Origin of the sequence: Sphingomonas asaccharolytica NBRC 15499 (assembly GCF_001598355.1) — a bacterium.
In the GTDB taxonomy this organism is placed as follows: domain Bacteria; phylum Pseudomonadota; class Alphaproteobacteria; order Sphingomonadales; family Sphingomonadaceae; genus Sphingomonas; species Sphingomonas asaccharolytica.
In genome coordinates, this window is sequence record NZ_BCYU01000021.1 from 1 (window position 1) to 55,405 (window position 55,405).

At 64.3% G+C, this 55,405-nt stretch carries 54 protein-coding genes, 1 tRNA gene and 2 pseudogenes (1 of these 57 cut by a window edge); 21 read left to right on the forward strand and 36 right to left on the reverse strand.

Features of this window, described 5'->3' with window-relative positions; all coding sequences use genetic code 11:
* On the reverse strand, positions 1–151 hold a 151-nt coding region (locus SAS01S_RS23240), incomplete at its 3' end, for a 1-deoxy-D-xylulose-5-phosphate synthase N-terminal domain-containing protein (protein ID WP_157082708.1).
* Positions 152–195: 44 nt separating this feature from the next.
* A complete protein-coding gene (locus tag SAS01S_RS07735) occupies positions 196–666 on the reverse strand; it encodes a hypothetical protein (protein ID WP_066806869.1) in 471 nt (156 codons plus the stop codon).
* A 62-nt stretch (positions 667–728) separates the two neighbouring features.
* On the opposite strand from SAS01S_RS07735, the gene SAS01S_RS07740 reads away from it, so the two are divergent.
* The 4 genes from SAS01S_RS07740 to SAS01S_RS07755 are packed head-to-tail and all read left to right on the forward strand — an operon-like array spanning position 729 to position 4,104.
* Positions 729–1,292, forward strand: a complete 564-nt coding sequence (locus SAS01S_RS07740; RefSeq protein ID WP_066806871.1) for a GbsR/MarR family transcriptional regulator — start codon at positions 729–731, stop codon at positions 1,290–1,292.
* 15 nt (positions 1,293–1,307) lie between these two features.
* The gene (locus SAS01S_RS07745; RefSeq protein ID WP_084238653.1) at positions 1,308–1,994 is read left to right on the forward strand and encodes a DUF4166 domain-containing protein; all 687 of its coding nucleotides are present in this window, start codon (positions 1,308–1,310) and stop codon (positions 1,992–1,994) included.
* Entirely contained in the window at positions 1,994–2,392 is a 399-nt protein-coding gene (locus tag SAS01S_RS07750) for a thiol-disulfide oxidoreductase DCC family protein (protein ID WP_066806873.1), read from the forward strand. The genes SAS01S_RS07745 and SAS01S_RS07750 overlap by 1 nt, the downstream gene beginning before the upstream one ends.
* On the forward strand, positions 2,389–4,104 hold the full coding sequence (locus SAS01S_RS07755) for a saccharopine dehydrogenase family protein (RefSeq protein WP_084238635.1): 1,716 nt from the start codon (positions 2,389–2,391) through the stop codon (positions 4,102–4,104). Before SAS01S_RS07750 ends, SAS01S_RS07755 begins: the two co-directional genes overlap by 4 nt.
* 48 nt (positions 4,105–4,152) lie before the next feature.
* Here SAS01S_RS07755 and SAS01S_RS07760 read toward each other — a convergent pair whose 3' ends face one another.
* The 17 genes from SAS01S_RS07760 to SAS01S_RS07840 form a co-directional block, all read right to left on the reverse strand.
* Positions 4,153–5,019 carry an alpha/beta fold hydrolase gene (locus SAS01S_RS07760; RefSeq protein WP_066806879.1) on the reverse strand — a complete coding sequence of 289 codons (867 nt, stop codon included), beginning with the start codon at positions 5,017–5,019 and terminating at the stop codon, positions 4,153–4,155.
* 227 nt (positions 5,020–5,246) lie between these two features.
* Complete coding sequence (gene rpsI / locus SAS01S_RS07765; RefSeq protein ID WP_084238637.1) at positions 5,247–5,819, reverse strand: 30S ribosomal protein S9; 573 nt, start codon at positions 5,817–5,819, stop codon at positions 5,247–5,249.
* The gene (rplM, locus tag SAS01S_RS07770; protein WP_084238639.1) at positions 5,819–6,298 is read right to left on the reverse strand and encodes a 50S ribosomal protein L13; all 480 of its coding nucleotides are present in this window, start codon (positions 6,296–6,298) and stop codon (positions 5,819–5,821) included. Before rplM ends, rpsI begins: the two co-directional genes overlap by 1 nt.
* Before the next feature lie 164 nt (positions 6,299–6,462).
* The gene (cutA, locus tag SAS01S_RS07775) at positions 6,463–6,774 is read right to left on the reverse strand and encodes a divalent-cation tolerance protein CutA (protein WP_066806881.1); all 312 of its coding nucleotides are present in this window, start codon (positions 6,772–6,774) and stop codon (positions 6,463–6,465) included.
* Entirely contained in the window at positions 6,771–7,808 is a 1,038-nt protein-coding gene (locus tag SAS01S_RS07780) for a COX15/CtaA family protein (protein WP_066806882.1), read from the reverse strand. The genes cutA and SAS01S_RS07780 overlap by 4 nt, the downstream gene beginning before the upstream one ends.
* Positions 7,809–8,043: 235 nt before the next feature.
* Entirely contained in the window at positions 8,044–8,454 is a 411-nt protein-coding gene (locus SAS01S_RS07785) for a DUF3035 domain-containing protein (RefSeq protein WP_066806883.1), read from the reverse strand.
* Positions 8,447–8,968 carry a signal peptidase II gene (gene lspA, locus SAS01S_RS07790; RefSeq protein ID WP_245656797.1) on the reverse strand — a complete coding sequence of 174 codons (522 nt, stop codon included), beginning with the start codon at positions 8,966–8,968 and terminating at the stop codon, positions 8,447–8,449. Before lspA ends, SAS01S_RS07785 begins: the two co-directional genes overlap by 8 nt.
* Positions 8,965–11,841 carry an isoleucine--tRNA ligase gene (gene ileS / locus SAS01S_RS07795; protein ID WP_066806885.1) on the reverse strand — a complete coding sequence of 959 codons (2,877 nt, stop codon included), beginning with the start codon at positions 11,839–11,841 and terminating at the stop codon, positions 8,965–8,967. Before ileS ends, lspA begins: the two co-directional genes overlap by 4 nt.
* A 132-nt stretch (positions 11,842–11,973) precedes the next feature.
* Positions 11,974–12,948 carry a bifunctional riboflavin kinase/FAD synthetase gene (locus SAS01S_RS07800; protein WP_066806886.1) on the reverse strand — a complete coding sequence of 325 codons (975 nt, stop codon included), beginning with the start codon at positions 12,946–12,948 and terminating at the stop codon, positions 11,974–11,976.
* A 187-nt stretch (positions 12,949–13,135) separates the two neighbouring features.
* Complete coding sequence (locus SAS01S_RS07805) at positions 13,136–14,302, reverse strand: dipeptidase (protein ID WP_066806887.1); 1,167 nt, start codon at positions 14,300–14,302, stop codon at positions 13,136–13,138.
* Between the two features lie 113 nt (positions 14,303–14,415).
* Positions 14,416–14,883 (reverse strand): dihydrofolate reductase, encoded by a 468-nt coding sequence (locus SAS01S_RS07810; RefSeq protein ID WP_066806890.1) that lies wholly within the window; start codon positions 14,881–14,883, stop codon positions 14,416–14,418.
* Positions 14,880–15,674: a thymidylate synthase gene (locus SAS01S_RS07815; protein WP_066806892.1), complete on the reverse strand. Its 795-nt coding sequence runs from the start codon at positions 15,672–15,674 to the stop codon at positions 14,880–14,882. The genes SAS01S_RS07810 and SAS01S_RS07815 overlap by 4 nt, the downstream gene beginning before the upstream one ends.
* Before the next feature lie 83 nt (positions 15,675–15,757).
* Positions 15,758–16,504 (reverse strand): class I SAM-dependent methyltransferase, encoded by a 747-nt coding sequence (locus SAS01S_RS07820; RefSeq protein ID WP_066806893.1) that lies wholly within the window; start codon positions 16,502–16,504, stop codon positions 15,758–15,760.
* Positions 16,504–17,631, reverse strand: coding sequence for a peptide chain release factor 2 (prfB, locus tag SAS01S_RS07825; protein ID WP_066806895.1), 1,128 nt, complete (start codon positions 17,629–17,631; stop codon positions 16,504–16,506). Before prfB ends, SAS01S_RS07820 begins: the two co-directional genes overlap by 1 nt.
* Positions 17,632–17,706: 75 nt before the next feature.
* The gene (locus SAS01S_RS07830) at positions 17,707–20,220 is read right to left on the reverse strand and encodes a penicillin-binding protein 1A (protein WP_066806896.1); all 2,514 of its coding nucleotides are present in this window, start codon (positions 20,218–20,220) and stop codon (positions 17,707–17,709) included.
* A 97-nt stretch (positions 20,221–20,317) separates the two neighbouring features.
* The gene (locus SAS01S_RS07835; protein ID WP_066806898.1) at positions 20,318–21,568 is read right to left on the reverse strand and encodes an N-acetylmuramoyl-L-alanine amidase; all 1,251 of its coding nucleotides are present in this window, start codon (positions 21,566–21,568) and stop codon (positions 20,318–20,320) included.
* Between the two features lie 78 nt (positions 21,569–21,646).
* Positions 21,647–21,835, reverse strand: a complete 189-nt coding sequence (locus tag SAS01S_RS07840) for a hypothetical protein (protein ID WP_066806900.1) — start codon at positions 21,833–21,835, stop codon at positions 21,647–21,649.
* Between the two features lie 211 nt (positions 21,836–22,046).
* Here SAS01S_RS07840 and SAS01S_RS07845 point away from each other — a divergent pair, with 211 nt between their 5' ends.
* From SAS01S_RS07845 to SAS01S_RS07870, 6 genes are all read left to right on the forward strand, one after another.
* Positions 22,047–24,755, forward strand: coding sequence for an Rne/Rng family ribonuclease (locus tag SAS01S_RS07845; protein ID WP_245656799.1), 2,709 nt, complete (start codon positions 22,047–22,049; stop codon positions 24,753–24,755).
* Positions 24,756–24,854: 99 nt separating this feature from the next.
* A complete protein-coding gene (locus SAS01S_RS07850; RefSeq protein ID WP_066806901.1) occupies positions 24,855–26,198 on the forward strand; it encodes a M48 family metalloprotease in 1,344 nt (447 codons plus the stop codon).
* Entirely contained in the window at positions 26,195–26,929 is a 735-nt protein-coding gene (locus tag SAS01S_RS07855) for a DsbA family protein (protein ID WP_084238640.1), read from the forward strand. The genes SAS01S_RS07850 and SAS01S_RS07855 overlap by 4 nt, the downstream gene beginning before the upstream one ends.
* Positions 26,930–26,993: 64 nt before the next feature.
* Positions 26,994–27,926 carry an ABC transporter ATP-binding protein gene (locus tag SAS01S_RS07860; protein ID WP_066806902.1) on the forward strand — a complete coding sequence of 311 codons (933 nt, stop codon included), beginning with the start codon at positions 26,994–26,996 and terminating at the stop codon, positions 27,924–27,926.
* Positions 27,923–28,684 carry an ABC transporter permease gene (locus SAS01S_RS07865; RefSeq protein WP_066806903.1) on the forward strand — a complete coding sequence of 254 codons (762 nt, stop codon included), beginning with the start codon at positions 27,923–27,925 and terminating at the stop codon, positions 28,682–28,684. Before SAS01S_RS07860 ends, SAS01S_RS07865 begins: the two co-directional genes overlap by 4 nt.
* 101 nt (positions 28,685–28,785) lie before the next feature.
* On the forward strand, positions 28,786–29,628 hold the full coding sequence (locus tag SAS01S_RS07870; RefSeq protein ID WP_066806904.1) for a nuclear transport factor 2 family protein: 843 nt from the start codon (positions 28,786–28,788) through the stop codon (positions 29,626–29,628).
* Here the strand turns inward: SAS01S_RS07870 and SAS01S_RS07875 are convergent.
* Both SAS01S_RS07875 and SAS01S_RS07880 read right to left on the reverse strand, forming a co-directional pair.
* Positions 29,570–31,441, reverse strand: coding sequence for a CocE/NonD family hydrolase (locus SAS01S_RS07875; protein WP_066806906.1), 1,872 nt, complete (start codon positions 31,439–31,441; stop codon positions 29,570–29,572). The genes SAS01S_RS07870 and SAS01S_RS07875 overlap by 59 nt on opposite strands.
* A 172-nt stretch (positions 31,442–31,613) precedes the next feature.
* Positions 31,614–32,072 (reverse strand): DUF3237 domain-containing protein, encoded by a 459-nt coding sequence (locus SAS01S_RS07880; RefSeq protein ID WP_066806908.1) that lies wholly within the window; start codon positions 32,070–32,072, stop codon positions 31,614–31,616.
* Positions 32,073–32,167: 95 nt separating this feature from the next.
* Between SAS01S_RS07880 and SAS01S_RS23330 the strand changes: the two are divergent.
* Positions 32,168–32,344: pseudogene (locus tag SAS01S_RS23330) on the forward strand (helix-turn-helix domain-containing protein); the annotation flags it as partial.
* Positions 32,345–32,386: 42 nt separating this feature from the next.
* Positions 32,387–33,094 carry a LysR substrate-binding domain-containing protein gene (locus tag SAS01S_RS07885; protein ID WP_245656801.1) on the forward strand — a complete coding sequence of 236 codons (708 nt, stop codon included), beginning with the start codon at positions 32,387–32,389 and terminating at the stop codon, positions 33,092–33,094.
* A gap of 45 nt (positions 33,095–33,139) precedes the next feature.
* Here the strand turns inward: SAS01S_RS07885 and SAS01S_RS07890 are convergent, their stop codons facing one another.
* The 6 genes from SAS01S_RS07890 to SAS01S_RS07915 all read right to left on the reverse strand — a co-directional run bounded on the left by SAS01S_RS07890 (position 33,140) and on the right by SAS01S_RS07915 (position 37,723).
* Positions 33,140–33,556, reverse strand: coding sequence for a hypothetical protein (locus tag SAS01S_RS07890; RefSeq protein WP_066806909.1), 417 nt, complete (start codon positions 33,554–33,556; stop codon positions 33,140–33,142).
* Positions 33,553–34,290 carry a CPBP family intramembrane glutamic endopeptidase gene (locus SAS01S_RS07895; protein ID WP_066806911.1) on the reverse strand — a complete coding sequence of 246 codons (738 nt, stop codon included), beginning with the start codon at positions 34,288–34,290 and terminating at the stop codon, positions 33,553–33,555. The genes SAS01S_RS07890 and SAS01S_RS07895 overlap by 4 nt, the downstream gene beginning before the upstream one ends.
* Positions 34,291–34,406: 116 nt before the next feature.
* The gene (glpX, locus tag SAS01S_RS07900; RefSeq protein ID WP_066806922.1) at positions 34,407–35,375 is read right to left on the reverse strand and encodes a class II fructose-bisphosphatase; all 969 of its coding nucleotides are present in this window, start codon (positions 35,373–35,375) and stop codon (positions 34,407–34,409) included.
* Between the two features lie 61 nt (positions 35,376–35,436).
* Positions 35,437–36,240 (reverse strand): glutaminyl-peptide cyclotransferase, encoded by an 804-nt coding sequence (locus tag SAS01S_RS07905; RefSeq protein WP_084238646.1) that lies wholly within the window; start codon positions 36,238–36,240, stop codon positions 35,437–35,439.
* Positions 36,240–37,061 (reverse strand): 2,3,4,5-tetrahydropyridine-2,6-dicarboxylate N-succinyltransferase, encoded by an 822-nt coding sequence (gene dapD / locus SAS01S_RS07910; protein WP_066806929.1) that lies wholly within the window; start codon positions 37,059–37,061, stop codon positions 36,240–36,242. Before dapD ends, SAS01S_RS07905 begins: the two co-directional genes overlap by 1 nt.
* A complete protein-coding gene (locus SAS01S_RS07915) occupies positions 37,058–37,723 on the reverse strand; it encodes a pyrimidine 5'-nucleotidase (RefSeq protein ID WP_066806931.1) in 666 nt (221 codons plus the stop codon). The genes dapD and SAS01S_RS07915 overlap by 4 nt, the downstream gene beginning before the upstream one ends.
* A 77-nt stretch (positions 37,724–37,800) precedes the next feature.
* Between SAS01S_RS07915 and SAS01S_RS07920 the strand changes: the two genes are divergently transcribed.
* A complete protein-coding gene (locus tag SAS01S_RS07920; RefSeq protein ID WP_066806933.1) occupies positions 37,801–38,799 on the forward strand; it encodes an LLM class flavin-dependent oxidoreductase in 999 nt (332 codons plus the stop codon).
* The gene (locus tag SAS01S_RS07925) at positions 38,796–39,026 is read left to right on the forward strand and encodes a hypothetical protein (RefSeq protein ID WP_066806935.1); all 231 of its coding nucleotides are present in this window, start codon (positions 38,796–38,798) and stop codon (positions 39,024–39,026) included. The genes SAS01S_RS07920 and SAS01S_RS07925 overlap by 4 nt, the downstream gene beginning before the upstream one ends.
* Here SAS01S_RS07925 and SAS01S_RS07930 read toward each other — a convergent pair.
* The 4 genes from SAS01S_RS07930 to SAS01S_RS07945 all read right to left on the reverse strand — a co-directional run bounded on the left by SAS01S_RS07930 (position 39,023) and on the right by SAS01S_RS07945 (position 42,755).
* On the reverse strand, positions 39,023–40,330 hold the full coding sequence (locus SAS01S_RS07930) for a sensor histidine kinase (RefSeq protein ID WP_066806982.1): 1,308 nt from the start codon (positions 40,328–40,330) through the stop codon (positions 39,023–39,025). The two genes, SAS01S_RS07925 and SAS01S_RS07930, sit on opposite strands and share 4 nt — an antisense overlap.
* A gap of 352 nt (positions 40,331–40,682) precedes the next feature.
* The gene (locus tag SAS01S_RS07935) at positions 40,683–41,363 is read right to left on the reverse strand and encodes a response regulator transcription factor (protein WP_066590860.1); all 681 of its coding nucleotides are present in this window, start codon (positions 41,361–41,363) and stop codon (positions 40,683–40,685) included.
* Positions 41,364–41,403: 40 nt separating this feature from the next.
* A complete protein-coding gene (locus tag SAS01S_RS07940; RefSeq protein WP_157082709.1) occupies positions 41,404–41,700 on the reverse strand; it encodes a hypothetical protein in 297 nt (98 codons plus the stop codon).
* 119 nt (positions 41,701–41,819) lie between these two features.
* Complete coding sequence (locus SAS01S_RS07945) at positions 41,820–42,755, reverse strand: LysR family transcriptional regulator (RefSeq protein WP_066806983.1); 936 nt, start codon at positions 42,753–42,755, stop codon at positions 41,820–41,822.
* 112 nt (positions 42,756–42,867) lie between these two features.
* On the opposite strand from SAS01S_RS07945, the gene SAS01S_RS07950 reads away from it, so the two are divergent.
* From SAS01S_RS07950 to SAS01S_RS07960, 3 genes are all read left to right on the forward strand, one after another.
* A complete protein-coding gene (locus SAS01S_RS07950) occupies positions 42,868–43,620 on the forward strand; it encodes an SDR family NAD(P)-dependent oxidoreductase (RefSeq protein WP_066806939.1) in 753 nt (250 codons plus the stop codon).
* Between the two features lie 86 nt (positions 43,621–43,706).
* A complete protein-coding gene (locus SAS01S_RS07955; protein WP_066806984.1) occupies positions 43,707–44,111 on the forward strand; it encodes a nuclear transport factor 2 family protein in 405 nt (134 codons plus the stop codon).
* A 175-nt stretch (positions 44,112–44,286) separates the two neighbouring features.
* On the forward strand, positions 44,287–46,062 hold the full coding sequence (locus SAS01S_RS07960) for an ABC-F family ATP-binding cassette domain-containing protein (protein ID WP_066806941.1): 1,776 nt from the start codon (positions 44,287–44,289) through the stop codon (positions 46,060–46,062).
* 348 nt (positions 46,063–46,410) lie between these two features.
* Here the strand turns inward: SAS01S_RS07960 and SAS01S_RS23245 are convergent, their stop codons facing one another.
* Complete coding sequence (locus tag SAS01S_RS23245) at positions 46,411–46,869, reverse strand: histidine kinase dimerization/phosphoacceptor domain -containing protein (protein ID WP_066806944.1); 459 nt, start codon at positions 46,867–46,869, stop codon at positions 46,411–46,413.
* Between SAS01S_RS23245 and SAS01S_RS23420 the strand changes: the two are divergent.
* Together SAS01S_RS23420 and SAS01S_RS07985 are read left to right on the forward strand one after the other, a co-directional pair.
* Positions 46,826–47,784 (forward strand): annotated as a pseudogene (locus SAS01S_RS23420) (sigma 54-interacting transcriptional regulator). The gene SAS01S_RS23245 and the pseudogene SAS01S_RS23420 sit on opposite strands and share 44 nt — an antisense overlap.
* A 140-nt stretch (positions 47,785–47,924) precedes the next feature.
* Positions 47,925–47,998: transfer RNA gene (locus SAS01S_RS07985), tRNA-Gly, on the forward strand.
* Positions 47,999–48,426: 428 nt separating this feature from the next.
* Here SAS01S_RS07985 and SAS01S_RS07995 read toward each other — a convergent pair.
* Positions 48,427–48,975, reverse strand: a complete 549-nt coding sequence (locus tag SAS01S_RS07995; RefSeq protein WP_218016269.1) for a TetR/AcrR family transcriptional regulator — start codon at positions 48,973–48,975, stop codon at positions 48,427–48,429.
* Between the two features lie 140 nt (positions 48,976–49,115).
* On the opposite strand from SAS01S_RS07995, the gene SAS01S_RS08000 reads away from it, so the two are divergent.
* A complete protein-coding gene (locus SAS01S_RS08000) occupies positions 49,116–50,030 on the forward strand; it encodes an SDR family oxidoreductase (RefSeq protein WP_066806952.1) in 915 nt (304 codons plus the stop codon).
* A gap of 237 nt (positions 50,031–50,267) precedes the next feature.
* On the opposite strand, the gene SAS01S_RS08005 is transcribed toward SAS01S_RS08000, so the two are convergent.
* Positions 50,268–50,639 (reverse strand): response regulator, encoded by a 372-nt coding sequence (locus SAS01S_RS08005; RefSeq protein ID WP_066806953.1) that lies wholly within the window; start codon positions 50,637–50,639, stop codon positions 50,268–50,270.
* Positions 50,640–51,106: 467 nt separating this feature from the next.
* Positions 51,107–52,237 (reverse strand): amidohydrolase family protein, encoded by a 1,131-nt coding sequence (locus SAS01S_RS08010; RefSeq protein WP_066806954.1) that lies wholly within the window; start codon positions 52,235–52,237, stop codon positions 51,107–51,109.
* Between the two features lie 263 nt (positions 52,238–52,500).
* Here SAS01S_RS08010 and agaR point away from each other — a divergent pair, with 263 nt between their 5' ends.
* Positions 52,501–53,271, forward strand: coding sequence for a transcriptional repressor AgaR (gene agaR / locus SAS01S_RS08015; RefSeq protein ID WP_066806955.1), 771 nt, complete (start codon positions 52,501–52,503; stop codon positions 53,269–53,271).
* Positions 53,272–53,354: 83 nt separating this feature from the next.
* Here the strand turns inward: agaR and SAS01S_RS08020 are convergent, their stop codons facing one another.
* On the reverse strand, positions 53,355–55,405 hold the 3' portion of the coding sequence (locus tag SAS01S_RS08020; protein WP_066806959.1) for a TonB-dependent receptor. 877 nt of this gene lie beyond the right edge of the window; only the last 2,051 of its 2,928 coding nucleotides appear in the window; its start codon lies beyond the right edge, outside the window; its stop codon occupies positions 53,355–53,357.

The window sequence follows — 55,405 nt, forward strand, 5'->3', positions numbered from 1 at the left end:
AACCGAGATGGCCGCCGGTCGTCCCCACCGCCGAGATCGTCTCCGCACGTAGCTCGTCCGCCAGCTGGCGCAGTTGCTCCGGCTTCAGGTTGCGAAGATCCGCCGGCGTCGAAACGGTGTCGAGCAGCGGCGTCGAGGGAAGATCAGCCATCGGACCGCTTTACCGCAGCGTCCGGTGCGTGTCGATTGACGGAGTTATCGCAGCCATTTGATCATGGCCGGATATTGATCGCCTTGATCGGCTGCACGGCGCGCGAGGCCGTAATATTGCAGCATCGGCACGCCGAGAAAGCGGCCCACGGCGAAGTTCTCCAGGATGCTCTGCCCCCCTCCCCGATAGCCAAAGTCATGGAACACCACACTCGGATCGATCCCCGCCGCCAATGCTGCTGCATAGGACCAGCCGATCGCCGCCATCTCGTCGCCGCCGTTACTCTCGAACTCGCTGACCGTCGGGCGCAGCGCCGGATCGGTCACCGCGATATGCCCGGCTTCGTGCAGCAGGTCGCCCGGATATTGCAGGCGATCGGGATCATAGACCAGCCGTCCATCGCGCACCGCGATCGCCGGCAGGAAACCGTCTTCCGGCAGCGCCGCCGTTTCGACGGTTATGCCGACGCCGCGAATGAAATCGACGATCGTCGCCAGGGTTTCGGCATGCTCCATGGCCCGTGACGATAACCGGACCCAGGATTGACTCCAAGCGCTTTATGTCAGATATTTCTGTTATGACAGAAATTACCGATGAGTCGAACCAGCTACCTCCTGCAGTGCTCCAGTTCGTGCTGCATTGGGGAGAGATGGGCGGGCAATGGGGCGTCAACCGCTCGGTCGCGCAGATCCATGCCTTGCTCTACCTCAGCGAGCGACCGCTCCATGCCGAGGAGATGAGCGACATGCTGCGCATCGCGCGCTCCAACACTTCGAGCTCGCTCAAGGAATTGATGAGTTGGAAGCTGATCCGCCGCGTGCCGGTGATGGGCGACCGCCGCGACCATTACGAAGCCGAAGTCGATCTGTGGCAGATGCTGACCCGCATCGCCCAGGGCCGCAAGGAGCGTGAGATCGACCCCGCGGTGGCGGCGCTGCGGACCTGCGCCGACACTGCCGCGCGCGATCCCAGGATCGGCCGCGTCGCGCGCCAGCGGATCGACGACATGCGCGACTTCGTGATGACGATCGACGATTGGTACCAGCAGATGATCGAGGTGCCGCCGAGCCGGCTGATGATGCTGATCGGCATGGGCAAGCGCATCCTCGCTTTCCTGCCCAAAGCCAAAAAAGACACCTGAACACAGGGGATGATCATGGCGACGCTGGCAAACGAAGTGACGGGAGCGCGATATGCGGGATGGCGGCGGCGCACCGCGCGGCCGCACGCCATTGCCACGAGCCAGTTCGCGCGATTGTTGCCGCCGGGGCATTGGAACGCCCTGCCCGCCTCCGTCCGGCACCGTTTCGAGCGCAAGGCGACCGCCAGCGCCGCGATCACTTATGCCGGCGAAGTGGTCGAATGCCGGACGACCGCTGTCGGCTGGTTATTGGCGCAGGCCGCGCGGTTGATCGGCGCGCCCTTGCCGCTGGGACGCGATACCGGCGTTCCCGCGACCGTGTGCATCACCGAGGATCGCGTCGGGCACGGCCAATATTGGAGCCGCCATTACGGCCGCGCGGCGGGCTTCCCGCAAGTAATCCAGAGCGCCAAGCGCTTCACCGGTCCGACCGGGCTTGAGGAATATCTCGGCCACGGCATCGGCATCGCGTTGCGCCTCACGATCGAGGACGGCGCCCTGTTGTTCGTCGGCGATCATTATTTCCTGCGCATCGCCGGCCTGCGACTGCGCTGGCCCGACTGGCTGGCACCGGGAGAGCTGGTGATCCGGCATCAGGATATCGGCAGCGGCCGGTTCGTGTTCGCACTCGACCTGATCCATCCGTGGTTCGGCGAACTGGTCCACCAGGTCGCGCTGTTCGCCGATCCGATCGAGCGGTGATGGCGAACCGCCCGATCATCGTGTTCGACGCCGAATGCCTGCTGTGTTCGGCCAACGCGCAATTCGTGCTCGACCATGACCGCCGGGGCCGCTTCCTGCTCGCTTCGATGCAGGGAGAAGCGGGCAGCGCGTTCTATCGCCGCTTCGGGATCGACCCCGCCGACCCTGACACGCTGATCGTGGTCGAGGGTGATCGCGTGCGGCGCGACAGCGATGCGATATTGGCGATCTGGGCCGGGCTTGGCTGGCCGTGGCGTGCGGGCGCGATGTTTCGCGTGGTGCCGCGACTGCTGCGTGATCCCGTCTATCGCTGGGTCGCGCGCAATCGCTATCGGCTGTTCGGCAGGCGCGACACCTGCTGGCTGCCGGACCCTGCGTTCCGGGATCGTATGTTGTGAGCCGCATTCTGGTCATCGGCGGCTATGGCGGGTTCGGTGCGCGGCTGACGCGACGGCTGCTCGACGCCGGGCATGAGGTATTGGTCGCCGGACGAAGCGCCGACAAGGCGGCCGCTTTTTGCAAGCGGCTGGAGCGTGCCGAGCCGGTCGTCGCCGATCGAAACCACGGCATTGGCCTCGTCATGGCGCGCCACCGCCCCGACCTCGTGATCGACGCCGCCGGACCGTTCCAGGGCAGCGGATATATCGTCCCCGAAGCGTGCGTGGCGATGAGCATCCCTTATCTCGACCTTGCTGACGCGCGCGATTTCGTCTGCGGCATCGGCGCGCTCGAAAGGCAAGCCCGCGCCGCGGGTGTGGCGATCATATCGGGGGCGTCGAGCGTACCCGCGCTCTCCGGCGCTATCGTGCGCCAACTGGCCGCGGATCTCACTCGGGTCGACAGCATCGACATGGCACTGAGCGCCTCGAACCGCGCGAGCGCCGGCACGTCGATCGCCGAAGCGATGCTGAGTTACATAGGCCAGCCGGTGCGCTTATGGCGCGGCAAGCGTTGGGAGACGGTGCACGGCTGGCAGGAACTGCGTCGCCAGCCGATGCTGGTGGGGGGCAGCGGGCTTGCTGGCCGCCTTGTCGGGATCGCCGATGTGCCCGATCACGCGATCGTTCCCGACGCGCTGCCCGGCCGCCCCGCGGTGACTTTCCGCGCAGGCACCGAACTCGATTTCCAAATGGCGTCGCTATGGCTGCTCAGTTGGCCAGTGCGATGGGGTTGGCTCCGCTCGCTGCTGCCATGGAAACGCGGATTGATGGCGCTCTATCGCGCCTCTGCCAGGCTGGGAGGCGACCGTTCCGGCATGACGATCACGCTTAAGGGCCGGCGCGGCGACGAGGGCATCGAGCGGCGTTGGACGATCGTCGCGACCAACGGCGAGGGCCCCGAAATTCCGACGCTTGCGGCAGAGATCCTTGCCGGACGGATCCTGGCTGGCCAGGTTCTGCCCGGCGCGCGCCATGCGTGGCACGAGTTGAAGCCGGAGGATTTCGAGCCCCTGTTCGCCAGGCTGGCGATCCGGCACGAGACCGTCGAGAGGGCGCTGCCGCTGCCGCTTTATCAGCGGCTGATGGGCGAGCGCTTCGGCGACTTGCCGCGGCTGGTCCAGCGGATCCACGGCGTCAGCGGCGACGGCGGTGCGGCGGGCGAAGGGACGGTCGAGCGCGGACGAAGCCCATTGGCCCGGCTGCTCGGCAGGGTGATGGGCATGCCGCCAGCGGGCAGCTATCCGCTCCACGTCGGCTTTGCCGAGCGCGACGGGCGCGAGACCTGGACACGCGATTTTGGCGGATACCGCTTCAGTAGCGAACTGAGCGCACGAAAGGGACTCGCAGTAGAGCGCTTCGGCCCGATCCGCTTTGCCTTCGCGCTTCCGTCGGACCGCGACGGACTGAGGATGGAATTGCGCCGTTGGAGCGTCTTCGGCGTGCAACTGCCCCGCATGCTCGCACCGCGGATCGACGCGCGCGAATGGCAGGAGGGCGATCGTTTTCGCTTCGCCGTCGCGGTGTCGGCACCGCTCGCCGGGGGCATCGTCCGCTATTCGGGCTGGCTACAGCCGTGGGTTGAAGCCGTGCCGACAGCCGCCGAGCGACGGGCACACGAGATGCCGCCAAAGATCGTCGGATCAAGCAGGAACGGGCTTGCGGCCGAATGATCAGGATGGGCGGCCCGTCGCCGGACCGCCCCCCCCTTCATCCGTTACCTAAGCGATCGGCTGCGCGATCAACATCTGCTCGTGATCGACCGAAACCTCACCCTTGATGAACGCCAGCAAATCGGCGTTGAACTTTTCCGGAAGTGTTTCGGCCAGCCCGTGCGGCGCGCCCTCGTAGATTTTGAGTGTCGCGTTGGGCAGGATCTTCGCCGATTTCAGCCCCGCCGCCGCGATCGGCACGATCTGGTCGTCGCTACCATGGATCACCAAAGCGGGCACGCCGATCTTCTTCAAATCCTCGGTGTAATCGACTTCCGAAAATTCGTGGACGCAGTCGTAATGGCCCTTAAGGCCGCCGAGCATGCCCTGTAGCCAGAAATTCTCACGCAGCCCTTCCTGCACCGTCGCGCCGTCGCGATTGAAGCCGTAGAACGGCATCGACAGGTCCTTGTAGAATTGCGCTCGGTTGAGCGTACCCGCGCGGATACCGTCAAACGCCTCAATCGGCGTGCCTTCGGGATTGCTGTCGCTCTTCAGCATGATCGGCGGCACCGCGCCGACCAACACGATCTTGGCGACACGATCGGTGCCGTGGCGCCCGCAATAATGAGTGACCTCGCCACCACCGGTCGAATGGCCGACCAGGATGATGTCGCGCAGGTCGAGTTGCTCGATCAGTTCCGCGAGGTCGTCGGCATATTGGTCCATATTATTGCCGTCCCAGGTTTGGGACGAGCGGCCATGGCTGCGGCGGTCATGCGCGATCGTGCGGAAACCCAGATGCGCAAAATCGACCAATTGCCGGTCCCATGCTTCCGAAGATAAAGGCCAGCCATGCGAAAACAGGATGGGCTGACCAGACCCCATGTCCTGATAATATATCGTGGTTCCGTCCCGGGTAGTGATCGTCGCCATGCCTGCCTCCTGTCGAATCGCCCGCCCCGGCCATTTAAGAATGCCATCGAACCGTCCGACAGGCGAGCCCGCGAGCCGTCGCAGACGCAAAAAAGGGCGGCCCGTTGCCGGACCGCCCCTTCTGATTTGTAGGCCGCCACGCCGTCGAACAAGATTCGGCTTCGCCGACTTGCCGCCCGCCGTGGCGAGTCTTCGGATTGCTGGCGCAATCCGAAGCCGCCCGCGTCTTAGCGCTTCGAGAACTGGAAGCTGCGACGCGCCTTGGCGCGGCCGTACTTCTTGCGCTCGACGGTGCGGCTGTCGCGGGTCAGGAAACCCGCGCGCTTGACCGGGGTCCGCAGGATCGGCTCGAACTTGGTCAGTGCCTGGCTGATGCCGTGCTTGACCGCGCCGGCCTGGCCCGACAGGCCACCGCCCTTGACGGTGCAGATCACGTCATACTGGCCCTCGCGGCCGGCGACGCCGAACACCTGGTTGATCACCAGACGCAAGGTCGGACGCGCGAAATAGACTTCCTGGTCGCGGCCATTGACCGTGATCTTGCCCGTGCCCGGCTTCAGCCAGACGCGTGCAACGGCGTCCTTGCGGCGGCCGGTCGCATAAGCGCGGCCGAACTTGTCGAGTTCCTGCGCGCGCAGCGGCATGGTCTGGACCGGCTCGTCGATCTTGCCTTCGAGATACTCTTCGGCGCGCTCGTCGGACGCGGCCTGCGCTGCCTCACCCTGCTGCTGCAGGACGGCGCCGAGATCGGAGAGCGACTGGCGCCCGTCGGTGTTTTCGGTGTTATTGGTGTCGGCCATTATGCGCCCACCTTGTTCTTGCGGTTCATCGCCGCGATGTCGAGGACTTCGGGGTTCTGGGCTTCGTGCGGATGCTCGCTGCCCTTGTAGATGCGCAGGTTGCGCATCTGATCGCGACCCAGCGGACCGCGCGGGATCATCCGCTCGACGGCCTTTTCGAGCACGCGCTCGGGGAAGCGACCCTCGAGCACCTTGCCCGCGGTGATCCCCTTGATGCCGCCAGCATAGCCGGTGTGCTTGTAATAGATCTTGTCGGCTAGCTTCTTGCCGGTGAACTTGATCTTATCCGCGTTGATGACGATGACATTGTCACCGCAATCCACGTGCGGGGTAAAGCTGGTCTTGTGCTTGCCGCGCAGCACATTGGCGATCACGACCGCAGCGCGGCCGACCACCAGATCGGTGGCATCGACGATGTGCCACTTCTTTTCCACTTCGTACGGTTTGACCGACTTGGTGGTCTTCATCAGCGCCTTCATGGGCTGTTGACCTTCCGGTTATGGCGTTAAAAACAAACGCGCGGCCCGTCACCGAGCCGCGTCCGTGGCGGGCAAATGCCGCCGGACCCCGCGAAAGTCAAGCAAAACCGGGCCTTTGCTGACGGGTATTATGATACCGGCAAGCGAACCTGCTCTCCCCACCCTCAACCCGTGGTGTTCTTCACCCACGCCGCCACCGCCTCATCGACCGCAACTGGCCAGCGTTCGATCACCGGCAGCTCATAGCTGTGCAGCTGGCCGATCCGCGCCGCAACCTGTGTCGCCAGTTCGACCGTCGTCTTGGCGGTCATCACCGTCTCCGCCGCTTCCTGGGTCACATCCTCCCAGCGATAGATCGACGTGACCGGCACGAGCGAGGTGCACGCCGCCAGCCGTTCTTCGAGCAGCTTGCGCGCAACCAGCGCGGCTTCGCCGGGATCGCCGAAACTTGCCTGGACGATAGCGATGTCGGTCATGCACGCCTCCTACCGATGGCATGCGCTCCCCATACCACGCTGACCAGCAGCAACGCGCCCACCAATTGGTGAAACGCGGCTAACGCGATATTCACCTGCGTCATCACCGTCGCGATGCCGAGCAGGATCTGGATGCCGAACGCGCTGTGGATCGCGATCGAAGCGGGGCGGTCGACCTTCTTCACCGCGCGGGCCAGCACGACCAAAACCGCCACCACGACCCAGGCCCACCAGCGATGGATGAAGTGCACGATCGCGGGGTCCTCGGTCAGCAGATACCCAAGCGATTCGCCCGACTGGCTGGCGCCGGGGAAGAACGTGGAAAACGTCCCGGTCATCCCCGGCCAGGTGTCGCTGACCAGCCCGGCGCGCAGCCCCGCCATCAGCGCGCCGTAGAACAACTGCACGAACAGAATGACGCCGGCGGCCAAACCCAGCCCGGTCAGGCGCGCCGGCAATGCCCGGCGGTCGCGCGCCAGCGCCTGGAGATCGAGCGCGGTCCAGACGATGCCGGCAAGCGTGAACAAGGCGGTCAACAGGTGAGCAGCGAGCAGCAACGGCGCGACCTCGGTCCGCACCGACAGCCCCGACCGCACCATGATCCAGCCCAGCGCGCCCTGCAGCCCACCGAGCGCGAACAGAGCGACCAGCCGCCACCAATAGCCGCGCGGAATCTGCCGCTGGATCGCGAACCACAAGAGCGGCAGCGCGAACGCCGTGCCGATCACGCGGCCGAGCAGGCGGTGAATATATTCCCAGAAGAAGATGCTCTTGAACCCGGCCAGCGTCATGCCGGCATGGATCGCCTCATATTGCGGGATCTTGCGGTAATTGGCGAACTCGGCCTGCCATTGCGCGTCGGTGAGCGGCGGGATGATCCCGGTCAGCGGCTTCCATTCGGTGATCGACAAACCCGATTCGGTCAGGCGGGTGATGCCGCCGACCACGACGATCGCAACGATCAAAACGGCGACGCACCACAGCCAGGCCGCGATGGCGCGCGGACGCTTCCGATTGGAGGAGAAGGAATTCATCGCGCGCCATTATCCGGTCGCGTGCGTGTTGTCGAAGCGGATGATGAGTTCCCCTCCCGCTTGCGGGAGGGGTTAGGGGAGGGCGTATCAAATGGCAGGAAGGCGACAGACCCTCCCCCAGCCCCGTTCCAGGTGAACAGTCCCCCGGACTGTTCAGGTTGTGCCGGGGCACAACCGACCTGGAACGCGCAAGCGGGAGGGGAGAAAGTGGGCGCCTCCCCTCTCTATCGAAAACTCAGTTCGCGGTCGTCCGCGCGCTCTGGCCGTCCCCTTCGGGGGCGGCGACGATGTCGCGGGTGGTGCCGCCCTTGTCGACGATCTTGGTGTCGGGATCGCCGGCGTCCGAGCGAATGCCCGGGCTGGCCGAATCGCCGCCGGCCGAATCGAGCGTGCCGTTTTCGGCCTGGCTACGCGGCGCCGGACCGCCGAACAGGGCATCGAGCGCCTGTGCCGACGGATTGTTGTCCTGCGGACGAGTCACGCCCGGCTGCGGCGGCTGAAGCGAGAAATCGGGCGGCACGACCAGCGGCTGCGCACGCGCCACCGCATATTCATCAGGACGCGTGCGGTCGAACCCGCGATGGCCGCATCCGGCGAGCAACATAGCAACGCCCGCCACGGCAACAATCGGCACAACCTTACGCATTCGATTTCTCCACGTCCGCTTCATCCACCCGCGGCTTGTCGCGCACCAATAATGCCCGCGCGAGCAGGATGAGCACACCCACCGTAATCGCAGCGTCGGCAAGATTGAAGTTCAAAAACGGCGACCATGCGCCGAAGTGCAGATCGGCATAATCCTGGACATAGCCTAGCCGCACCCGATCGAGGATATTGCCGAGCGCGCCACCTGCGATCATGCCCAGCGCGAACTGGTCCTGGCGATTGCGCTCGCGCCACATCCACACCAGCACGGCAATTGCGATCGCACCTGTCATCGCTACCAGCAGCCAGGTCGATGTCGCGTTGCTTGCGCGCAGGAAGCCGAGCGACACGCCCGGGTTGTGAACATTACGCAGGGTGAAGAACGGCAGCACGTCCCGCTCGGCGCCTTCGTAGGCCAAGCCGATTGGCCCGATCACCAACCACTTCAGGACTTGGTCCAAGATGAAAAGCACAACCGCGCTGATCAGCCCGATCTTGGGCAATTTCCAGGTCACGAGACAACTCCGGTACATCGATCGCACAAAGCGCCGTCCGCCGTCACTTCGGGCAGGAGGCGCCAGCAGCGGCCGCATTTGTGATAATCGGTGCGCGTGACCGCCAGCGGCCCCTTGCTCACCTTGGCGACGATGAACGCCTCGGCAAGGTCGGCGGCCGATAACGGCATCTCCGGCACGGTGATCTCGGCTTCGAGGCTCGAGCGGATCACCTTGTCGCGGCGGAACGGCTCGATCGCCTCGGTCACTTGCGCGCGCAACTCGCGAAGCCCGGTCCATTCGGTCGCGATTACCTTGTCGGCGGGGATCCTGGGCAAATCGGGCCATTCGAGCAAATGGACCGAGTCCGCATCGGGGAACCGCGCTTGCCACGCTTCCTCGGTAGTGAAGACGAGAATCGGCGCGGCGTAGCGCACCAAAGCGTGGAACAGGATGTCGAGCACAGTGCGATAGGCGCGGCGCTTCAGGTCGCTCGGCGCGTCGCAATAAAGCGAGTCCTTGCGGATATCGAAGAAGAACGCCGACAGATCGTCCTGCGCGAAATCGGTCAGCAGCCGCAGAAAGCGGTTGAACTCGAACGCGTCGGTCGCCGCCTTGAGCTCGACATCGAGCTTGCCGAGCAGGTCGAGCACATAGAGTTCGAGCTGCGGCATGTCCTTGGGCGCGACGCGCTCCGCTTCGCTGAACCCGTCGAGCGCGCCAAGCAGATAGCGGAACGTATTGCGCAGCTTGCGATAGGCGTCGCTGGTCGTCGCCAGGACTTCCTTGCCGATCCGCACGTCCTCGAAATAATCGACCGACGCGACCCACATACGCAGGATGTCGGCGCCCGACTCCTGGATGATCTTGAGCGGGTCGACGACATTGCCCAGGCTCTTGGACATCTTGCGGCCATTGCCGTCGAGCGCGAAGCCATGGGTCAACACCGCGTCATAGGGCGCGCGGCCGCGCGTGCCGCAGCTTTCGAGCAATGACGACTGGAACCAGCCGCGATGCTGATCCGATCCTTCGAGATAGAGGTCGGCGCGGACGCCCTCCCCGTACCGCGCCTCGATCGTGAAGACATGGGTTGAGCCCGAATCGAACCACACGTCGAGAATGTCGTTCTGCGGCTCGAAATCCTCGAGCTTGTGATCTGGGCCGAGCAGCGCCTGATGGTCGGCGGTGAACCAGGCGTCGGCGCCGCCAGCCTCGAACGCCTTGACGATACGGTCGTTGACCGCCGGATCGCGGAGATATTCGCCGGTCGCGCGGTTGAGGTAGAGCGCGATCGGCACGCCCCAGGCGCGCTGGCGACTGATCACCCAGTCGGGGCGCCCCTCGACCATCGAGCGGATGCGGTTCTGGCTGCGCTCGGGCACCCAGCGCGTGCGTTCGATTGCGTCGAGCGCGACTTCGCGCAAGGTCGGGCCGTTGCCCACGGCATGGCCGAGCGACGGCGAAAAGCCCGCGAGGTCGCCCGGCTCCGGCAAGTCGATCGCGACCGCCGCGGCATTCTCGCTCTTCTGCGACTGGTCCATCGGGATGAACCATTGCGGCGTCGCGCGGAAGATCACCTTCGCCTTGGACCGCCAGCTGTGCGGATAGCTGTGCGCGAAATCGTCCGACGCCGCGAGCAGAGCGCCCGCCTCGCGCAGGTCGGTGCAGATCGGGCCATCGGAAGCGACGAACTTCTTGTTGATGACGCTGCCCTGCCCGCCCAGCCACAGCCAGTCGGGACGATAGAAGCCCGCGCCGTCGACCGCGAATACCGGATCGATGCCGTGCGCCTTGCACAGCAGGAAGTCGTCCTCGCCATGATCGGGCGCCATATGGACGAGCCCGGTACCGGCGTCGGTGGTGACGAAGTCGCCGGGCAGGAACGGGCGCGGCTTGGCGAAGAATCCGCCAAGCTTGTGCATCGGATGGCGCGCGACGGCGCCGGCGAGTTGGGAGCCTTTACCAGTCCAGCCGAACATATGATCGGCAAAGCCCAAGCGCCTCTTGACGCTCTCGATCAGCGCGTCCGCAACAAGAATGCCTATTGCGCCCCAACGCCGAGTTTTCTCATCATCGCCCGAGAAATGCGGAAAGATTACAGCGTAATCGACATCCGGCCCATACGCCAAAGCCTGGTTGACCGGGATCGTCCACGGTGTGGTCGTCCATATCACCGCATGCGCGCCCACCAGTTCCGGCGCGTTCGGCGCCTCGGTGATCTCGAACGCGACGTCGATCTGGGTCGAGACCACGTCCTCATATTCGACCTCGGCCTCGGCCAGCGCGGTCTTCTCGACCGGGGACCACATCACCGGCTTGGCGCCGCGATAGAGCTGACCGCTTTCGGCGAACTTGAGCAACTCGCCGACGATCGCCGCCTCGGCGTCGAACTTCATCGTCAGGTAGGGATCGTCCCAATCGCCCATCACGCCCAGACGCTTGAACTGCTCGCGCTGCACCTCGACCCATTTGGCGGCGTACGCACGGCATTCGGCGCGGAACTGGTCGACCGGGACCTGGTCCTTGTCCAGCTTCTTGTCCTTATACTGCTTCTCGACCTGCCATTCGATCGGCAGGCCGTGGCAGTCCCAGCCGGGTACATAGGGTGCGTCCTTGCCGAGCAACGACTGGCTGCGGACGATGATGTCCTTCAGCACCTTGTTCATCGCATGGCCCATATGGATGTCGCCATTGGCGTAGGGCGGGCCGTCGTGAAGGATGAAGCGCTGGCGTCCGGCGCGTTGCGTCCGGAGCTTGCCGTAGAGGTCCTCGCTCTCCCACCGCGCAAGAATCGCCGGCTCCTTCTGCGCTAGGCCGGCCTTCATCGGGAAGTCGGTCTTGGGCAGGAAGACGGTGTCGCGATAATCCGCGGTGCTGGGCGTTTCGTCGGTCATAGGTCGGCGGGCATTAGCGGGAGGAGCGGGTGCTGTCATCACTCCCCTTCTCCCCTTGTGGGAGAAGGAGGGAGCCGCGCGCAGCGCGGCGGAGGGATGAGGGGGAATTGGTAAGGGCCTGTAGAGTCCCCCTCACCCACCTGCGCCTTCGGCGCTCCTTCCCTCTCCCACAAGGGGAGAGGGAGTTTGGAGCAACCGCTTCGCCGTCGCCACATCTTCGGCCATCTGCGCCATCAGCGCATCCATATCGTCGAATTTCGCCTCGGGCCGGATGAAGTCGACCAGGTCGACCTCGATCGTCTGCCCATACAGATCGCCCGAAAAATCGAAGAAATACGGCTCGAGCAATTCCTTGGGCGGGTCGAAACTCGGCCGCACGCCCAGGTTGGCCGCGCCATCGACCACGCGCCCGCCGGGCAGATGCCCCCGCACCGCATAAATACCGAACGCGGGCCGCAGATAATTGGCCATGTCGATATTCGCGGTCGGGAAGCCGAGCGTCCGCCCGACCTTGTCGCCATGCTGCACCACGCCCTCGATCGCATAGGGCCGGGTCAACAGCCGCGCCGCCTCACGCGGATCGCCAGCGCGCAATGCCTCGCGGATGCGGGTCGAGGACACCGTCTCGCCATCGAGCTGAACTGGGGCGATCGTGTCGACGGTGAAGCCGTGGCGCTCGCCCAATTGCCGCATCAGCGGAATGTCGCCGCTGCGGCCCTTGCCGAAGGTGAAATCCTCGCCGGTCGACACGCCGGCCACGCCGAGGTGCTCGACCAGGCATTGACCGACAAAGTCCTCCGCCGAGAGCCCGGCGAGCGCCGCTTCGAATTCGAACACGTACATCGCATCCACGCCCGCCGCCGCGAACAGCCGCGCGCGCTGATCCATGCTGGTCAGCCGGAACCAAGGGCTGTCGGGACGGAAATAGCGCATCGGATGCGGGTCGAAGGTCGCGACGATCGCCGGCCGGCCCGCGGCGCGCGCGCGCTCGACCGCGCGGCCGACCACTGCCTGGTGCCCCAAGTGAAATCCATCGAAATTGCCGAGCGCGACATAGCCCCCGCGAAACTGCTCGGGCACTGTCGAGCCGCCGGAAAGCCGCTCCATGGCGTGGGCCTTAGGGGGCAGAGCGCGGTTACTCAACTCCTCCCCGGCACGGGGAGGGGGACCAAGACGCGTAGCGGCTTGGTGGAGGGGGCCCGCCACCAACTAACCACAAGCGAAGGACCAACGATCGTGGTCCCCCTCCACCACTCGCTGCGCGAGCGGTCCTCCTCCCCGTTCCGGGGAGGATTTATTGTCCCGGCACCATCCCGGTGGTCAGCACGCGAATGACATTGCCGCCCATCACCTTGCGGATGTCGTCGTCCGAAAAACCGCGGTCGAGCAGTGCTTGGGTGATCGCGGCGACCTGGCTGCCGTCGAACCCGGTGGTCACCGCGCCGTCGAAGTCCGATCCCAAACCGACATGGTCGATCCCGACCAGGTCGCGGACATAGGCGATCGCCTTGGCCGCATCCTCGGGCTTGTTCGAACAGATCGCGGCATCCCAATAGCCGATGCCGATCACCCCGCCGGTTCTGGCGATGCCGCGGATCTCATCGTCGGTCAGGTTGCGGTTGACCTTGCAGGTCGCCTGGACGCCGCCGTGGCTCGAGACGATCGGGCGCCGCGCCATCGCGATCACTTCGCCGACCGTCTGGTGGCTCGAATGCGCGACGTCGACCACCATGCCGAGCTTTTCCATCCGCGCGACGGCCGCCCGGCCGAGCGGGGTCAGCCCGCCTTTCTTCACGCCGTGCATCGACCCGGCGAAGTCGTTGTCGAAAAAATGCGCGAGGCCGGCCATGCGGAAGCCCGCCGCATACAGCTTGTCGAGATTGTCGATCTTGCCTTCGAGATCCTGCAGCCCCTCGATCGACAGCATCGCGCCGACCACGCCACCGCCGGCGCGTCGGTCGGCGACCAGTTTCTGGAGATCGCCAGGCGAGGTGATCAGCCGCAATTGCCCGTTCGAGCTGTCGGCGAAACGCTTGAGTTTATCGGCATGATAGAGCGAGCGCTGGAGCAGCGAATTCCACGTCCGCATCGGCTGGAGGTCGGCCATCACCAGCTGGGTGATATTGTCGGTATCACCCGAATTGGCGTCATAATTCTGGTTCTTAGGCGTCTTGGTCACCGACGAGAAGACTTGCAGCGCATAATGCCCCGCCTGCAGCCGCGGTAGGTCGACCTGACCGCGGTCCGACCGCGTCAGCAGGTCGCGCTTCCACAGGAGTGAGTCGGCATGCATGTCGGCGACGTCGAGGGTTTTCTGCAGGTCGAGCGCGCGTGGGGTCAGCTTGAGCGCGACCGGCTGAACCTTGTTCATCGATTTCTCGACCATGGCGGGGGCGAGGATGAAGAACAGGGTCGCGGCGATGACGAGCAGCGCCACAAGCCCCAGTAGCCATTTGCGCATACCGTCCTCTCCTCCCCGTCATGCCGGCCTTGTGCCGGGGTCCGCCGTGCAGCAAACCCACGTCGTTTAGGGTGTGCGGCACGGTGGACCCCGGGACAAGCCCGGGGTGACGGCTAGAATTTAGCGAGCGTCACGAAGCTATATGCGGGCCGATCGCCCTCGGCCGGATGATCTTCCCGGGCGGTTTCGCGCCAGGCGACGAACGCCGGCACCGTCGCATCACCCTCAGGCGCGGCATGGACCTCCGTCAGTTCCACCCGCTCGGCACGGTCAAGGAACAACGCAAAAACCTCGGCCCCGCCGATCACTGCGGCGTCGTTCCCTGCCAGCGCCAGCGCCTCCTCGACCGAATGCGCGACTTCCGCCCCGTCCGCCGACCAGTCGCGATCGCGCGTCAGCACGATGTGGCGACGGCCGGGCAGCGGCGACGGGAAGCTTTCGAACGTCTTGCGGCCCATGATCATCGGCCGCCCGATCGTCTGCGCCTTGAACCGCTTGAGGTCGGCCGGCAGATGCCAGGGCAGCTTGCCGTCGCGGCCGATCACGCCGTTATCGGCGCGTGCGAGATGGAAGGAGATCAAACCGCCACCGGCGCCTTTATATGCGCCTGCGCTTCGTACCCGACGAGCTGGAAATCCTCATATTCATAGGCGTCGATCGACGGCGGCTTGCGCAGGATTTCGAGCTTGGGGAGCTGCCCCGGCTCGCGGCCCAGTTGCTCGAGCGCTTGGTCGAGATGGTTCGAATAAAGGTGGCAATCCCCACCGGTCCAGACGAACTCGCCGACGTCCAGCCCCGCTTGCTGAGCGAGCATATGGGTGAGGAGCGCGTAGCTCGCGATGTTGAACGGCACGCCAAGGAAGATGTCGGCCGAGCGTTGATAGAGCTGCAAACTGAGCTTGCCGTTGGCGACATAGCATTGGAACAGGCAGTGGCACGGCGCCAGCGCCATGGCGTGGAGCTCGCCGGGGTTCCACGCGCTGACCACCATGCGACGGCTGGCGGGATTGATCTTCAGCGTCTCGATCAGCTCGGCGATCTGGTCGACATGGCCTCCATCGGCGGTCGTCCAGTCGCGCCATTGCTTGCCATAGACGGGGCCGAGATCGCCATTCTCATCGGCCCATTCGTCCCAGATGCTCACCTTGCGGTCGCGCAGCCATTGGACGTTGGTGTCGCCGCGCAGGAACCACAGCAATTCGACAATGATCGACCGCAAGTGCAGCTTCTTGGTGGTCAGCACCGGAAAGCCCCGGGCCAGATCGAAGCGCATCTGGTGCCCGAACACCGATCGCGTGCCGGTGCCGGTGCGATCCATCTGCTCGGCGCCATGGTCGAGCGCGCGCTGCATCAGGTCGAGATATTGCCGCATGACGATGGCTTACCCCGCACTGCGTGCGCCGCCAAGTCGGCCATGTATCGAGTTGTGGAAAACGCCCCGCTATTCGGATGCCGTCAGGACGCGGGCGGCGTCGAGGTCGGTGTCGGCACCAGCCGGCAAGCGCGGATGTCCTTGGGTTCCGGGCGAGGCCCTACCGCCTCGAACCGCGCGAGATAGCCGCCGGCCGAGGGCATGTCGTCGAACGCGACGAGCTTGTAGCCGACCGCGGCAAATTCGCATTCGAGCAATTTGGGCGGCGTGCCGTGATTTTCGGTGCGGCGATTGGCGTCGACTACGATCACCTGGCCGCCCGGCTTGAGCGACGGGCGCATCCGCCAGAGGAATTCGTAGGGCTGCTCGATCTCATGGTACATATGCACCATCAGGATGCGGTCGAAGCTGTTGTCGGGAAGCTTGGGATTGGCAGGTTCGCCCAGTCGCACGCTGACGGTGTCGAGGCGGTCGCGCGCGACGCGTTCGGCCAACGCATCGCGCACCTCCGGCACGATGTCCTCGGCCAGCACGCGGCCGTCCTTGCCGACGCGGCTGGCCAGGCGGATCGTGTAATAGCCCTCACCCGCGCCGATATCGGCGACGGTCATGCCCTTGGCGATCCCGGCCTTGTTCATCACCTCGCCCGCTTCGTTGAGCCGATCGCGCGCCTCCTCGGTCGACCAGCGCGGCGAGATGATCCGCGCGACCGGCCGGTCGGCCGCGGGGAACGGGCCGACATCGTCCTGCTGGTTACGGACGACCGGCGGGCCGCCGTCGCAGGCGGCTAGCATCAGCAAGCCGACGATCAGCGTGCCCGACCACCGCATCACTCGACGTCCTCTACCTCGACCGTCTCCCCGGTCACGCGCTGCGAGAGCGCGGCCGCCATGAAGGCGTCGAGATCGCCGTCGAGCACATCGGACGGGCTGGTCGAGGTCACGCCGGTGCGCAGGTCTTTCACCAGCTGATAGGGTTGGAGCACGTAGCTGCGAATCTGGTGGCCCCAGCCGATATCGGTCTTGCTCGCGTTGACCGCGTTGGCTTCTTCCTCGCGCTTCCTGAGCTCGTGCTCGTAGAGGCGCGCGCGCAATTGGTTATAGGCCTCGGCCTTGTTCTTGTGCTGGCTGCGCTGGTTCTGGCAGGCGACGACGATTCCGGTCGGCAAGTGAGTGATGCGCACCGCCGAGTCGGTCGTGTTGATGTGCTGGCCGCCCGCACCCGACGCACGATAGGTGTCGATGCGCAGTTCGCTTTCGTTGATCTCGATGTCGATCGAATCGTCGATCACGGGATAGACCCACACGCTCGAAAAGCTGGTGTGGCGGCGCGCCGCGCTGTCATAGGGGCTGATCCGGACCAGGCGGTGCACACCGCTTTCGGTCTTGGCATAGCCATAGGCATTCTCGCCCTTGAGCAGCAACGTCGCCGACTTGATGCCCGCTTGCTCGCCGGCATGATAATCGACCAGTTCGACTTTCATGCCGTGACGTTCGGCCCAGCGCGAATACATGCGCTGGAGCATCTCGGCCCAATCCTGGCTCTCGGTCCCGCCGGCGCCGGCATTGATCTCGATATAGGTGTCGTTGGCGTCGGCCTCACCCGCCAGCAGCGCCTTGACCTTGTCCGCTTCGGCGCGGGTCGCGAGTTCGGCGAGCGCCTCGACCGCCTGGCCTTCCATATCGGCATCGCCTTCGGCCTCGGCCATCTCGACGAGTTCGATATTGTCGCTCAATTCGCTTTCGATCGCGCGCGTCGCGGTGATCGCCTCGTCGAGCCGACGGCGCTCGCGCATCACGTCCTGCGCCGCCTTGGGATTTTCCCACAGGCTCTGATCCTCGACACGCGCATTGAGCTCGTCGAGCCGACGCAACGCGCGGTCCCAATCGAGGAAGCGGCGCAACAGGCTGAGCGCGTCATTGATCGTATCGACATGCGATTGCGCTTCGGCGCGCATCGGTAACTCCAGTTCAAATCGTGTCGGTGGATACAGCGCCGGTCGCGCGGCTTTCCGCCGATATAGGGTGGCGCCCTAGTAGATACCGCCCTGCCGTTGCAAGAAGTCGCCGTCGCCGTTCGATTCCTTGGGCTTGGATTCCTGCGGCGCGACTCTCGTCGCGCTAGGCGTCGGCAAGTCGCGGCGGATCGGCGAGCGACGCGTTTCGCTCTCGGGCTTGAACGCTTCCCAGATCACCTGAGCCTTGGGATCGCCACCTGGCGACGGCCACGCCCCGAAGACGGGCTTGCCGGACAGGCGATCGACGCGGACCATGCGGATCCCCGGCGGTGCACGGAACGGCATTTTGGGCAGACCCTCATAGGCCTTGACCGCCCATTCCTTGAAGATCGGCGCCGACACGGTCCCGCCCTGGGCATAGCCGCCCAGGCCGCTCGGCTTGTCATAGCCGAGATAGACACCCGCGATCATCTGCGGCGTGCCGCCGATGAACCACACGTCGGTCGGGCCCGAATTGGTACCGGTCTTGCCGAACATCGGGCGATCGAGGTCGCGCAGGATCGTCGCGGTGCCGCGCTGGACGACGCCTTCGGCGATATGCACCATCTGGAACGCGCTCAGCGGATCGACCACCTGCTTCAGCTTGACCACCGGGCGCGGCATCGGCTTGCCGTTCCAGTCGGGCGCGTTGCAACGATCGCAGGCACGCCAATTTTCCGGCCAGATCACATTGCCGCGACGGTCCTGAACGTAATCGACCAGGGTCGGCGGGCGGCCGCGGCCGTTATTCTCCAGGATCGAATAGGCATTGACCATCCGCTGCACGGTGGTCTCGCCCGCACCGAGAGAGAAAGCGAGATAGGGCGGATATTTGCCGACACCGATCTCGTCCATCAGCTTGACTACGTTGGGCATGCCGGTCTGCGCCGCGACGCGCACCGTCATCAGGTTGCGCGATTGCTCGAGGCCCCAGCGCATCGTGTGCGATCCCGAGCCGCCGGCGCCGCCGAAATTGCGGAAGCATTTCGAATATTGCGTGCCCTGGTTCACGCAATAGGGGCCGTCCTGGATAATCGAGGATGGGGTCAATCCGTGTTCGAGGCCCGCGGTGTAGACGATCGGCTTGATCGTCGAACCCGGCTGACGCAGTGCTTGCGTCGCGCGGTTGAACGACTGGACGCGATTGTCGAAGCCGCCCTGCATGGCAAGCACCCGCCCGGTTGCGGGTTCTTCGACGACGAAGCCGCCCGACACCTTGGGCAAGGTCTTGAGCACGTACGAGCTGCCCGACGGCGCCACCGCGATGATGTCGCCGGCCTTGATCGCGCTCGACGCCGGCCCGCCGCCGCCGCGGATCGGCATCGACGCGGCGCCGCGCGGCAAGGTGCCGGTCGCACCGTTCGAAAAGCCGAGCGTGAAATCGCCGCCATCGTCGATCACCACCGCCGCGCGCCAATCCTCGTAATCGAGCGCGATGTTGCTCGCGAGCAAAGCATTGAGCCAGTTCTGCGAGACGTCGACATGGCCGAGCGGTCCCGTCCAGCCGCGGTTGCCGTCATAGCGCAGCAAGCCGTCGCGCAACGCTTTCTGCGCCAGAGCTTGCTGCTTGGGATCGAACGACGTCCGAACCCACAGGCCGCCGCCATAGACGCTGAACGGATTTCGGCCGGCCTCGGAGGCCTCGCCGAACTTGTCCATCAGCTGGCGGCGGACTTCCTCGATGAAATAGCCCGATGCCGACTCGAACTGGACCGTACGCTTGTTGACCGTGCCCAATGGCTGCGCGACCGCCCAATCATGCTGCTGCTGGTTGATGTACCCATTGGCCTGCATCTCCCCCAGCACCCAGTTGCGCCGCGCCGTCGCGCGCTCGGTCTGGCGATCGGGATCATAGCCCGAAGGCGCCTTGGGCAGGATCGCCAGATAGGCGAATTGCGGGATGGTGAGCTGGTCAAGATCCTTGTCGAAATAGGCGCGCGACGCCGCCTGCACGCCATAAGCGTTGCGGCCGAGGAAGATCGTATTGAGGTAGATTTCCAGGATCTGCTGTTTGGTCAGCGTATCCTCGATGCGATAGGCGAGGATCGCTTCCCTGAGCTTGCGCGTATAGCTGTGCTCGTTGCCGACCAGCAGGTTCTTCGCGACCTGCTGCGTGATCGTCGAGGCGCCGCGCGAACGCTTGCTGCGCAGATTGTCAATCATCGCCGAGACGATGCCGGGATAATCGACGCCGTGATGCGAGAAGAAGGTCTTGTCCTCGGCCGACAGATAGGCCGCGACCAACAGTTTGGGGTATTCGTCGAACTTCAGCTGGACGCGATGTTCGCGCGCGAAGCTGAAGACCGGCATGCCATTGGTGTCGCGGACGTTCGACGGCAGATCGGGTTCATAGGCCTTGAGCCGATCGACCGAGGGTAGATCGCGCGCGACGAACAGCCAGATCAGGAACCAAGCGACGCCCCACAGCGCCGCCAGCACGACCAACGCCTTGACCCACCAGCGCTTCCACGCGTTGCGCATGAAGCCGGCGACACCGCCAGCCTCTCGCTTGATCCGAAAATTGACCGAGTCCGAACTGTCCGCCGCCATATCGTCCGGGCCTTAGCAGGTCCGGCGGCTCTTGCCAGCGCCCTAGTTTCATTTTCGCCGCAACCGTTTCAGCTCTGCTGAAACCAAAAGCGCCCTGTCAATTCGACGCAAGCTTTCGCGCGAAATTGACTTCGACCGCGCGTTCGACGCTCTGCGCGATGCGCTTTCGACCCTCCGGAGAGTCCAGAAAAGCCGCATCTTTCGGATTCGAGATATAGCCCGTCTCGAACAGGACCGACGGCATATCGGGCGCCTTAAGTACCATCAACGACGCGAATTTGTGGAAACTCGGGCGCAGCGGAATCATCGGCTCGGCCTCGCGCCCGAGCAGCCGCGCGAACGCGGCAGAGGCATTCATCGTCTCGCGCTGGGTGAGGTCGATCAGGATCGACGAGACGTCTGCGTTCTCGCTGCCCAGGTCGACGCCGGCGATGACGTCGGCCTTGTTCTCGCGTGCCGCCAACCGGGCGGCTTCCTTGTCCGACGCGACTTCGGACAGGGTATAGACCGAGGCGCCCGAGGCATCGCCCGATCCGACGCTGTCGCAATGGATCGAGATGAACAGATCGGCTTTGAGCTTCCGCGCCACACCATAGCGTTCCTGCAGCACCAGGAAACGATCGTCGTCGCGAGTCAGGGCAACGCGGACGCGGCCGGACTTGAGCAATTCGTCGCGGATCGCCCTGGCGATGCGCAAGGTCACGTCCTTTTCCCTGATCCCGCTGGTCGGCGAGATCGCGCCGGGATCGAACCCACCATGGCCGGCATCGATCACCACCAGCGGGCGGCCGGCATTCCCGTCGATCCGCGGCAGTGCCAACGTCTTGCTTGCAGCCGGCACGGGCACCGAAACCGAATAGCGCGCGCTGGTGCTGACAGTGTCGGGCAGGTTGAACGGCGGCAGGAAGCTCATCCGCCCGGCCGCCGCGGCGCGTGCGAAGCCGGCATCGTCGGTAGTGCGGAGCTGCAGGGTCAAGACACGGCCATCGGCGCCGAACGATCCGTCGGTGACCACGGCAGGGCGAGTCAGGTCGAACACGACGCGGGCGCCGCCGTCGCGTGCGCCCTCGCGCACCGCATCGACCAGTCCTCCGGTGACGACGGCGCCACCCGGCGCGGCGTCCGCGATGTCGAGTGCAACGCGCTTGGGCGTGACCAGCAGGAAGCTCGAGGCGTCGGCGACCTTCTGGTCGAACGTCACCACGATGGCGTCATCCCTGACGTCCACGCGCTGGATCGTCGCGGCCCAAGCGGGGCTGCCGCCGAGCCACAGGACCAACATGGCAAGAATGAACGACACACGCACGTAATGGCGCGCGGGCCGGTAACCGGTCCAGCGAAAAACCATCTGGAAGAACCCCTTTTACTCGCTCTTCGAAAAACGGGGTTACCGGCCCGCTTACTCAGACTCGGTGAAACGACAGGGTTAATCGACCGTTCGGCATCTTTTTGCCGGGCGAGCGGCAGAAACCTGCCAGTTGAAGCGGACGATGGCAGGTGCTACCTGAATCGTAACCGGCACCGCGACAATGATTTGTCCGGAAGTCGCCGGCCCCACGGCCGCCCCGGCGTTCATCGGCAGGCGGTCCATCAGGTTGACGTTCGCATGCTGCATTTCCCTCGCCTAGTGCTCGATCCGGCCATTGCCGGCGGGCGCGTTGGCGCGGGTGCCCCGGCCGTGATGCCCGGGCGTGCGCAGCGGACAGACGCACATCCACCATCCCGCACCGGCCGGTCACGGAACGACAATCCGTCCACCGACGCCGCGCGACTTATTGGCGCGCCCCTACCCTCATCGAAGGTCCGGCGCGCCCGGAGAGAAAATAATGACCATGCGTATGTTGATCGACGCACGCCACCGGGAGGAAACCCGGGTGGCGGTCGTCAAAGGGAACCGCATCGAGGAGTTTGATTTCGAAAGTGCCGAGCGCAAGCAGCTCAAAGGCAATATCTATCTAGCCAAGGTTACCCGCGTCGAACCGTCGCTCCAGGCGGCGTTCGTCGATTATGGCGGCAACCGTCACGGCTTCCTGGCCTTTTCGGAAATCCACCCCGATTACTATCAGATCCCCAAGGAGGATCGTGACGCGCTCCTCCGCGAGGAAGCCGAGCACGCCGCCGAGGAAGCCGCGTTGCGCGCCGAGCTCGACGCCGAAGAGGACGAGCACGACGATCACGAGCCGTCCGAGGAAGAGATCGAGCGGCTCGACGATGACGGCGCGCCCGACGAGGACGTCGCTGCCGAGCATGAGAGCAGCGGCGGCGGTCGCCGTCGTGGCCGCAAGGACAATGGGTCGGAGGATCAGGTTGAGGCGCTGCGCCAGCGCCGCATGAACCTGCGCCGCCGCTACAAGATCCAGGACGTAATCCGGCGCCGTCAGGTGCTTTTGGTTCAGGTCGTCAAGGAAGAGCGCGGCAACAAGGGCGCGGCGCTGACCACCTATCTGTCGCTCGCCGGCCGTTATTGCGTGCTGATGCCCAACACGTCGCATGGCGGCGGCATCTCGCGGAAGATTTCCAACGCCGCCGATCGCAAGCGGCTCAAGACGATCATGGCGGAGCTCAAGCTGCCGCCGTCGATGGGCTGCATCGTCCGCACCGCGGGCCTCCAGCGCACCAAGGTGGAGATCAAGCGCGACTTCGATTACCTCGCCCGGCTGTGGGACGGCATTCGCGAGACCACGCTCGCGTCCGCGGCGCCTGCTTTGGTCTATGGCGACAGCGACCTGATGAAGCGGGCGATCCGCGACATTTACAACAAGGACATCGACGAGGTGATCGTCGAGGGCGACGACGGCTATCGCCAGGCCAAGGAGTTCATGAAGCTCCTGATGCCGAGCCACGCCCGCCGCGTGAAACATTATTCGGACCCGGTGCCGCTGTTCCAGCGCGCCGGCGTCGAGGATCAGCTGTCGGCGATGTACCACCCGGTGGTGCAGCTCAAGTCGGGCGGCTATTTGGTCATCAACCCGACCGAAGCGCTCGTCTCGATCGACATCAACTCGGGCCGCTCGACGCGCGAGCACAATATCGAGCAGACCGCGACCGCGACCAACCTCGAAGCCGCGCAGGAAATCGCGCGCCAGTTGCGCCTGCGCGACATGGCGGGCCTCGTCGTCATCGACTTTATCGACATGGACAACGGGTCCAACGTCCGGAAGGTCGAGAAGGCGATGAAGGAGGCGCTGAAGAACGATCGCGCCCGCATCCAGGTCGGCCGCATCTCGAGCTTCGGCCTGATGGAAATGAGCCGTCAGCGTTTGCGCACCGGCGTGCTCGAAGCCTCCACCCGTCAATGTCCGCATTGCGAAGGGACCGGGCTGGTCCGCACCGCCTCGTCGGCCGGGCTGTCGGCGTTGCGCATGATCGAGGATGAGGCCGCGCGCGGCCGCGGATCGCAGATCACCTTGCGCGCCTCGCAGGAGGCGGCGTTCTACGTCCTCAACAAGAAGCGCGCGGACATCGCCGAGATCGAGGATCGCTACGGCGTCCAGGTCGTCATCCTGTCCGACGGCGAGACCGAGGGCGCGCGGATGACGGTCGAGGCGTCGGGTCCGCCGCCGGTCCACGCGCCGCGCTTCGAAGCGCTGATCGAGGAAGAGGAAGACGATTTCGTCGAGGAGGATCTCGACGAGGAAGAAGAAGCCGAGGAAGAGCGGACGGAGCGCGCTGAGCGTGGCGAACCGCGCGAACGCTCGGACGACGACAGCGATGCCGGCCGCAAGCGCCGCCGTCGTCGCCGTGGCCGCCGCGGTCGTGGCCGTGACGAAGCCGGTGAAGGGGCCGGCGACGATGTCGTCACGCAGCAACCGCGCGAAGAGGGCGACGCCGAAAGCGATGGCGAAGAGTCGGAAGCCGTCGAACACGCTGCTGCCGGTGAGGCCGAAGGCGAAGGCGAAACGCGCGGCCGTCGTCGCCGTCGTGGCCGCCGCGGCGGACGTCGTACCGAAGGGGCGGCCGACGCTGCTGTCGACGCCGGGGAAGCCGATGCCGGCGACGCCGGTGCGGTAATCGCCACACACGCCAATCCCGACGTGCCGGTGGCGGTCGAACCCGACGCCGCACCCGAAGCGGAGGCCGCGCCCAAGCGCACACGCCGCCGTCCCAAGGCGCGGATCGCCGAGGAAACCGCAGCGGCCCCGGTGGTCGAAGCGGTTCCCACGCCGGAACCCGAGCCCGTAGCCGCAGAACCGGCGGCCAAGCCCAAGCGCAGCCGCAAAAAAGCGGCGCCGGTTGAAGCGGAACCCGCCCCGACGGAAGTGCCTGCGGCGGCGGAAGCGACGACAGCCTCTCCCTCGATCGAGGCAGCGGAGCCCGCGGCCAAGCCGAAGCGCAGCCGCAAGAAGGCCGCGCCGGCCGACATTGCGACCGAGGCAGATACGCCGGCACCCTCCCCGGCAGCGGCAAATGACGCCGATGAGACGCCGGTTGCCGCCGATGCCGACGGCGCCGCGCCGGCCGATGACGACGCGGGCGACGCCGACGGAGACGGCTCGCCGCGCCGCGGCTGGTGGCAACGCACCTTCGGCGCATGAGCAGGTGCACCGGCCCCTCGCGCTTCAGGACGGGTTCACCCGTCGGGGCGCAGGGGCCGGCCGCATGCGCTCCATGGAACCTGAACGGATGACCGGACGATGAGGCGATTGGTCGCGCTATTCGCGACGGCAATCCTTCTCTGGGCGCAGCCAGCCTATGCGCAAGGCATCCTGCGCGATGCCGAGACGGAAGCCCTGTTCAAGGACATGTCTCGGCCGATGATCGTCGCCGCCGGCCTGTCCCCGGCTAACGTCCAGGTCGTGCTGATCCAGGACGACTCAATCAATGCTTTCGTCGCCGGCGGACAGGTCGTCTACATCCATTCGGGCCTGATCCAGGCCGCGGACAATGCCAACGAAGTCCAGGGCGTCATCGCGCACGAGCTCGGCCATATCGCCGACGGTCATGTCGTGCTGGCCGACGCCGGCGCCAAGCCTGCCATGGGCATTTCGCTGCTCAGCCTGGTGCTCGGCATCGCGGCGATGGCGGCGGGCGCGGGCGATGCCGGAGCAGGCATCCTGGCGGCCGGCCAGCAGGCCGCGATGGGCAAATATCTCGCCTTCACGCGTGTTCAAGAAGCGACGGCTGACGCGACCGGCGCCAAGTTCCTGCGCGAGGGCAATGTCAGCGGCAAGGGCATGATCAGCTTCTTCAAGAAGCTGGCCAATGAGGAATATCGCTACGGCATGCAGAATATTGATCCGTACGCGCAGACCCACCCGCTGTCGAACGAACGCATCAACACCCTGTACGCCGATGTGAAGGCGTCGCCCGCCTGGAACAACCCGCCCGACACCGCGCTCGACGACCGCTTCAAGCGGATCAAGGCGAAGCTCTTTGGCTATGTCGCGCCTTACGCATCGACGCTCAACAAATATCCCGAGAGCGACCAGTCGATCTATGCGCATTACGCTCGTGCTTATGCCTGGCACAAAGCGGGCTATCCCGACAAAGCCGATGCCGAGACGCGCGCGCTGGTCAAGCTGAAGCCCGACGATCCCTATTTCCTGGAAATCCGCGGCCAGATCCTGCTCGAGGCCGGCCAGCCCGGCGACGCACTCGCGCCGTTGAAGGAAGCGACAGAGCTGACCCGCTACAGCCCGCTGATCGCGACCACTTATGGCCATGCGCTGATCGCAACCGAGAACAAGGCCAATTATCCTGAGGCGATCCGCGTGCTGAAGATCGCGACCAACAAGGACGACGACAATCCGTTCGGATGGTATCAGCTGGGCACCGCCTATGAGCTGTCGGGCGATACCGCGCGCGCCTCGCTGGCCGCCGCCGAGCAAGCGAGCCTGACCGGCGCAACCGCGCGCGCCGTGATGAGCGCCCGCGCCGCCATGGCCAACCTCCCCCCCAACAGCTCGGACTGGATCCGCGCCCAGGACATCGCGATGACCGGACAGAACGAACTCGACCAGAAAAAACGCAGACGATGAGCGACTTCCTGTCGTCGCGCTTCGCGCTGCCGCTGGTCGCGGCCGCCGCCGCCTTGCTCGGCGCCGGTGCCACCTGGCTGGTGCAACGGCCGACCGATGGCGCCGAAATCCGGGAGTATCTCCTCGCCCATCCCGAAGTGCTGCCCGAAGCGATGCAGAAATTGCGCGAGCGCGAGGCGGCCGAGCAATCACAGCAGGCCGGCTCCTTCATCGCCGCCAATCGCGATCGCATCTTTCCCGCGCTGGGCAGCGCCTGGGCAGGCAACCCCAATGGCGACGTCACCGTGGTCGAATATCTCGACTATAATTGCGGCTATTGCCGCGCGAGCCTGCCGATCCTCGACAAATTGGTCGCGAGCGACCCCAAGGTGAAGATCGTGTTCCGCGAACTCCCGGTGCTCAGCGAGGAAAGCAAGGTCGCGGCACGCTATGCCGTGGTCGCCGCCAAGCAAGGCAAATATCGCCCGCTACACGATGCGCTTTATGCCGGTGGACCGTTGAGCGACGCGAGCATGGATGCTGCCTTGCGTGCCGCAGGGCTCGATCCGGCGGCCGTCAAGGAAGCGGCAAAAGCGCCGGATGTCGGGCGCGCGATCGAGAACAATTTGGCGATGGCCGCGCCGCTCGGCATGTCGGGCACACCGACCTGGGTGATCGGCGACAAGGTGTTGTCGGGCTTGCAGCCGCTCGAGACAATGCAAGCCGCGGTCGCGGCGGCGCGGACGAAATAACCGCATCGCAACCGTTGCGCAGACGGTCTTTCGGCCCCATCTCCCCGGCCTCTAGGGGAATTGCATGTCCGAACCGATCCTAAGCGTCCGCGGCGTTTCAAAGACCTATGCCTCGGGCGTCCACGCGCTCCACGCCGTCGACCTCGATATCAACAAGGGAGAGATCTTCGCCTTGCTGGGGCCGAACGGCGCCGGCAAGACGACGTTGATCAGCATCATCTGCGGCATCGTTACGCCGTCGACCGGGACGATCACGGTCGGCGGGTTCGACGCGATCGGCCAGCCCAAGCGCGCGCGGCGGCAGATCGGCCTGGTGCCGCAGGAACTCGCCACCGACATGTTCGAGACGGTCGAATCGACTTGCCGCTTCAGCCGCGGCCTGTTCGGTCACCCGCAGAAATCGGGCCATATCGACGAGGTGCTCAAGGACCTGTCGCTCTACGAGAAGCGCAAGGCCAAGATCATGGAATTGTCGGGCGGCATGAAACGCCGCGTGTTGATCGCCAAGGCGCTCGCGCACGAACCCGACATCCTGTTCCTCGACGAGCCGACCGCGGGCGTCGATGTCGAACTGCGCCGCGACATGTGGAAATTGGTCCATCGCCTGCGCGAAAAGGGCACAACGATCATCCTGACCACGCATTATATCGAGGAGGCCGAGGAAATGGCCGACCGCGTCGGCGTGATCTCCGGCGGCAAGCTCTTGGTGGTCGACGAAAAGGCCGCGCTGATGAAGAAGCTCGGCAAGCGCGAACTCGACATCGCGCTCAACGAGGCGATGGACACGATCCCGGGCGAGCTCGGCGATTGGGACCTCAGCCTCGAGAATGAGGGCAAGACATTGCGCTACGTGTTCGACGCGCAGGCCGAGCGGACGGGCATCCCGTCGCTGCTGCGCAAACTCGCCGACCTCAATATCGGCTTCAAGGATCTCGAAACGTCGAAATCGAGCCTGGAAGACATCTTCGTCGACCTCGTGAAGGAGGGCGGCAAATGAACGTCCACGGTATCCTGGCCATTTACAAGTTCGAGATGGCGCGCGCGCTGCGCACCTTGTGGCAGAGCTTGGTCACCCCGGTGATCACCACCAGCCTCTATTTCGTCGTCTTCGGCGGTGCGCTCGGATCGCAGATCAAGGAAGTCGACGGCATTGCCTATGGCAGCTTCATCGTGCCCGGGCTGATCATGATGTCGTTGCTGACGCAGAGCATCAGCAATGCGTCGATCGGCATCTATTTCCCCAAATTCACCGGCACGATTTTCGAACTGCTCTCCGCCCCGATCAGCTCGATGGAGATGGTGATCGGTTTTGTCGGCGCCGCGGCGACCAAGTCGGTAGTGCTCGGGCTGATCATCCTGGCGACGGCGGCATTGTTCGTGCCGATCCCGATCCATCACCCGTTCGCGATGGTCGCGTTCCTGCTGTTGACCAGCATCACCTTCAGCCTGTTCGGCTTCATCATCGGCGTCTGGGCAAAGGGGTTCGAGCAACTGAATTTCGTGCCTGCCTTGCTGATCACGCCGCTGACCTTCCTCGGCGGCGCATTCTATTCGATCAGCAAGCTCCCCGATCCCTGGCGCACGTTCAGCCTGTTCAACCCGGTCGTCTATCTGGTCAGCGGGTTCCGCTGGAGCTTCTTCGACAAAGGCGACGTGCCGGTCGGGATCAGTCTGGCCGCAACCGGCGGGTTCATGCTGCTGTGTCTCGTGACGATTGCGTGGATTTTCCGGACCGGATATCGGCTGAAGAACTGACGCTCAACCATTCGTATCCAATGAATGAAGAGTTGTTATCTTCTGAATTTTAGACGAGTTCCGGCAGGGTTAGGACATGATGGTCATTGCAGGAGACCATTATGTCGATGATCGTTCTTGCCGCGGCGGTCGCGGCCGCCAATCCGACACCGCAAGCGGCGATTGCCGCTTATGGCGAAGCGATCGCCCGTAACGATCCGGCGATGCTCGCCCGAGCGTTTCAGCCGAGCGCGATCATGTACTGCATCCGCAACGGTGCGATCCGTGCCACGTATCAGGCGCAGTGGAAAACGCGGATGCGCACAGAGACGCCCGTAGCCGGATCAAACTCGACCAAGATCGACTGGCTCGACCAGGGCGCCGATACCGCTCTCGCACGCGTTGCCGCGGTGCGCGGCGACAAGGCCTTTACCGACTATCTATTGCTTGCCCGGATCGGCGACAGCTGGCGGGTGATCGGCAAATTGTGTCAGGCCGACGCGCGAGACATTCCGGCATCGCGCGCCGCGGTCAGCGCGGTGATCGATACCAAGCTCGCCTCTGACCGGGCGTGGGATACCGCTCTGCTCGCCGCGAGCATCGACCAGCGTGCATTGGTGATGACGGTCGAAGACAGCGAATTGGTCGCGGCAACGCTTGCCGAGTGGCAGGCGCGCTATGTCGACCGGCGCGCGACTTCTCCCGGCAATGCGGTCATCGAGACGAGCCGAATGATCGACGCGCGCGGCGATATCGGCGTCGCGCGCTGGTCGTTCCGCGCGCGCGACGGCAGCGAGTGGACCGACCGGGCGTTGGTGACGCGCACGCCGGCCGGATGGCGGATGATGGCCCTCGTGTTCGTCAAGGAGCCGGCTACGGCGCGCGGACCTGCGCGGCGAAGCTTATTCAGCCCATCACCGGCAGCGTCACCTTCGACCCCGAACACACCTTCTGCGTCGCCTTGACGAAATCGCTTGCCTTGGCCCGATACGGGTTGGCCACGAACGTCTGCGGATTGCGGTCGATCACCGGGAACCAGGTCGACTGGATCTGGACCATGATGCGGTGGCCCGCTTTGAACACATGGTCGTGGTCGCGCAGCGGCACGTCCCAGGCGACGACCTTGCCCGGCACTAAAGGCTGCGGATTGGTGTCGCTGGCCAAGAAGCGCCCGCGGCGGACGTCCATCGCGATCGGCCACTGATAGCCGTTCAACGTTTTGGCGTAATCGCCCACCGCCCATTGCTTGTTCTCGGTCGCTTCGAAATCGCTGGGCAGGACGTCGATCAATTTGACCACGAAATCGCTGTCGGTTCCGCTGGTCGAGGCCATCAGGGTCGCGGCGATCTTGCCGGTGACGGTCAGGTCCTGCTTCAGCGGCTCGGAGACATAGCTCAGCACATCGGGGCGATGGTCGACGAAGCGCTGATCGTCGCTTTCCCACCAGGCCCAGTCGGGCGTCGCATAGGTCCGGCTCATCGGGCGCTTGCGGAATGGCACGGGGTTGGCGGGGTCGCTGACATAATCGCGGCACGCCTCCCGCGCAGCCGGCGCATCGAACGACAGCGAGCCGTCGTCGTGGAGATAGAGTTCAGTCGGTTTGGCGCCCTTGGGCGGCCAGGAGGCATAGGTCTTCCAGACGTTCGACCCGGACTCGAACATCTTGGCGGTAAAGTCGGGCCGAGCGCCCTTATTGTGCAGCCAATAAGCGAAGAACGGCGCCTGGATCTGGGTCTGGAACTGGGTCCCGCTGTCGGTGCCGAGCGGAATCGCGCCGAGGAAATCGCCCTTGCCTTGCCAGCCGCCATGGCGCCACGGCCCGGAGACGATCTGCGCCAGATTATCGGGGTCGTTCTGCGTTTGCTTGGCATAAATCTGCCAGGAGCCCCAGGGGTCCTCCTGATCCCAGAAGCCGGCGACGTTGAGCGTCGGCACCACCGTCTTGCCGAGCGCCGTGGTCCAATTCTGATCGGTGTAGAAATTGTCGTGATTGGGGTGGTCGAGCAATGCCGTGAACATTGGCACGCCGCCCTTGAACACCTGCCTGTCGATATTCTCGACGGGGCCGATCCGCAGATACCAGTCATAGGCATCGGTCAGGCCGTCGAGGCTGAGTTCCTTGTTCTGGGTCTTGTCGACCTGGAGACTCGACACCCATTCGGTCGCGTAGCTCAGGCGAAGCGCACCGTTGCGGTGCAGATCGTCCGACAGCCAATAATCGATCCATGCCGCCTGCGGGCTGACCGCCTTCAACGCCGGATGCGGCTTGGCCAGCGCGACGGCGGCGGCGAAGCCCGGATAGGATACGCCCCACATCCCGACCTTGCCCGAATTGTTGGGCACGTTCTTCACCAGCCAATCGATCGCGTCATAAGCGTCGCTCGCCTCGTCGGTCTTCTTGGGATCGTTGGGATGGACCGCGGTCGACAAGGTGAACGCGCCGTCCGACCCGAACCGACCGCGCATCGACTGGAAGACGAAGATATAGCCGTCTGCGACCAGCGGTTTCCAGCTCGGCGGGATCGCCGGCGGCAATGCCTGGGGCACGCCATAGGGGGTCCGCTGGAACAGGATCGGCAGCTTAGCGCTCGCATTCTTCGGCGCGATGATCACCGTCTCCAGCTTGGCGCCATCGCGCACCGGCACCATCACCTTGGTGTAGGTGAACTGGCTCGCCACATCGCTCACGGCGGGTGGCGGCGCAGCCTGGGGTCTGGCGAGCGCGATCCCGCTTGCACCCAGCAACAATATGGCGGCGATCAACCCCTTGGCGCGCATGTGATTCTCCCTTTGACGCACACCCTGTCGAGCGCGGCGAATGGGGTCAATCTGTCGCAAGTCAAGCGAGTGGCTCAGGCACCTCGACCCGAGCGAACTGCACGCCGCTCATATTCGTTTCGACGTCTCTTTGGCACCGCCAAATCTCCCGAGTCGACGATCCCGCGCCAGACTAGAGGATTTCATGGACGTCATATCGAACGCCGCCGGGGATGCGGCCTCCTTCGGCAACCGCGACGATGCCGTTGATCCAGTCATATCTATCCGCTGCCGTTTCGAAATACGGTGTCGTGCGCAGATAATATTCCGACCGATCCACCAGTTCGCCACGGGCAAGTCGTTCGTCGACTTCGGATGAAGCACGGCGGACTCCCCGATACGTCATGAGGATCCGCTCGTCGTCATCGGTGACCAGCAACAGCCGCACATCCTGCTGAAAGGTGCCGTCCGACCTCTCCAGCAACAGATCAGATCCGATCAGTGGCGAGACGCTGCCTCTCACGCGCTCGCCCTCGAAGGACCCGCCGGACACCGGATAGACGCGGCGACCGCCGGCGGGGGTACGACCGAGCTCGATCGTCGGATGCAACAAGATCGACAAGCTGAACAAGGGGCGCGATTGCAGGGACAAGTGCCGAACTCCTATATAATGCCGGCTCCATCTGGCACCGCCTATCGCACGGGAAAAACGCGCATCCCTCGCGGTCACGACAAGGATATCTTGCGATGCGTCCCCCATTGGAGTCCCTGCGGATTCTTGCCGAGTGCGTCAGGTGCGGCAGCTTCGCCGCAGCCGCAGGGAAGCTGTTCTTGACGCCGGCGGCCGTGAGCTTGCGCGTCCGCACGCTCGAGCACGAATTGGGCAAGGCGCTGTTCCTCCGCGCCGGACCGCGCGTCGTGCCGACAAGCGCCGCAATAAGGCTCGCGGCGCGCATCGATCGAGCGATGGGCGAGATCGACGTCGCGCTGAGCGAATTTCACGATTCCCGGCGCTCGATCCGCGTTACCGCCCCGCCAAGCTTTGCGTCGCGATGGCTCGCGCCGCGGGTCGCGCGATATCAAGCGGATAATCCGGATGTCGCTATCGAGCTCGATGTGTCGACCGACTTGCGATCGAAGGATGCGTTCGACGTCGCTGTCCGCACCGGCGCCGGATTTTGGCCAGGCTTCCAGGCACATCCTCTTTTTCCGGTCGATCTGACGCCGATGATTTCGCCCGCATTGGCCGATCGTCATCGGCTCAGCCGGGTATCCGACCTGCAGGGATTGACCTTACTACCTCATCCACATTGGTCGCGATGGATTGTAGAGGCCGGAGCTAAGGACGACGGCCAGCTGCATTACGCGGCAATCGAATATCCCAGCCACGATCTCAATGCCGACGCTGCAATCGCCGGAGAAGGTGTCGCGCTTCTCCCCAAGAGCCTTTTTCAAACCATGTTAAGCGATGGCAGGCTGTCCGCGCCGTTCGATCACGTGCTTACTGACATAGATTGGCATTTCGCCTTGTTACGCGACGGCGAGCGACGCGAGGAAATGACGGCATTCGTCGCGTGGCTTTGCTCTCAGGCAGAGCTTGACCGCGATGGCCGTTTCCCCGGCGCCGCAACGGCCCCACGTCGCGGCGAAGCGCCGTACGCTGACTGCCACTGAGACCGCCATCTACAAAAAAACAGGTCCAGCGCCCCCGGCCCGCAGTCAATCGGTCGCGAGCATCGCCAGGCCGATGGCTTGAACGACGCCGATCGCCAGGACGATCGCCGAACTGGTCCACAGGAACGCGGAACTGCGATCGGGCATCACGCGAAACAGCAGCGGCAACGCGGCAGCACGAGCCAGGAAGATCGCCGCTATCGCGACCAGCGCGGGACGCAGCAACGGCAGGCGCGGCAACAGGCCGGCGCCGGAAAAGGCATAGGCGCCCCAGATCGGCAGGATCGCCGCGATCGCCAGGGTGATCAACGTCGGCCGCGCCATCCCGCGCTCGGCCATCGTCACCATCGCGTCACCCGCGCCGAAAAAGCGATACCAGGCCGGGCCGCCGAGAATGCAGCCGAAGTGGAGTAAAGCGGCGACACCATCGAGGATGCCTGCCGCTACCAGCCAGCGGTTCATGCCGCCTCCTTTCGCCACGCGCCGCGGATTGCGGGACGGATCGCCAGCGTCATCAGATCGATCGTGGCGTGGAACAGCATCGCCATCGCGAGCGAGCCGCTCATCAGATACATTGCTGTAAACAGGATTCCGACCAGCGCCGTGACGGTGACTCCCTTCCACCCCTGATAAGCGTGTGCCAGCCCGAACAACAGGATGGCGACAATGACCGCTGGAATACCGCCGACGAATGCCGCGAGCAGCATCGGCAGGAGGAGGCGGAAGAACAGCTCTTCGCCGATCCCCGCCGCCACCGAGATCGCCGCACCGAGCAGAACTTCGTCGCGATCGCGCGGCAAGAGCGCGGACAGACGTGCGAGATAGGCGGGGGCGCCCTTGCCGTTGCGCCGCCACGTCAGGAAGGCGCCGAGCGGGATTGCCACTAGCACGGCGACACCGAAAATCGACGTAAGCAGCGGATCGACCGGCACCGCCGGCGCGTCGCCACGCAACATCGCGGAGGCGGACCACAATTCGGGTGGCAATTCGGTCACCGCCCCGATCCGGCCCAGCACCAGCAAGCCGACGATCGGCGGCAAGGTGAACTGGAACAGCTGCGCCGCCAACATGCGGCGGTAGAAGGTCTTGCGACCGACACCGCCCGCCTCCGCCAACAACCGGTAACCGCGCGGCCCCGCGACGACATTGAGCGCGACGATTGCGAGCATGATCGCGAGGAGGATCGCGTTGGTCATTCCTTCTCTCCTCCCGCTTGCGGGAGAGGTTGGGGAAGGGCATGTCGAGGTGAGCGCATCGTTTTCAACACGCCATCCCCTAGCCCCTCCCGCAAGCGGGAGGGGAACATGTCGCCCTACCCGATGCGATGCTCGCCCTTGACCCAGCGCACGGTGCCCGAGCTCGCGCGCATCACCACCGAATTGGTCGTCATGCGATCCCCGCGACGCTTGACGCCGGCAAGCAGCGAGCCGTCGGTCACGCCGGTCGCCGCGAAGATCGCGTCGCCCTTGACCAGCTCGCTCAGGTCATATTGCTTGTCGAGATCGGTGATGCCCCATTTGCGCGCGCGGCCGCGCTCGTCGTCGTTGCGGAACAACAGGCGCCCCTTGAATTGCCCGCCGACGCAGCGCAGCGCGGCGCAGGCCAGCACTCCCTCGGGCGCGCCGCCCGAGCCCATGTAAACGTCGATCGTGGTGTCGGGATTGGTCGTCGCGATCACGCCCGCGACATCGCCGTCGCCGATCAGCATCACCCCGCAACCGATCGCGCGCAACTCGGCGATCAGGGCCTCGTGCCGCGGCCGGTCGAGCACGCAGGCGATGATCTCGCTAGGCTTGACGCCCTTGGCCGCGGCGATCGCGTTGACGTTCTCGGTCGGCGATTTGTCGAGGTCGATCACGCCCTCGGGATAGCCTGGGCCGACCGCGATCTTGTCCATATAGACGTCGGGCGCGTTGAGCAGATTGCCCTCTTCCGAAATCGCCAGCACAGCGAGCGCGTTGGGGCCGGCCTTGGCGGTGATCGTCGTGCCCTCGAGCGGATCGAGCGCGATGTCGATCTTGGGGCCTTTGCCCGGCGCAGAGCCGACCTTCTCACCAATGAAGAGCATCGGCGCCTCATCGCGTTCGCCCTCGCCGATTACGACCGTGCCATCCATGTAGAGGCTGTTGAGCGCGAGACGCATCGCCTCGACGGCGGCGGCATCGGCGGCCTTTTCATCGCCGCGGCCGACGAGCGTGGAAGCGGCAATCGCCGCGGCCTCGGTCACGCGCACCATTTCGAGCACGAGCACGCGGTCGAGAACGTCGCTGGCAGTCGTCATATTTGGGGCAATCCTCTTGTCTGTTTTCGTTTGATTTGTGCGCGCGGATAGGCGCGGCAGGTTACGGAGTCGAGACGGCGGCGTCGGCGGAGGACGCCGCATCCTTCGGCGCCTTGATCTCGAACACGTACGGCCAGTCCTTCCCGGTGACGAACAACCGCCGCTTTTTCGCATCCCAGGCGATGCCGTTGGGCACGTCATTCTCTTCGGTCGCGCCCGACTGGCGGTGAAGCTCGCTGACGTCGATCCAGCCGATGACATGGCCATCCTGCGGGTCGATCCGCGCGATCAAGTCGGTCAGCCAGATATTGGCAAGGATCTCGCCATCGACATATTCGAGTTCGTTGAGCATCCGCACCGGCCGCCCGCCATCGGTCACGGTCAAGTGGCGCTTGACGGTGAAATTGGCGGGATCGACGAAGCGCAGCACCGAAGATCCGTCGGACATGATCAGCCCGCCTTTGTCGTCGGCGGCGAGCGCCCAGCCCTCACCCTTATATTTGAAGCTGCCGAGCTTCTTAAAATCCTTGGCCGACCAGCGAAAACCGACTTGGTTCTTCCACGTCAGGCTGAGGATCGTGCCGTTCCAAGGGGCAATCCCCTCGCCGTAGAGGGGCGGGTCCACCGCGACGCGCGCCATCACTTTGCCGTCGCTCAGACGCACCTTGCGGATACCCGACCGGTTGAGCTCGCCGGTGCTCTCGTAGAGATAGCCGTCCTGCCAGAACAGGCCTTCGGTGAAAGCGCGATTATCGTGCGGGAAGGTCGCGACGATCTGCGCGGACTGCACCGGCACGGATTGCGGTGTCGATCCGACCTGCGGCAACAGGCCCAACAGGCCTAGCAAGAGGCCCGTGATCGGCATCAGTCGCGCAGCAACTCGTTGATGCCGGTCTTCGATCGCGTCTGCTCGTCGACACGCTTGACGATGACCGCGCAGTACAAGGCCGGCTTGCCGTCCCCGCCGCCGATCGAGCCCGGCACCACCACCGCATAAGGCGGCACTTCGCCCATCAAGACCTCACCGGTCGCGCGGTCGATGACCTTGGTCGACTTGCCGAGATAGACGCCCATCGACAGCACCGCGCCGGCGCCGACGCGCACGCCTTCGGCGACTTCGGAGCGCGCGCCGATGAAGCAGCCATCGCCGATGATCACCGGATCGGCCTGGAGCGGCTCGAGCACGCCGCCGATCCCGGCGCCGCCCGAAATGTGGACGTTCCGGCCGATCTGAGCGCAGCTTCCGACCGTAGCCCAGGTGTCCACCATCGTGCCTTCGCCGACATAGGCGCCGATATTGACGAAGCTGGGCATCAGTACCGCATTCTTGCCGATGAACGATCCGCGCCGCACCACCGCACCGGGGACAACACGGAAGCCGGCGTCGCGAAAGCGGTTCTCGCCCCAACCGGCGAATTTGGACGGCACCTTGTCATAGGCCGGCGCGCCCGCCGCACCGCCGTCGATCACCGCATTGTCGTTGAGCCGGAACGACAGCAAAACCGCTTTCTTGAGCCATTGGTTGACTGTCCAGCCGTCCGCACCCGGCTCGGCGACACGTGCCTGGCCGCTGTCGAGCAATTCCAGCGCCGCCTCGACCGCATCGCGGACCGCGCCGGTCGTACCGGTGCTGATATTCGCCCGGTCTTCCCATGCGGCGTCGATCGTCGCGGGCAGGTCGGTCATGCTTCCTCCAAGATGTCGTGCAGCCAATGGGTGATGTCGCGCGTGGTGAAGTCGACGAAATCGCGCTCGCCCCCTTCGCCCTGTTCGGAGCCGTTGTCGACCCACAAGGTGGTCATGCCGATCTGCTTGGCCGGCTTCAAATTGCGCGCCATGTCGTCGGCGAACAGGCTTTCCGCGGGATCGAGGCCGTAGGCGTCGCAGAGATGTTGGTATGCCTCCGGTGCGGGCTTCGGGCGATAGTGCGCGGCGTGCACATCGTGGATCGCCTCGAAACTCTCGCCCAACCCCAGCTTGGACAGGATCTTGCCGGCATAAGGCGCGTCGGCATTGGTGAAGATGATCTTGCGTCCCGGCAGCCGTGCGATCGCGGCGGCAAGCGGGGCGTTTTCCTCCAGCACGTCCATCTCGATATCATGGACGTCGGCGAGATATTCGTACGGATCGACGCCGTGCTCGGCCATCAAACCCGACAGAGTGGTCCCGCGCGTGTGGAAATAGCCCTTCTGGATCTTGTACGCTTCGGCGTGGTCGACTTTGAAGAAGCGCGCGATGTAATCGGTGATCCGCCGGTCAACTTGCTCGAACAATCGCGCGCCATGCGGATAGAGCGTGTTGTCGAGATCGAAGATCCAGTTCCGGACGTGATCGAGCCGCGCGTGCATGCCGCGGCTCTAGGGACGGCGTGCGGCGCGGGCAAGGCGCGCCTTGAGCAATCGCGACGACACACTATCTCCTCGCGATGATCCCCTATTTGCTGCTCGATCTGGTCCCTGTCGTCGAAGGGGGCTCGGTGCCCCAGGCGCTGGCCAATGCCGCCGACATGGCCCGTCATGCCGAGGCCAATGGCTATCATCGCTATTGGGTGGCCGAGCATCACGGCATGGACGGCATCGCCAGCTCGGCAACAGCGGTGGTGATCGCGCATGTCGGCGCCGCGACATCCACAATCCGCATAGGAGCGGGCGGCATCATGCTTCCCAATCATGCGCCGCTGGTGATCGCCGAGCAGTTCGGCACGCTCGACGCACTGTTTCCCGGCCGCATCGATCTCGGCCTAGGCCGCGCGCCCGGCAGCGATCAGCGTGTCGCCCGCGCGATCCGACGAGCTCTCGAAACCGATCCCCAGGCCTTCCCGCGCGACGTGCTCGAACTGCAGAGCTATTTCGCCGATGATGGCCAAACCGGCATCCGTGCGACGCCAGGCGCCGGGGCGAAGCCGGAATTGTGGATCCTGGGGTCGAGCCTATTCGGCGCGCAGCTCGCGGCGATGCTTGGGCTGCCTTACGCTTTCGCCTCGCATTTCGCGCCCGACGCACTCGATCAGGCGCTGGAGATTTACCGCCGCGATTTCCGCCCCTCGGCGCAGCTCGACCGGCCCTATGCGATGGCCGGATTCAACGTCTTCGCTGCCGATAGCGACGAGGAAGCCGAGTTCCTGGCGAGCTCGCAGCAGCAAGCGTTCGTCGCGCTGCGCACCGGCAATCCGCGCCAATTGCCACCGCCGGTCGCCGGGTATCGCGACAGCCTGCCGCCGCCCCACGCCGCGATCCTCGACCACGTCCTGCAATGCTCGGCAGTGGGTAGCCCAGCGACGGTCGAGCGCGGCATCGCGGCGTTCGTCGAGCGGACCAAGGTCGACGAATTGATGGTCGTCAGTTCGATCTACGACGTCGAGGCGCGCCGAAAGAGCGTAGCGATTGCGGCCGAGGTGATGCGCGGCGCGACGGTCGCCGCTTGACTGAGTGGATCATCAGCGCGGCCGCGGTAGTGGCGTTCCTGCTGCTGATGCCGGCGATGGTACGCTCGTCGCGCCGATCTCGGCGTGGACGCGGATCGGGTGCCGCGATCGGCGACGTACTGATGGGTGCATTCGATCCGGCCAAGCAGGCCGCAATCGAGCAAATCCGCAAGCAGAAGGAAATCGGCGACCATGAGCGCGGTGCCGTGGGCGAAAAACGCGATTAATTCGCCGCGGGCAGCCTCAGCCGCACCAATAGGCCGCCAAGGTCTTCGCTTTCTTCTAAGCTGACCGTGCCCTCGTAGATTTCGGCAACATCGCGCACGATCGCCAAGCCCAGCCCCGTCCCGGGCTTGCCGGTATCGAGGCGGACGCCGCGGTCGAAGATGCGGACGCGTTCCTCCTCGGGGATGCCGACACCGTCATCCTCGACCAGCATCTCGACGAACCCGGCTTGTGCGCCGACCGTGACGAACACGCTGCCCCCGCCATATTTGGCTGCGTTCTCGATCAGGTTGCCGAGCATTTCATCGAGATCTTGGCGCTCGACATGGACCTGCAAATCGTGCGGGCCGTCGGCATCGATGCGGACATGCGGATAGAGCCGCGATACCGCGCGCTCGACCGATTCGAGACTGGGCCAGACTTCGGCACGGCTGTGCGCCGATCCACGCCGGCCGACCGCGCGGGCGCGGGCGAGATGGTGGTCGACCTGGCGTCGCATCGTCCGCGCCTCGCGCACCACCGTTTCGCCGAGATCCTCGGCCTTGGCGGTCGCGGCGTTCATGATCACCGTCAGCGGGGTCTTGAGCGCGTGCGCCAGATTGCCGGCATGGCGCCGCGCTTCCTCGGCCTGTTTATCGTTATGCTCGATCAGCGCGTTGAGCTCATCGACCATCGGCGCGACCTCGGCGGGCATCGCGCCCTCGATCTGCCGCGCCCGGCCGCCGCGCAACCGCGCGATCTCGCCGCGTAACCGGCGCAGCGGACGCAGGCCATACCAGGTCTGCAGCCCCGCCAGCACGATCAGCCCGAGCGCGAGTAGCAGGAAGCTTCTGACCAGGGTGCGGCGAAGTGCGTTGATCTGCGCGTCGAGCCCGTCACGGCTCTGCGCGACCTGGAATCGCCAGCGCACCGGCGAGCCCGGCAATTTGATGTCGCGCTCCACGATCCTCAGCCGCTCGCCGGCGAATTGATCGCTGTCATAGGTGTGGATTTCGAGGTCGTTATGATCGGTGCCATAGGCAAGGCGGCGATCCCATAGCGACTGCGACGAAAAGGGCTCGCGCCGGCGCGCGCCGACCTGCCAGTACAGTCCCGAATAGGGCTCGAGAAAGCGCTGATCGCCCGGCGGCCTGTTGAACACGACTTCGCCATCCGGCCCGATTTCTGCGGAGGTGAACAGCGAAGTCAGGACATAATTGAGCTGGTCGTCGAAATTGCGGGTCACCGCACCGGTCAGCACGCGATCAAGCGCGTAGCCGCCGCCGGCGAGCAACAGGCAAATCCAGATCGCCGCGATGATGATCATACGCCGCCCGAGCGACCCCGTCACCACGGCGCGCGCCGTGTTGGGCGATCGCCGCCACAACACCCATGCCAGTCGCAGCAATGCCAGTACCGACAAAACGAGCAGGCCGCGCGCGGTCCACACCTGATCGGGACCGAGCAGCAACATAGTCGCCAGCGAACCCGCCCCGAGCGCGATCAGCGCCGCGATCTCGCTCGGCCGGCGATATTTGCGGACGATCACGCGCCAGCGGGGAATGGTCCGTTCGGCCGGCGCCTCGACGCCGGGATCGGCCGGCCGAGGCTGCGCCTCTCTCGCCTGGTCCGCCGATGGCACGGCGATCAGATCGCGTCCCTCGGCCACGCGCTATCTACTATTCGGCCCGCGGCGGGCCGTCGGGATCGTCCAGGCTATAGCCCAGGCCGCGGATCGTGGTGATGACGTCCTGCCCCAATTTCTTGCGGATGCGCGTCACGAACACTTCGATCGTATTCGAATCGCGGTCGAAATCCTGATCGTAGATATGCTCGATCAATTCGGTGCGGCTGACGATCTTGCCTTTGTGATGCAGCAGATAGGACAGGAGCTTATATTCCTGCGCGGTCAGCTTCACCGGATCGCCGGCCAAAGTCACCTTGCCCGACCGCGTGTCGAGCCGGACATCGCCCGCGATCAGCTCGGACGAGGCATTGCCCGAGGCGCGGCGGATAAGCGCGCGCAGGCGAGCGATCAATTCCTCGGTCTGGAACGGCTTGGCGACATAATCGTCGGCGCCGGCGTCGAGCCCGGCCACCTTGTCCGACCAGCTGTCGCGCGCGGTCAGCACGAGCACCGGGGTGGTCTTGCCCTGTTTGCGCCAGCGGTCGAGAACGGTCAGCCCGTCGATTTCCGGCAGGCCGAGATCGAGTACGATCGCGTCGTAATTCTCGGTCTCTCCGAGAAAGAGGCCTTCCTCTCCGTCGCCCGCCGTGTCGACCGCATAGCCCGCCCCTTCGAGCGTGTTCTGCAGCTGCTGGCGGAGATTGGGTTCGTCCTCGACGATCAGAACGCGCATTGTGATCCCCTTTGCGCGAGCCCCTTCACGGGCGCTCGAATTAGCCGGTGCGGCCGATGATCTGGCCCGAACGGCCGTCGACCCTCACCCAGATGACGTTTCCATTGCGCAGGAACTTGAGCGTGTAAATGCCGCTATCGGGATCGAGCTCGGGTCCGAGATATTGCGCGCCACGCATCGTCGGCACCACGCGGCGCTCGATTTCGGGCAGCGGCAGCACGCGGCCTTCGCGCCGCGCTTCCCAGGCGCGTTGCTGGTCGCGCTGGAAATGCGGGTCGACAGCCGGCGGAAATGCCGTCTGTGACATGGTCAAGGCAAGCAACGCGAACATCAACATGGCTGGTTGCATAGAGAGGCGGGCTTGAACACCCTGTGAATGCATCGGTCAGCAATCGACAAGCTTCCACCAAGCAGCCGTTAGCGCGGCAAGGCCGGATAGTCCGTAGCTGCCCTATGTTATTTGTTCTTGAAATATAGCCTCAGCGGAAGCGCAGCGTCCATGGCGAGACCGGGCGGGAAGCCGGCCGCCAGATGGTCGATCAATGCTCGCACGGCCGGCGTCAGGCCCCGCCGGGTCGTGAAGACGAGATGTACGATCCCCTGCAGTCCTCGCCACTCGGGCAGGACGCGGACCAATCTGCCCGCCTGCAACGCTTCGGCGCAGACATGGTCGGGCAGGATCGCTACGCCGAGACCAGCGATGGCGGCGTTGCGAACGGCTGACATGTCCTCGCAGCCCAAGCGCGGCTCGATACGCACCATTTGCTTGCGGCCGTCCTGGGCCTCCAGATGCCATTCGAGATCGTCGGCACTATCGTTGGTCGCGAGCGTCGGTAATTGCGCGATCTGCTCGATCGTGCCGATCTGGTTCGCAAGTTTTGGACAGGCGACGAGGATGCGCGTCGATCTGCCCAACGACCGCATCGTCAGCGCCGCATCGCTGGTGAGTTCTGATCGTACTCTGAGCGCCACGTCCACGCGCTCCGCGATCAGATCGATCGGGCGATCCGTCGCTATGAGTTGAAGCCGCACCTTGGGATAGCGCAGCAGGAAGGAGGAAATCAGGCTGGACATGGGCTCGATCATGCCGGTTGGGCAACTGAAACGTATCCGACCGTGCGGCTCGGCCTGCACCTGCGCGACCAAAGTTTCGGCCTGCTCTGCTTCGGCGAGGATCGCCCGGCACCGCTCGTAAAAAGCCAGGCCGGTATCGGTCACACGAAAGCGCCGGCTTGATCGCTCGATCAATCGCAGCCCCAACCGCGCCTCAAGTCCGGCGATGCGGCGGCTGAGCTTCGACTTGGGTTCGCGTAGTGCTCGCCCGGCAGCGGCGAACCCGCCATGCGCCACGACCTCGGCAAAATAGGCATAATCGTTGAGATCGATCCGCATCATCGTTCCCTTACCAGAACGCTAAGTGCCATAATAGCCGACTACAAGCACCATCGTTCACGTTGCATCTATGACCAGGTACGGCGCTCTTGCCGTAAGTCGGAGAAAAACGATGGCGAACAGGTTCGAGAACAAGGTTGTGGTGGTGACGGGCGGTACGAGCGGTATCGGCCTGGCGACGGCGAAAGCTTTCGCAGCGGAAGGCGCGTCGGTTTTTATTACCGGGCGGCGGCAGGAGGCCCTGGATGCGGCGGTCCGCGAAATCGGGAAATCGGTCACCGGCGTGCGCGGCGACATGTCGCAGCTTGCCGACATCGATCGACTTTATGACGCCGTCCAGCAGAAGCATGCGCAGATCGACATCCTGTTCGCCAATGCCGGCGGCGGCGAGATGGCGCCCCTGGGGACGATCTCGGAAGAGCATTACGAAAAAACCTTCGCGACCAACGTGAAGGGCGTGCTTTTCACCGTGCAAAAGGCCTTGCCGCTGCTCAAGGACGGCGCGTCGGTGATCCTGACCAGCTCGACAACCAGCATTTCCGGCACGCCCGCCTTTAGCGTCTATTCGGCGACCAAGGCCGCGATCCGCAATTTCGCACGCAACTGGATCCTCGATCTCAAGGATCGCCATATCCGGGTGAATGCGGTCAGCCCGGGCGTCACCGAGACCGCCGGTCTGAACGACCTGTTCGGCGGTGGCGCACAGGCTGAAAGCACCAAGGACTACCTGGCGGGCCTGATCCCGGCCGGGCGAGTCGGACAACCGGAAGAGATTGCGAAGGCGGTATTGTTCCTTGCTTCGGACGACGCCAGCTTCGTCAACGGCGTCGAACTCTTCGTCGATGGTGGTCAGGCACAGATCTGACCGCGACCCTCTCTTGGACGTGCGTGGCGCACCGCGACACAGCGCCGCTCACGTCCGAGGCCTTCCTCCTTTCCAAGGACCATCCCATGCACCCCGATATTGAAGCCGCGGACCGCATCCGCGAGTTGCTGACGCGCAATCTTCAGGAGGTTTTCGGCGAAGGCGATGCAGTACACCGCCGCGCCGCGATCGAAGAATTGTGGGCCGAGGACGGCGTCCTTTACGTGCCCCCAGGCCCCGTCGTCGGACACGACGGGATCGATCATTTCGCAGGAATGCTCCGCGCGACTCACCCCGAATTCGTCTACACGCCGACCGGCGAACCGCAGATTCTCCACAACGCCGGCCGGCTCGGCTGGGGGTCCGGACTGCCCAGCCACGCACCCGATTATACGGGCTGGGATGTCATCATCGTGCGCGATGGCCGTATCGCGGCGTTGTATGTCTTTCTCGACGAAATGTCGGAAGAGTTTCGGCGCGCCAATAGCTGAGCGACCACTTCCGGCCGGGGTCCGAGAGTCCGTTGATCAACGAGACAGGCCCCGGCTTCGCGATTGCAACCGCGCTTCACTGCGTCGATCGCAAACGATGCCAATTCTGCTTTCCTCTTGTCGACAGTCACGCCCCATTGCCCGCCCTCCACGCGCCCTCTAAGTAGCCGCGCGAATGCCCGCTCCCATCCTATCCTATGAAGACCTCGGCCTCGTTCAGGGCGCCGGTTGGTTGTTCCGCCACCTCGATTTGCACGTCGGCGAGCGCGACCGGCTCGCACTGATCGGGCGCAACGGCGCGGGCAAGACCACCTTGCTCAAGCTGATCGCCGGCAAGATCGAGTCGGACGAAGGGCGCCGCACGATCGTGCCGGGCACCAATGTCGTGCTGCTCGAACAGGATCCGCGGGTCGATGGCTGCGCGACGCTTGCCGATTTCGTGATGGCCGGGCCCAACGCGCCCGCGCGTCACGAAGCCGATGCGATCGCCGATCAGCTCGGAATCGATTTGTCGCGCGACGCCTCCTCCGCTTCAGGCGGCGAGCGCCGTCGCGCCGCGATCGTCCGCGCGCTGGCGCAGAACCCCGACGTATTGCTGCTCGACGAGCCGACCAACCATCTCGACATCGCCGCGATCGAATGGCTCGAACAATGGCTGACGCGCTTCACCGGCGCGTTCGTCGTGATCAGCCACGACCGCACCTTCCTCACCCGCCTCACCCGCCAGACCCTGTGGCTCGACCGCGGGACGATCCGCCGCAGCGAGATCGGCTATGGCGGGTTCGAGGCGTGGACCGAGCAGGTCTATGCCGAGGAGCAGCGCGCCGCCGAAAAGTTGGACGCCAAATTAAAGCTCGAGGAGCATTGGCTCCAGCGCGGGGTCACCGGGCGCCGCCGGCGCAACATGGGCCGCCTGGCGAAACTCAAGGACATGCGCGCTGAACGCGCTGCGATGCTCGGCCCGCAAGGCGCCGCCGCGCTCATCACCGGAAGCGACGACGTCAAGACCAAGGTGGTGATCGACGCCAGGCACGCGACCAAAGCGTTCGAGGGCCGGGTCATCATCCGTGACCTCAATCTACGCATCACGCGCGGCGACCGGATCGGCATCGTCGGACCCAACGGCGCGGGCAAGACCACGTTGCTGAGGATGCTGACCGGCGAACTCGAACCCGACAGCGGCGTGGTCAAACTCGCCAAGACGCTCGATGGCGTAGTGATCGACCAGCAGCGCAAGCTGATGGCGCCCGACAAGCGCGTGCGCGACGTGCTGGCAGACGGCGGCGACTGGATCGAGGTGCTCGGCGTCAAGAAGCACATCCACGGCTATCTCAAGGACTTCCTGTTCGATCCCAACATGGTCGAGGCGCGGATCGCGACCCTGTCGGGCGGCGAACGCTCGCGGCTACTCTTGGCGCGCGAATTCGCGCGGCGGTCGAACCTGCTGGTGCTCGACGAGCCGACCAACGACCTCGACCTCGAGACGCTCGACCTGCTCCAGGAAGTGATCGCAGATTATGAGGGGACCGTGCTGATCGTCAGCCACGATCGCGACTTCCTCGACCGCACGGTCACATTGACGCTCGGGCTCGACGGGTCGGGCACTGTCGATGTCGTCGCCGGCGGCTATGCCGATTGGGATGCCCGGCGCAAGAAGCGGCCGGAAGCAAAGAAAGCGGCCGCGAAGCCCGCGCCGGCAGCCGAGAAGCCCAAAGCGGCCAAGCTCAGCTACAAGGACCAGCGCGATTACGATCTGCTGCCCAAGCGGATCGAGGAGATCGAAGCAGCGATCGCCCGCGACGAGGCAGCATTGGCCGACCCCGCGCTTTACGTCAGCGACCCGGCGAAGTTCGCCGCGCTGACCAAAGCGATCGAGGCCGCCCGCGCCGAGAAGGACGCCGCCGAGGAACGCTGGCTCGAGCTTGCCGAGCAGGTCGAGGCGTTGGGCTGAACTGCGGCCCTTACGCGGCTTTTGGCATTCGGGAAGTGAACGGCGCCCGCGTCACCGCAATGGTCAGCCCCGGCCCGGTATCCGACTGCTCGACTCTCGCGCCCAATTGCTTGGACAGAGCCCTGATGATGGTCGTCCCCAACCCGGCCTCCTCGGGTGTTTTCGTGGGGACCGCCTGGCCCATACCGTTGTCGGAAACGGTGAGCTTCCAGTCAGGCCCCTTTACCTCATAAGTCACCAGGATCCGGGCATCAGCCTTCCGCCGGGAAAGGCATATTTGATCGCGTTGATGACGAGTTCGGTCACGATCAATCCCAGGCTGACGCGGTAGCCGATTCGATCACTCCCTCATCGGGCATTTGCCTCAATGGTGATCGGGCTCGCTTCACCGATCGTCGACGCCGCCAGCCCGGCGCACAATTTGGTGAGATAGGTGGCAACGTCGATCTGATCGATGCCGTCGGTCGTGTGGAGATATTGCTGAACCGCGGCCACTGACATCACGCGTTGATGGTCATCCTTCAAATGCCCCCGTGTCTCCTCCGACAGTACCGCCCGCGCCATCAATAATAGGATGCTAGCGATAATCCGGAGGCTGTTGGCGACCCGATGCCGCATCTCTTCGAGCAGAACCTGCTTCTGGACGAGCAGATCTTCGGTTTGCGTCAACAGCGCGCTTTTCTCGCGCTCGATCACGCGCCGCGCGGTGATGTCGCGGAAAGCCAGCAGGGTCGCGCTGCGCTCGAAAGCACCGATCCTGCTGATGGGGCCGACGGGGGCCGGCAAGAGCTTGCTGGCGCGGCGCATCTACGAGCTCAAGAAACTCAAGCACCAGATCGCCGGGCCGTTCGTCGAGGTGAACTGCGCGACACTGAAGGGCGACGGCGCGATGTCCGCCCTGTTCGGCCACCGCAAGGGCGCGTTCACCGGCGCGGTCGCCGATCGTGCCGGCCTGCTACGCGCCGCCGACAAGGACATGTTGTTCCTCGACGAGATCGGCGAGCTCGGGCTCGACGAACAAGCGATGATCCTGCGCGCGATCGAGGACAAATGCTTCCTGCCGGTCGGCGCCGACAAGGAATCGTCATCCGAATTTCAGTTGATCGCGGGCACCAACCGCGATCTGGGCGAGGCCGTTTCCGCGGGGGCTTTTAGCGACGATCTCTACGCGCGACTGAACTTGTGGACCTTCACCCTCCCCGGCCTTGCCGACCGGCGCGAGGATATCGCGCCCAATCTGGACTATGAACTCGATCGCTTCGCCGAGCGCGAAGGCGAACGCGCCAGCTTCAACAAGGAAGCCCGTCAGCGCTACCTCGCGTTCGCGACCGCGCCCGACGCGCGCTGGCCGGGCAATTTTCGCGACCTGGCGGCGAGCGTCACCCGCATGGCGACGCTGTCGCCTAAGGGACGGATCGACCTGGAATGCGTCGAGGCGGAGATCGTCCGGCTCAAGCGTCTCTGGTCGGGTCAGACCGATGATGGACTCGGCATCTTGGCTAACGTGCTCGACGCGGATGCGCTCAGTGCGATCGATCCGTTCGACCGCGTCCAGCTGGCCGAAACGGTCCGCATCTGCCGCACGAGCCGCTCGCTGTCGGAAGCGGTCGCACCCTGTTCGCGGCGTCGCGCGCTCGCCGGAGCACCGCCAACGACGCGGATCGGCTGCGTAAATATCTCGCCCGGTTCGGATTGGACTGGGCGACAGTTTCACAGATCTAGCGGCCGGCAGAGCGCGGCTGTCCCCACCGCAAATATCGTTGACCGTCGTCCGGCGAGTGTGGCACTGGCCACTCCGCTGAACATCCAATGGCACGAAGCACGGCAAAGCACGTGCCTTCGATGCAGCAAAATGTTCGGATGCGGGTGTAGCTCAATGGCAGAGCAGAAGCTTCCCAAGCTTACGACGAGGGTTCGATTCCCTTCACCCGCTCCATCGAAAACCGGAAATCCTTGGCTTTTCGAGTTTAGCGCTGCCGATTCCGTCGATCAAGAACGCCGAGGGCAACTAGGCGGAAACCATTCGCACTTAGGCGTGAGCGCTGCCCTCCGAAGGCAGAGGTCACAGGTTCGAATCCTGTCGGGTGCGCCACAAATCATAGCAAAATCACGTGTTACATTGTTATGACAGACTCCGGCCGTTAGCGGCTTGGTGGCGCGGAAGCACTAATTGCACCGGCGCCAAGGACGACGGCCGAGATGGGCGTTCCCGACAAAACTGAGCGCCGGCTCGGCATTTTTGACGACGGGAGGTCGGAATCTAGCGAATCGTGATTCGCTTTTGGGGACCACCGGCGCTGAAGTTCCACATTCGACATATCCTGTCGGGCGGCCTCAAGTGCCAACGTAGCGCCACGCAGCGCCTCACCTTCGGGCGCGCAGCTCAGTTTCCAATGTACCGAAGGTTTCTCTCAGAAGGGCGGGCATTGTGCGCGCGCCGGCCGCCTGGTTGAACGCTTCGGTCGACAAGCGGACGGCGCCCATGGCGATCATTGCCACTACCTTGAGCCCGGGTTCCCTCTCCGGTTCTGGCCAACGTTCGCGCAAAGCCGCGAACAAGGTTCTCTCTTGCTCGACGTAGCTGGCTTGCTTCCGAGCCTGCACGGTTTCGCTCGATCGCATCAATCGATCGATGGCGAGCATGTCGTCGGGAGCGACTGCGGCGCAGACGTCGAGAACGGCGTCGCGCACGGCCTCGATTGGCTGGGCGTCGGCCGGCGCTTTCCGGATTGCGTCGGCGATCATGGTGCCCATCCCACTCTGCAGAGAGATGAGGATGTCGTCCTTGGAGTTGAAGTAATTGAAAAAGGATCGCCGCGAGATCGCGGCAGCGGCGGCGATATCGTCCAACGTGGTCGTTTCATAACCGCGGTCGAGGAAGAGCCGTATCCCAGCCCCGGTGATGCGCGCCATCGTCTCGCGGCGCTTGCGAGCCCTCAGTCCTTCTTCTGAATTTGTCGTGGGGGACGACGCCGACATACCCGCCCTCTTGAAACATGCACTGAGTGCAAGTATAATTCTGCACTTGGTGCACTTATATGGGTGGATGAGACATGCGTAAATGGACGGCGGCAGATATTCCCGCGCAGGATGGCCGCATCGCTGTCGTCACCGGGGCGGGGGGCCTCGGCTATGAAACGGCGCTGGCCCTGGCGCGCGCCGGTGCCTACACGATCATCGCCGGCCGCAACGCGCAAAAAGGGGCCGAAGCGGCGGCTCGGATTGCAGCGGAGCTTCCATTTGCACGGGTGCGGTTCGAGTTGCTCGATCTCGCAAGCTTGGCTTCCGTCGCAGCTTTCGCGACCCGACTGGCAGGCCGAGAGGAGAAGCTCGATATCCTGATCAACAATGCGGGCGTGATGGTCCCACCCAGGCGGGAGCAAACGAGGGACGGGTTCGAGCTTCAGTTCGGGACGAATTACCTCGGTCATTTCGCGCTGACGAACCAACTGCTTCCGCTGCTTCGCAAGTCAGGCGACGCGAGGGTCGTCTCGCTTTCGAGCGTCGCCGCGAGAAACGGCGCGATCGACCTCGACGATCTCAATGCCGAGAAAAGCTACAAGTCGATGCCGGTGTATAGCCAATCCAAGCTCGCCTGCCTGATGTTCGGTCTCGAGTTGCAGCGCCGCAGCACCGCCGGCGGTTGGGGCGTGACGAGCATCGTTGCGCATCCCGGCGTCGCGCGCACCGACCTGCTGCACAATGCTCCCGGTCGCTGGAGTGGCATGGGCCTGGCACGGACACTGTTATGGTTTCTCTTCCAGCCGGCCGCGCAAGGGGCGCTCCCGACGCTCTTCGCTGCAACCTCGGCCGATGCCGAACCAGGCGGCTATTATGGCCCGGACGCTTGGGGCGAGACCCGCGGATATCCCGCGCCTGCGCGGGTTCCCCCGGCTGCACTGGACGAGGCCGTTGCGCGTCGTCTGTGGGAAGCGTCCGACAAACTCATCCAAAGCTTCCGCAGTTGATACGGGCTGCGACGGGGCAGCCTTTGTCAGCCCCGGAGTGAGGCGTTATGGGAGCTCACAAGTGACTGGCAGATCGCCAATGGCGAGTCCGTTCATCTGCATGTCAGAACCGTTAGTCTCCCGATTCGATATCCTCCGAGATCTCGCTCTTCAGCCGCGATCCGAATGCCATGCTGCATGATAGCGCGGCGAACTAGGTCCTGCGATGCCGGTGGCGACCGAGCTTGGCCACCGGCGTCAGTGATTGCCCACGGCATGCGTTAGGCATCTTGCTAGAGCCTCCGCATGAAGCGGCTTGCGCAGGAAGCATATCGCCCCGGCTTCCTGCGCGCGGCGTTCCAGCAGCACGTCGTCGCGTCCGGACATCATGATGATGGGCGTGACACAGCCGCGCTCGTCGAGCGCGCGCTTGAGGGCGAATCCGTCCAGTCCCGGCATATGAATGTCGGTCAGGATGCACGCCGCCGCCTCGGCGTCGCCGCAGCCCAGCGCGTCCTCCGCGGAGCGATGTCCGCAGCCTTTAAACTCCATCGACTCGATCAGGTTGAGCAACGCCTTTCGGACCGAGGAGTCATCGTCGATGACGCAGATGAACGCTACGCCGGACAAGATCAGTCCTTCGCTGTGACGCGGGTAATCAACGACGGCCGCAACGGCTACGACTCTGGGACAGGCTGCAATCCCGGCGCCTGGGCGACAAGCTGCTCGGACGCCTTGACGAGGTCGGCGAGCGTCCGGACCCCCATCTCGCGCATCACCGCCGCCCGGTACACCTTCACGGGATTTCGCTCAGCGGCGACACGCCGATCTGAACGAGGTTGGCGCTTGGCGACGTCTAGACCTGCAGCCCGTAAAAGCGCCCATAGCGATGCGGCAAGCCGAACGGCTCGCAGTCGGCTGCTAGCCGAATATCGGCAATTTGGTTGTCGCTCGCAGATGCGGGCATCGTCAACCTGGATGAGGCCGGACGGGCGCGCTGCCCGCAATCCGTCGCGGCCTTCGCAAAACACGGATTGGCCAAGCTGGGGCGCCCAGGGCTTGCCGGGGCCACCGCCGGCGTCGCGCCAACAAAACCGCTACCGCCCCCGCAGATAAATCCGGTGCGCGTTCTCGTAGTAGATCTTGTTGATCACAACGCGCGGCAGCCCCAGCCCCTTCACATCGGACTTGATCTCTTCGATGCGCTGCGACTGCGGCGTTGCAAGATAGCGCCAGTCCGAACGCCAAGCGTGATCGACCTCGGTCGCCAGATGGTCAATGTCCACCGGCGGGTTTTCTACTGGCTTGCTCGGGTCGGGCGGATTGTCGGCAACGTCGGTGCCGTACATCAATCGGTCCTGATATTTGATGAAGAAGGCGCGGACCTTCTCGTAATCCTGGTTCGATTGATACTGGATCTGCGTCATGCGCGCGGCGAGATCGACGTTGGCGTTGGGGAAGCGGTCGAGGAATGTCGCCAGCCGGTCCACGCTCCATTCGAGGCTGGCCATGTGCGCACCGACGAAGGACAGCTTGGGATGGAAGGCGACGAAACGGTCCCGCGCTGCCATCAGCATCTCGTAGCTCGGCTCTTCCGGATGGAGATACATATAATATTGCGGGTGATCGCGGAAATAGCCGCGATCGTTGTCGGTCGTCATCTGGTCGAGCGGCAGCCAGCAATTGAGCGGCTCGCCCTGATGCGCGATCAGCGGGATCCCGATCTTCTCGATATGCGCCATCACGGCGTCGAACCGCGGATCGTCGAGGAAGACGCGTTTGCCTTCCTTGTCCTTGACCACCATACCGATATTCTTCCAGACCTTGACCGCTACCGCGCCCTTGGCGACCGCGGCATCGATCGTGGCGATCGCGCGGTCGCTCCACCCCGGCTCGCCGAATCCGTCCATCGAGAACGCCGTGGCGAAGTGAAAGATCTTGGGATTCTGGAGTTCATGCTCCTCCGCCGCCTTCGCCTGCAATTTCAGCGGGGGGAAATCGGGATAGTCCACGTTGATCGATAACAGCTCGAAGCCGTCCTTGCGGGCGATATCGATGAAGGCGGTTCGTGCGACATTGTCATGCACATGCGCATCGAATTTGGGAACGCGGACGAAATCGGCCTCGCTATAGGTCGCCTGGGCCGGATCCTGCGCCCGCACCGGCTGGGTGGAAGCCACCGCCAGCGACAGCAGTGACGCGGCGATTAAACCATGGTGCAGGCGCATAACCCCTCCTTTGATGTTATATAAAATGAAACTACGACAGTTCGAGACGGGCTAGCATTATTCCCAAACAGCGCGCAAACCGTTTTGCATATGTTTCATTATATAATTTTCATCCACAAACCGAGCCGTCGCATCGACCCGCTATCGCAGCAACGACCTGTCGAGGTTTACCCGTCCCCAAGACACGGCGTGCCGCGGCATCAACGAAAGAAAACGCATGGAGCGATCGGCGCTTTGCCGCTAGAAATCGCGCAGGAGGCATAATGCGGGATACAAGTCGGCGACGTCAGGAAATCATCGGAATGCTTCACGACGTGGGGAGCGTCCAGGTACACGCCTTGTCCGAACAGTACCAAGTTTCCACCCAGACGATTCGCAAGGACCTCGCCTTTCTCGAGGCGCGCGGCGTGTCCGTCCGCTGCTACGGTGGCGCCGTCGCCGCCGGCGTGATCGGCGTGGCCGACGAGGATCCGGTCGATGCCAAGCGCGTCCTGCACATGCCCGAGAAGGAGCGGATCGGCCGCCTCGCCGCGTCGATGGTGAAACCGGGCGAGGCGATCATCCTCGATTCGGGAACGACCACCGCGCAGATCGCGCGCTTCCTGCCCGATGACGCCGACCTCGTCGTGCTGACCAACGACGCGGACATCTTGAATCAGCTGGTCCACAAGAAGAATATCGAAGTCGTGCTGCTCGGCGGGCGGCTGCGGCGCAAGAACATGGCGTTTTATGGCGGACAGACCGAGGCGGCGCTCGACAGCCTGCAGGTCGATCGATTGTTCCTCGGAGTCGACGGTATCGATCTGCAGCGAGGCATCACCACGCATTTCGAGGCCGAGGCGGCGCTCAATCGCAAGATGGCCCATGTCGCGCGCGAGGTCGTGGCGGTGACCGACAGCAGCAAATTCGGCCGTACCTGCCTGCACCGCATCATGGGGCTCGAGGAAGTGAATGTGTTGATCACCGACGACGGCGCGCCCGAGGACAGCCTGGATCAGGCAAGCAAGCTCGGTTGCGACATCCGCATCGCCTGACGACCAGCCGAGCTATGTCTGACATCTCCTGGCGCAAGGGGCGGCCGGACCGGATCCGCCGGTCCGCCGCCTGCCCGGCCTATTCAGAACCCGAAGCGAACCCCGGCGGTGAACGTCCGACCATATGCGGTATAACCGGCTCCCACGCTGCTGCCGGTACCGACCGCGCCCGACGCCCAGACGATGTTGCGATCGCCATTGAGATAGGTGCGGACGATCGAGTTGGTCAGGTTGCGCCCCTCGACGTACAGCTTGATCCGCTTGGTGATGTTGAACGACGCCGTCGCGGTGACCCAGTCGTAGGAACTGGCGATCGCGGGCATGCCATCGACCTCCGTGAAGTTGGCATAGACGAACGAGCTCGAGTGATCCCACGACACGCTGAGCGAGATCGGGCCCTTTTCGTAGAAGGGATTGATCGACCAGGTCGTCGGCGAGACGCCGGCTTCCTGACCGGCGTCCTGGCCGTTGATCGTCGTCTGGCTCCAGGTATGCGTGAATTGCGCACGGATGCCGAAACCGTTCCTCAGCATGTGCTGCCAACTGAACTCGACGCCATAGATTTTGGCATCGTCGCCGTTGATCGGCTGGACCACACTGTACAGCAACGGCACGCAGGGCTTGCCGTTGAAACAGCCGACCGCGCCGATATCTACATTGTTGACCTCAACCGAGGTGATGTCGTTGCGCAGTTTTTTGCCGAACAGCGCGACCGATACCATGTCGTTCTTATGGTAATACCATTCCAGTGACGCATCGGCCTGCCATGACTTGATCGGCTTCAGGTTCACGTTGCCGCTATAGCTGACGACGTAATCCTGGTTACTGCTATTGTCGGTCTGGGTCGGCGCGAACTGATTGAGGTTGGGCCGCGCGATGGTCTCGGCGACCGCCAGGCGCAGGTGGAGATTGTCGGTGAAGCCGTAGTTGAAGTTGGCCGACGGCAGCGGGATCGTATAGCTGCCATGCGCCGTGATCGGCGTCGCGTCAGAATAGTCCACCACCGCCGAGGCGGTCGGATTGGCTGTATCGGCAACCGTCACCGATATGATCTTGTTGATTGCCGTGGAAGCGGTCGTCTGCGTGTTGACCAGGCGCAGGCCGATATTCCCGTTCCAGCGACGCCCGCCGAACGTGGCCTCGATATAGCCGGACAAGGTACGCTCACTGACCACGTACGAATTCACCGCGTTGAACTGCGGCAAGCTGTCGGCGAAGTTATAGACGCCCACTCCCGACGTGTAGTTCGGCGTGCCGTCGAGCGCCTTGAGACCGGCGAGAAGGTTCTTGGCGTTGATCGCCAGCATCGTGGTCGGGAAGCTGCCGCCGGCGCCAGAGAAGAAATTGGGGAAGTTGAAGGTCGAGATGACGTTCTGACCCATCGTCGCGAAGGTGATCGGTCCCGGTTGGCCGGGCATCGTATTGTAGAGCGAGCTGTATTGGCTGGAACCGTTGGTCCAGTCGTTGCTGACGTCACGCCGCGATTTCGACCGTTTGAGAAACGCGCCGCCGAAGCTGATGCTCTTCAGGATGCTGTTGTCGACCGTGTAGGTGCCGTCCAGTTTGGCTCCGGTCACCGTGTCCTTGATCGAGAAACCCGACAGCCCGTCATAATGCGTGCTCCACAGATTCTGGTTGTCGAGCTTGCCCGAGGCGAGCGCGGTCGCATAATCCGACCCATCCGGCAGCGTGACGCTGATATTCGGCATCGCGTTCGGGTTGGCCGAGAACGTCAGGGTGTTCTGATTGTACGGAGTCGGGGAGACCAGTCCCGCGGTCAGGAAGGTGTCAGTCCCGCCCTCCGGCCGGTTCGCCTGCGAGCGATAGGCGTCGGCACGGAACGACAGGTGGGAAGACGCGTCCCACTGGACGTTGGCGCCGACCAGATAGGTGTCGACGACGCGGTGGATCGTCTGGTTGACCAGTTCCGGGGTGAAATTGTTGGTCGTGAACTTGGTGATGAACCCGTTCTGGACCGTGACGTTCGACCATTCGGGCTGGCCATTCTGGTCGTAGGTGAAACCCGGGAAATAGGATTGGTTGTACGCGACCTGCGGGTCGTTGAGTTTGGTGTACATGCCGTCGACCGTTACGTGCAGGTTGCTGGCCGGGCGCCATTCGAGCGTACCGGTCA

What these genes read in the sequence shown, in the direction of transcription:
- agaR (WP_066806955.1), top strand. Translation starts at nt 52,501, where the DNA reads ATGCGGGATACAAGTCGGCGACGTCAGGAAATCATCGGAATGCTTCAC.
- SAS01S_RS07780 (WP_066806882.1), bottom strand. Translation starts at nt 7,808, where the DNA reads ATGAATTCCTTCTCCTCCAATCGGAAGCGTCCGCGCGCCATCGCGGCC.
- rpsI (WP_084238637.1), bottom strand. Translation starts at nt 5,819, where the DNA reads ATGGCCGACACCAATAACACCGAAAACACCGACGGGCGCCAGTCGCTC.
- SAS01S_RS07875 (WP_066806906.1), bottom strand. Translation starts at nt 31,441, where the DNA reads ATGCGCGCCAAGGGGTTGATCGCCGCCATATTGTTGCTGGGTGCAAGC.
- SAS01S_RS08010 (WP_066806954.1), bottom strand. Translation starts at nt 52,237, where the DNA reads ATGCGCCTGCACCATGGTTTAATCGCCGCGTCACTGCTGTCGCTGGCG.
- SAS01S_RS07895 (WP_066806911.1), bottom strand. Translation starts at nt 34,290, where the DNA reads ATGACCAACGCGATCCTCCTCGCGATCATGCTCGCAATCGTCGCGCTC.
- SAS01S_RS07740 (WP_066806871.1), top strand. Translation starts at nt 729, where the DNA reads ATGACAGAAATTACCGATGAGTCGAACCAGCTACCTCCTGCAGTGCTC.
- SAS01S_RS23245 (WP_066806944.1), bottom strand. Translation starts at nt 46,869, where the DNA reads ATGCGCCGCGCCAGCAAGCTCTTGCCGGCCCCCGTCGGCCCCATCAGC.
- SAS01S_RS07850 (WP_066806901.1), top strand. Translation starts at nt 24,855, where the DNA reads ATGAGGCGATTGGTCGCGCTATTCGCGACGGCAATCCTTCTCTGGGCG.
- SAS01S_RS07860 (WP_066806902.1), top strand. Translation starts at nt 26,994, where the DNA reads ATGTCCGAACCGATCCTAAGCGTCCGCGGCGTTTCAAAGACCTATGCC.
- glpX (WP_066806922.1), bottom strand. Translation starts at nt 35,375, where the DNA reads ATGACGACTGCCAGCGACGTTCTCGACCGCGTGCTCGTGCTCGAAATG.
- SAS01S_RS07905 (WP_084238646.1), bottom strand. Translation starts at nt 36,240, where the DNA reads ATGCCGATCACGGGCCTCTTGCTAGGCCTGTTGGGCCTGTTGCCGCAG.
- prfB (WP_066806895.1), bottom strand. Translation starts at nt 17,631, where the DNA reads ATGCGCGCCGAAGCGCAATCGCATGTCGATACGATCAATGACGCGCTC.
- SAS01S_RS07820 (WP_066806893.1), bottom strand. Translation starts at nt 16,504, where the DNA reads ATGCGGTGGTCGGGCACGCTGATCGTCGGCTTGCTGATGCTAGCCGCC.
- SAS01S_RS07930 (WP_066806982.1), bottom strand. Translation starts at nt 40,330, where the DNA reads ATGATCATCATCGCGGCGATCTGGATTTGCCTGTTGCTCGCCGGCGGC.
- SAS01S_RS07920 (WP_066806933.1), top strand. Translation starts at nt 37,801, where the DNA reads ATGATCCCCTATTTGCTGCTCGATCTGGTCCCTGTCGTCGAAGGGGGC.
- SAS01S_RS07945 (WP_066806983.1), bottom strand. Translation starts at nt 42,755, where the DNA reads ATGCGGATCGATCTCAACGATTATGCCTATTTTGCCGAGGTCGTGGCG.
- SAS01S_RS07855 (WP_084238640.1), top strand. Translation starts at nt 26,195, where the DNA reads ATGAGCGACTTCCTGTCGTCGCGCTTCGCGCTGCCGCTGGTCGCGGCC.
- SAS01S_RS07950 (WP_066806939.1), top strand. Translation starts at nt 42,868, where the DNA reads ATGGCGAACAGGTTCGAGAACAAGGTTGTGGTGGTGACGGGCGGTACG.
- SAS01S_RS07760 (WP_066806879.1), bottom strand. Translation starts at nt 5,019, where the DNA reads ATGGCGACGATCACTACCCGGGACGGAACCACGATATATTATCAGGAC.
- SAS01S_RS07940 (WP_157082709.1), bottom strand. Translation starts at nt 41,700, where the DNA reads ATGTTGATGTTCGCGTTGCTTGCCTTGACCATGTCACAGACGGCATTT.
- cutA (WP_066806881.1), bottom strand. Translation starts at nt 6,774, where the DNA reads ATGACCGACATCGCTATCGTCCAGGCAAGTTTCGGCGATCCCGGCGAA.
- SAS01S_RS08000 (WP_066806952.1), top strand. Translation starts at nt 49,116, where the DNA reads ATGCGTAAATGGACGGCGGCAGATATTCCCGCGCAGGATGGCCGCATC.
- SAS01S_RS07840 (WP_066806900.1), bottom strand. Translation starts at nt 21,835, where the DNA reads ATGCAGCATGCGAACGTCAACCTGATGGACCGCCTGCCGATGAACGCC.
- SAS01S_RS07815 (WP_066806892.1), bottom strand. Translation starts at nt 15,674, where the DNA reads ATGCGGCAATATCTCGACCTGATGCAGCGCGCGCTCGACCATGGCGCC.
- SAS01S_RS07915 (WP_066806931.1), bottom strand. Translation starts at nt 37,723, where the DNA reads ATGCACGCGCGGCTCGATCACGTCCGGAACTGGATCTTCGATCTCGAC.
- SAS01S_RS07935 (WP_066590860.1), bottom strand. Translation starts at nt 41,363, where the DNA reads ATGCGCGTTCTGATCGTCGAGGACGAACCCAATCTCCGCCAGCAGCTG.
- dapD (WP_066806929.1), bottom strand. Translation starts at nt 37,061, where the DNA reads ATGACCGACCTGCCCGCGACGATCGACGCCGCATGGGAAGACCGGGCG.
- rplM (WP_084238639.1), bottom strand. Translation starts at nt 6,298, where the DNA reads ATGAAGGCGCTGATGAAGACCACCAAGTCGGTCAAACCGTACGAAGTG.
- ileS (WP_066806885.1), bottom strand. Translation starts at nt 11,841, where the DNA reads ATGACCGACGAAACGCCCAGCACCGCGGATTATCGCGACACCGTCTTC.
- SAS01S_RS07960 (WP_066806941.1), top strand. Translation starts at nt 44,287, where the DNA reads ATGCCCGCTCCCATCCTATCCTATGAAGACCTCGGCCTCGTTCAGGGC.
- SAS01S_RS07955 (WP_066806984.1), top strand. Translation starts at nt 43,707, where the DNA reads ATGCACCCCGATATTGAAGCCGCGGACCGCATCCGCGAGTTGCTGACG.
- SAS01S_RS07830 (WP_066806896.1), bottom strand. Translation starts at nt 20,220, where the DNA reads ATGGCGGCGGACAGTTCGGACTCGGTCAATTTTCGGATCAAGCGAGAG.
- SAS01S_RS07845 (WP_245656799.1), top strand. Translation starts at nt 22,047, where the DNA reads ATGACCATGCGTATGTTGATCGACGCACGCCACCGGGAGGAAACCCGG.
- SAS01S_RS07995 (WP_218016269.1), bottom strand. Translation starts at nt 48,975, where the DNA reads ATGGCGCGCATCACCGGGGCTGGGATACGGCTCTTCCTCGACCGCGGT.
- SAS01S_RS07745 (WP_084238653.1), top strand. Translation starts at nt 1,308, where the DNA reads ATGGCGACGCTGGCAAACGAAGTGACGGGAGCGCGATATGCGGGATGG.
- SAS01S_RS07735 (WP_066806869.1), bottom strand. Translation starts at nt 666, where the DNA reads ATGGAGCATGCCGAAACCCTGGCGACGATCGTCGATTTCATTCGCGGC.
- SAS01S_RS07805 (WP_066806887.1), bottom strand. Translation starts at nt 14,302, where the DNA reads ATGCGCAAATGGCTACTGGGGCTTGTGGCGCTGCTCGTCATCGCCGCG.
- SAS01S_RS07800 (WP_066806886.1), bottom strand. Translation starts at nt 12,948, where the DNA reads ATGGAGCGGCTTTCCGGCGGCTCGACAGTGCCCGAGCAGTTTCGCGGG.
- SAS01S_RS07885 (WP_245656801.1), top strand. Translation starts at nt 32,387, where the DNA reads ATGGGCGAGATCGACGTCGCGCTGAGCGAATTTCACGATTCCCGGCGC.
- SAS01S_RS07750 (WP_066806873.1), top strand. Translation starts at nt 1,994, where the DNA reads ATGGCGAACCGCCCGATCATCGTGTTCGACGCCGAATGCCTGCTGTGT.
- SAS01S_RS07870 (WP_066806904.1), top strand. Translation starts at nt 28,786, where the DNA reads ATGTCGATGATCGTTCTTGCCGCGGCGGTCGCGGCCGCCAATCCGACA.
- SAS01S_RS07785 (WP_066806883.1), bottom strand. Translation starts at nt 8,454, where the DNA reads ATGCGTAAGGTTGTGCCGATTGTTGCCGTGGCGGGCGTTGCTATGTTG.
- SAS01S_RS07890 (WP_066806909.1), bottom strand. Translation starts at nt 33,556, where the DNA reads ATGAACCGCTGGCTGGTAGCGGCAGGCATCCTCGATGGTGTCGCCGCT.
- SAS01S_RS07865 (WP_066806903.1), top strand. Translation starts at nt 27,923, where the DNA reads ATGAACGTCCACGGTATCCTGGCCATTTACAAGTTCGAGATGGCGCGC.
- SAS01S_RS07835 (WP_066806898.1), bottom strand. Translation starts at nt 21,568, where the DNA reads ATGGTTTTTCGCTGGACCGGTTACCGGCCCGCGCGCCATTACGTGCGT.